45 protein-coding genes and 1 pseudogene are annotated in these 46978 nt (G+C 56.7%); 20 read left to right on the plus strand and 26 right to left on the minus strand.

Going from position 1 to position 46978, the window contains the following annotated elements:
- Positions 1-194 precede the first annotated feature (194 nt).
- Positions 195-653: an REP-associated tyrosine transposase gene (locus QN377_RS14440; protein ID WP_095019227.1), complete on the plus strand. Its 459-nt coding sequence runs from the start codon at positions 195-197 to the stop codon at positions 651-653.
- Between the two features lie 27 nt (positions 654-680).
- Here QN377_RS14440 and QN377_RS14445 read toward each other — a convergent pair whose 3' ends face one another.
- From QN377_RS14445 to QN377_RS14490, 10 genes are all read right to left on the minus strand, one after another.
- Positions 681-932 carry a hypothetical protein gene (locus QN377_RS14445; RefSeq protein WP_095001843.1) on the minus strand — a complete coding sequence of 84 codons (252 nt, stop codon included), beginning with the start codon at positions 930-932 and terminating at the stop codon, positions 681-683.
- An 84-nt stretch (positions 933-1016) separates the two neighbouring features.
- Positions 1017-2327: an MFS transporter gene (locus QN377_RS14450; protein ID WP_095019228.1), complete on the minus strand. Its 1311-nt coding sequence runs from the start codon at positions 2325-2327 to the stop codon at positions 1017-1019.
- Between the two features lie 36 nt (positions 2328-2363).
- Entirely contained in the window at positions 2364-2843 is a 480-nt protein-coding gene (locus QN377_RS14455) for a hypothetical protein (protein WP_323567637.1), read from the minus strand.
- A complete protein-coding gene (locus tag QN377_RS14460) occupies positions 2795-3589 on the minus strand; it encodes an MFS transporter (protein ID WP_322212538.1) in 795 nt (264 codons plus the stop codon). Before QN377_RS14460 ends, QN377_RS14455 begins: the two co-directional genes overlap by 49 nt.
- Before the next feature lie 148 nt (positions 3590-3737).
- Entirely contained in the window at positions 3738-4079 is a 342-nt protein-coding gene (locus QN377_RS14465) for an L-rhamnose mutarotase (protein WP_095019229.1), read from the minus strand.
- A complete protein-coding gene (locus QN377_RS14470; RefSeq protein ID WP_095001839.1) occupies positions 4076-4852 on the minus strand; it encodes an SDR family oxidoreductase in 777 nt (258 codons plus the stop codon). The genes QN377_RS14465 and QN377_RS14470 overlap by 4 nt, the downstream gene beginning before the upstream one ends.
- Entirely contained in the window at positions 4849-5694 is an 846-nt protein-coding gene (locus QN377_RS14475) for an amidohydrolase family protein (protein ID WP_095019230.1), read from the minus strand. Before QN377_RS14475 ends, QN377_RS14470 begins: the two co-directional genes overlap by 4 nt.
- A gap of 24 nt (positions 5695-5718) precedes the next feature.
- Positions 5719-6996 (minus strand): L-fuconate dehydratase, encoded by a 1278-nt coding sequence (locus tag QN377_RS14480; protein WP_095019231.1) that lies wholly within the window; start codon positions 6994-6996, stop codon positions 5719-5721.
- 14 nt (positions 6997-7010) lie between these two features.
- A complete protein-coding gene (locus tag QN377_RS14485; RefSeq protein WP_095019232.1) occupies positions 7011-7859 on the minus strand; it encodes a fumarylacetoacetate hydrolase family protein in 849 nt (282 codons plus the stop codon).
- A 153-nt stretch (positions 7860-8012) separates the two neighbouring features.
- Positions 8013-8753: an SDR family oxidoreductase gene (locus tag QN377_RS14490; protein ID WP_095019233.1), complete on the minus strand. Its 741-nt coding sequence runs from the start codon at positions 8751-8753 to the stop codon at positions 8013-8015.
- 238 nt (positions 8754-8991) lie between these two features.
- Here QN377_RS14490 and QN377_RS14495 point away from each other — a divergent pair, with 238 nt between their 5' ends.
- Positions 8992-9753 (plus strand): FadR/GntR family transcriptional regulator, encoded by a 762-nt coding sequence (locus QN377_RS14495; RefSeq protein WP_095001834.1) that lies wholly within the window; start codon positions 8992-8994, stop codon positions 9751-9753.
- Positions 9754-9873: 120 nt separating this feature from the next.
- The gene (locus QN377_RS14500; RefSeq protein ID WP_095019234.1) at positions 9874-11091 is read left to right on the plus strand and encodes an EAL domain-containing protein; all 1218 of its coding nucleotides are present in this window, start codon (positions 9874-9876) and stop codon (positions 11089-11091) included.
- Here the strand turns inward: QN377_RS14500 and QN377_RS14505 are convergent.
- On the minus strand, positions 11084-12382 hold the full coding sequence (locus QN377_RS14505) for a histidine-type phosphatase (RefSeq protein WP_095021370.1): 1299 nt from the start codon (positions 12380-12382) through the stop codon (positions 11084-11086). The genes QN377_RS14500 and QN377_RS14505 overlap by 8 nt on opposite strands.
- Positions 12383-12687: 305 nt before the next feature.
- Here QN377_RS14505 and QN377_RS14510 point away from each other — a divergent pair, with 305 nt between their 5' ends.
- Both QN377_RS14510 and QN377_RS14515 read left to right on the plus strand, forming a co-directional pair.
- A complete protein-coding gene (locus QN377_RS14510; RefSeq protein ID WP_176464311.1) occupies positions 12688-13929 on the plus strand; it encodes a glutamine synthetase family protein in 1242 nt (413 codons plus the stop codon).
- 65 nt (positions 13930-13994) lie between these two features.
- Entirely contained in the window at positions 13995-15308 is a 1314-nt protein-coding gene (locus QN377_RS14515; protein WP_095001830.1) for an MFS transporter, read from the plus strand.
- 100 nt (positions 15309-15408) lie between these two features.
- Here QN377_RS14515 and QN377_RS14520 read toward each other — a convergent pair whose 3' ends face one another.
- The 4 genes from QN377_RS14520 to flgA all read right to left on the minus strand — a co-directional run bounded on the left by QN377_RS14520 (position 15409) and on the right by flgA (position 18011).
- Positions 15409-16149 (minus strand): flagellar brake protein, encoded by a 741-nt coding sequence (locus QN377_RS14520; RefSeq protein ID WP_095001829.1) that lies wholly within the window; start codon positions 16147-16149, stop codon positions 15409-15411.
- Positions 16150-16245: 96 nt separating this feature from the next.
- On the minus strand, positions 16246-16713 hold the full coding sequence (locus tag QN377_RS14525; protein ID WP_095001828.1) for a flagella synthesis protein FlgN: 468 nt from the start codon (positions 16711-16713) through the stop codon (positions 16246-16248).
- Positions 16714-16762: 49 nt separating this feature from the next.
- Positions 16763-17089, minus strand: a complete 327-nt coding sequence (gene flgM / locus QN377_RS14530; RefSeq protein ID WP_095001827.1) for a flagellar biosynthesis anti-sigma factor FlgM — start codon at positions 17087-17089, stop codon at positions 16763-16765.
- Positions 17090-17240: 151 nt separating this feature from the next.
- Positions 17241-18011 carry a flagellar basal body P-ring formation chaperone FlgA gene (gene flgA, locus QN377_RS14535; protein WP_095001826.1) on the minus strand — a complete coding sequence of 257 codons (771 nt, stop codon included), beginning with the start codon at positions 18009-18011 and terminating at the stop codon, positions 17241-17243.
- A 76-nt stretch (positions 18012-18087) separates the two neighbouring features.
- Between flgA and QN377_RS14540 the strand changes: the two genes are divergently transcribed.
- The 6 genes from QN377_RS14540 to flgE all read left to right on the plus strand — a co-directional run bounded on the left by QN377_RS14540 (position 18088) and on the right by flgE (position 23205).
- The gene (locus tag QN377_RS14540; protein ID WP_322212544.1) at positions 18088-19020 is read left to right on the plus strand and encodes a chemotaxis protein CheV; all 933 of its coding nucleotides are present in this window, start codon (positions 18088-18090) and stop codon (positions 19018-19020) included.
- A gap of 45 nt (positions 19021-19065) precedes the next feature.
- Positions 19066-19893 (plus strand): protein-glutamate O-methyltransferase CheR, encoded by an 828-nt coding sequence (gene cheR / locus QN377_RS14545; protein WP_095001824.1) that lies wholly within the window; start codon positions 19066-19068, stop codon positions 19891-19893.
- A 355-nt stretch (positions 19894-20248) separates the two neighbouring features.
- Positions 20249-20656, plus strand: coding sequence for a flagellar basal body rod protein FlgB (gene flgB, locus QN377_RS14550; protein WP_016782175.1), 408 nt, complete (start codon positions 20249-20251; stop codon positions 20654-20656).
- A gap of 3 nt (positions 20657-20659) precedes the next feature.
- A complete protein-coding gene (gene flgC / locus QN377_RS14555) occupies positions 20660-21106 on the plus strand; it encodes a flagellar basal body rod protein FlgC (protein ID WP_095001823.1) in 447 nt (148 codons plus the stop codon).
- Between the two features lie 15 nt (positions 21107-21121).
- Entirely contained in the window at positions 21122-21847 is a 726-nt protein-coding gene (gene flgD / locus QN377_RS14560) for a flagellar hook assembly protein FlgD (RefSeq protein WP_095001822.1), read from the plus strand.
- Positions 21848-21876: 29 nt separating this feature from the next.
- The gene (gene flgE / locus QN377_RS14565; protein ID WP_095001821.1) at positions 21877-23205 is read left to right on the plus strand and encodes a flagellar hook protein FlgE; all 1329 of its coding nucleotides are present in this window, start codon (positions 21877-21879) and stop codon (positions 23203-23205) included.
- 154 nt (positions 23206-23359) lie between these two features.
- On the opposite strand, the gene codA is transcribed toward flgE, so the two are convergent.
- The 4 genes from codA to QN377_RS14585 form a co-directional block, all read right to left on the minus strand.
- Positions 23360-24595, minus strand: a complete 1236-nt coding sequence (codA, locus tag QN377_RS14570; protein ID WP_095019237.1) for a cytosine deaminase — start codon at positions 24593-24595, stop codon at positions 23360-23362.
- Positions 24592-25815, minus strand: coding sequence for a PucR family transcriptional regulator (locus tag QN377_RS14575; protein ID WP_095019238.1), 1224 nt, complete (start codon positions 25813-25815; stop codon positions 24592-24594). Before QN377_RS14575 ends, codA begins: the two co-directional genes overlap by 4 nt.
- On the minus strand, positions 25812-27077 hold the full coding sequence (codB, locus tag QN377_RS14580; RefSeq protein WP_130872060.1) for a cytosine permease: 1266 nt from the start codon (positions 27075-27077) through the stop codon (positions 25812-25814). The genes QN377_RS14575 and codB overlap by 4 nt, the downstream gene beginning before the upstream one ends.
- Positions 27078-27431: 354 nt before the next feature.
- Positions 27432-28661, minus strand: coding sequence for a hypothetical protein (locus QN377_RS14585; RefSeq protein ID WP_141232525.1), 1230 nt, complete (start codon positions 28659-28661; stop codon positions 27432-27434).
- A 477-nt stretch (positions 28662-29138) separates the two neighbouring features.
- On the opposite strand from QN377_RS14585, the gene QN377_RS14590 reads away from it, so the two are divergent.
- Positions 29139-30668: a hypothetical protein gene (locus QN377_RS14590; protein WP_095019242.1), complete on the plus strand. Its 1530-nt coding sequence runs from the start codon at positions 29139-29141 to the stop codon at positions 30666-30668.
- A 167-nt stretch (positions 30669-30835) separates the two neighbouring features.
- Here QN377_RS14590 and QN377_RS14595 read toward each other — a convergent pair whose 3' ends face one another.
- From QN377_RS14595 to QN377_RS14610, 4 genes and pseudogenes are all read right to left on the minus strand, one after another.
- Entirely contained in the window at positions 30836-32047 is a 1212-nt protein-coding gene (locus tag QN377_RS14595; protein WP_095019243.1) for an MFS transporter, read from the minus strand.
- Positions 32048-32068: 21 nt separating this feature from the next.
- On the minus strand, positions 32069-32863 hold the full coding sequence (locus QN377_RS14600; RefSeq protein ID WP_095019244.1) for a hypothetical protein: 795 nt from the start codon (positions 32861-32863) through the stop codon (positions 32069-32071).
- Between the two features lie 3 nt (positions 32864-32866).
- The gene (locus QN377_RS14605; protein WP_095019245.1) at positions 32867-33586 is read right to left on the minus strand and encodes a class I SAM-dependent methyltransferase; all 720 of its coding nucleotides are present in this window, start codon (positions 33584-33586) and stop codon (positions 32867-32869) included.
- A 20-nt stretch (positions 33587-33606) separates the two neighbouring features.
- A pseudogene (locus tag QN377_RS14610) lies at positions 33607-34227 on the minus strand (alpha/beta fold hydrolase); the annotation flags it as partial.
- Between the two features lie 346 nt (positions 34228-34573).
- Here QN377_RS14610 and QN377_RS14615 point away from each other — a divergent pair.
- Positions 34574-35296, plus strand: a complete 723-nt coding sequence (locus QN377_RS14615) for a polyphenol oxidase family protein (protein ID WP_095019247.1) — start codon at positions 34574-34576, stop codon at positions 35294-35296.
- Between the two features lie 72 nt (positions 35297-35368).
- On the opposite strand, the gene QN377_RS14620 is transcribed toward QN377_RS14615, so the two are convergent.
- The 3 genes from QN377_RS14620 to bglX form a co-directional block, all read right to left on the minus strand.
- Positions 35369-36073, minus strand: coding sequence for a LuxR C-terminal-related transcriptional regulator (locus tag QN377_RS14620; RefSeq protein ID WP_095019248.1), 705 nt, complete (start codon positions 36071-36073; stop codon positions 35369-35371).
- Positions 36074-36403: 330 nt separating this feature from the next.
- Positions 36404-39277, minus strand: coding sequence for a ribonucleoside-diphosphate reductase subunit alpha (locus QN377_RS14625; RefSeq protein WP_095001817.1), 2874 nt, complete (start codon positions 39275-39277; stop codon positions 36404-36406).
- A 693-nt stretch (positions 39278-39970) separates the two neighbouring features.
- Positions 39971-42262, minus strand: coding sequence for a beta-glucosidase BglX (gene bglX, locus QN377_RS14630; RefSeq protein WP_095019249.1), 2292 nt, complete (start codon positions 42260-42262; stop codon positions 39971-39973).
- A 243-nt stretch (positions 42263-42505) separates the two neighbouring features.
- On the opposite strand from bglX, the gene QN377_RS14635 reads away from it, so the two are divergent.
- From QN377_RS14635 to QN377_RS14665, 7 genes are all read left to right on the plus strand, one after another.
- Entirely contained in the window at positions 42506-43114 is a 609-nt protein-coding gene (locus QN377_RS14635; RefSeq protein ID WP_095019250.1) for a LemA family protein, read from the plus strand.
- 154 nt (positions 43115-43268) lie between these two features.
- Positions 43269-44009: a TPM domain-containing protein gene (locus QN377_RS14640; protein WP_095022961.1), complete on the plus strand. Its 741-nt coding sequence runs from the start codon at positions 43269-43271 to the stop codon at positions 44007-44009.
- A 26-nt stretch (positions 44010-44035) separates the two neighbouring features.
- Positions 44036-44650 (plus strand): TPM domain-containing protein, encoded by a 615-nt coding sequence (locus tag QN377_RS14645; protein WP_095001813.1) that lies wholly within the window; start codon positions 44036-44038, stop codon positions 44648-44650.
- Between the two features lie 256 nt (positions 44651-44906).
- The gene (locus tag QN377_RS14650) at positions 44907-45098 is read left to right on the plus strand and encodes a LuxR C-terminal-related transcriptional regulator (RefSeq protein WP_095001812.1); all 192 of its coding nucleotides are present in this window, start codon (positions 44907-44909) and stop codon (positions 45096-45098) included.
- 86 nt (positions 45099-45184) lie between these two features.
- Complete coding sequence (locus QN377_RS14655) at positions 45185-45736, plus strand: hypothetical protein (protein ID WP_095019252.1); 552 nt, start codon at positions 45185-45187, stop codon at positions 45734-45736.
- Positions 45717-46301, plus strand: coding sequence for a 2OG-Fe(II) oxygenase (locus QN377_RS14660; RefSeq protein WP_095019253.1), 585 nt, complete (start codon positions 45717-45719; stop codon positions 46299-46301). The genes QN377_RS14655 and QN377_RS14660 overlap by 20 nt, the downstream gene beginning before the upstream one ends.
- Before the next feature lie 3 nt (positions 46302-46304).
- The coding region (locus tag QN377_RS14665; protein ID WP_323567638.1) for a hypothetical protein at positions 46305-46978 on the plus strand (674 nt) is incomplete at its 3' end.

The following is a 46978-nucleotide window of genomic DNA, read 5'->3' on the forward strand; positions in this document are numbered from 1 at the left end:
GAGCGGGCTTGCTCGCGATGGCATCCCCGGGGTGCGCCAGCCAGACCGCGTTGTGTGCATCGCAGGCAATCCAGCTCTCACAGGTTTGCGGTGATCACAAAAAAGTCCCACGACATATCCCGTCAAACGATGCCCGTTGTGGCTGGCCCGCTACTGACTAGCCTTTGAAATTCATCAACTCATAGAGTCAGGCCATGCCTTCTTTTTCTGCCTCCCACCGCCTGCGCCGTGGTCGTTACAGCGAGCAAAATCGCATTTATCTTCTGACCGCCAATACGCTTGAACGCCAACCGATTTTCCTGAACTGGCGCGTAGGCCGACGGGTGGTCGAACAGTTCAAGCGGGCACAAGAGCAGGGGCTGGCCACTTCGCTGGCATGGGTGGTGATGCCGGATCACTTTCATTGGCTGATCAGCCTTGATAAAGGCTCGCTGGATGAGTTGATGTGTCGCACAAAATCGTTGAGCACCCGCGCAATCAACCAGTCCACTGGGCAAACAGGCCGCCGTTGGCAGCAGGGCTACCACGACCATGCCTTGCGGCGTGATGAAGATATCAAGCAGATGGCCCGTTATGTGATTGCCAACCCGCTGCGCGCCGGGCTGGTCCAGCGGGTGGGGGACTACCCCTTGTGGTACGCAATCTGGGTTTGATCCCACAGGGGGGATAGGTGTTTACCGTTACAACCACGACTCGGTAATGCGCCGGTCCAGTTCTTCCCAGTCAGCCATGCCCAGCACCCGGGTGGTGTTGAGGCCGCGCAGGTAGCCGCGCAGCTGTTGGGCACTGGCCTGGATGTCGGCAGTCGGAGTGTTTGCGCTGTGCAGCGTCTCTTCGTAGAGGCTCAGGTATTCGTTTACGCGGTCGCGGTACTCGGGCAGTACCGCTTCACGGATCAGGTCGAAGGTGCGCAGTTTTTGATTGGTATTCACGGGTCACCCTTTGTGAGTTTACGGGCTGTTGTTTGTTACCCAATGTAGCTCACATGTGACCCGTGTTAATACCCGCAGTGCCCCTCAGTGTGGTGTGGCTGCCGGGGCCGGGAGTTTGCCCGGATTGCCGCTCGCCCTCGCTGAGCGAATCAGCATCAATGCGCCCAGCAGCGCCGTGCCGGCCAGAAAGTACATGCCCGCGTGCGGGTTGTTGAAGTAGCCCTCGGCCCAGGTTTTGACCGTGGGTGCAAGAAAACCGCCCAAGTTGCCCAGGGCACCGATCACGGCAATCCCGCTGGCCGCCGCTGCACCACCCAGAAAGCGGGTAGGCAGTGTCCAGAACAACGGTTGCACGGTGATAAAACCGGCGGCAGCCACGCAGAACGCCATAATCACCAGCACTAGGTTGCCACTCAAGGTCGAGCCGATCATGCCCACTGCGGCCATTGCCAGCATCAATGCGGCATAGCGGGTTTGTTGGCCCTTGCGGTCAGCATGGCGTGTCACCAGGTACAGCATGCATACGGTGGCAATCCACGGAATGGAGGTCAGGGCGCCGACCTTAAGGCCAATGCCGGTACCCAGCAACTCGGCGATCCGCGTTGGCAGGTAGAACAGCACGCCATACACGCTGACCTGAATGGTGAAGTAGATCAGGGTGAAGTACAGCACCACCGGGTTGAACATTCCTGCACGCCACGACGACGGGCCTTTGTTGGCTTTTTGCAGTTGCTCTTTTTCCAGCTCGTGTTCGATCGCGGCCTTTTCTTCGGTGTTCAGCCACTTGGCATCCCGGGGTTTGTCGGTCAGGTAGAAGAACGCGAATACGCCGATGATCGAGGCCGCCAGGCCTTCGGTGACAAACATCCATTGCCAGCCGGTAAGGCCGAACTGCGCGCTTTCCAGCAACCAGCCCGATACCGGGCCGCCCACCATCAACGACACCGGCACGCCAAAATAGTAAATGCCATAGGCCGAGCCACGCTGGTTCTGCGGGAACCAGTAGGTCAGGTACAACACCACCCCCGGCGATAGCCCGGCTTCGGCTACGCCCAGCAGAAACCGCAGGATATAGAAGCTGGTTTCGTCGTGGGCAAACATCATCGCCGCTGAGACCAGGCCCCAGGTCACCATGATCCGGCTCAGCCAGATGCGTGCGCCGATCTTGTGCAGCATCAGGTTGCTCGGTACTTCGAACACGGCATAGCCGATAAAGAAAATCCCCGCACCCAGGGCAAATGCCGCGTTGCTCAGGCCGGTGTCCGCCTGCAGGGCGTGTTTGGCAAAGCCGATATTGGAACGATCGATGATCGCCATGGCGAACATCAGGGCGACAAAGGGCAGGATGCGCCAGCGGATCTTGCTCAGCGCCTGTTGCAGTGCGGGGTTGGTCATGGGGTGCTCCGTTATTGTTTTTGTGGAGTACAGCAATCAGATTTTTTTCAGGGCAGCACGGGCATAGGCAGCGACGATTACAAAACAGCCCATTGGCAACAGATAGGCCACGGCCGTGGAGGAGTGGTCGGCCACCAGACCCATCACATAGGGCAGCAGCGCGCCGCCAACTATGGCCATGATCATGAACGAGCTGCCGCGCTTGGTATGTGGGCCGAGGTTTTTCACGCCCATGGCAAACAGGGTGGGGAACATGATCGACATAAAGAAGAACGTCGCCACCAGCGCGACCACCGATACACCTTCAAACCCCAGCACCACCACCGCACACAGCGCCACGTTGATCAGCGCATAGATCAGCAGCAGGCGCTGGGCATTGACCCTGCCCATCAGCCAGGTGCTGAAAAAGCGTCCGAACATAAAGCTGAGCATGGCCACCGAAAGCAGATACGCGGCTTGCTGGCTGCTCATCTGCGCCCAGTGCTCGGTGACGTAGTTGATAAAAAACGCCCCCACGCCAACTTGTGCTCCCACATAAAAGAACTGGGTGATAACCCCCGTGACGAATTCGCGGTGTTGCCACAGGCTTTGTGGTCGTGCTGCGCAACTTGCACTTCCTGCTCGCGCAGGTCGGGCAGCGCAGTGCGGGCGATAAGGATGGCCACCAGCAACACCAGTGCGGCAATCACCAGATAGGTCATTTGCAGCGATTGTGTGGTGTCGGTGCTGTTGGCACCGCTGAAGAACAGTGCGCCGCCAATCAAGGGGCCGAAAAACTGCCCCAGGCCGTTGAACGACTGCGCCAGGTTCAGGCGGCGCTCGGCACCGGCGGGTTCACCCAGCACCGTGGCGTAGGGGTTGGCGGCGGTTTCCAGGCAGCCCAGGCCGCAGGCAATCACAAACAGCGCGAACAGGAAAAACTGAAAACTCTGCGCCGCAGCGGCGGGCATAAACAGCAGGGCGCCAGTGGCGTAGAGGCACAGGCCCAGCAGGATGCCGGCCTTGTAGCCGTACCTGTCCATCAGCAAACCGGCGGGCAGGGCTATCAGAAAATACGCGCCAAAGTAGGCGCTTTGCAGCAGGCCCGACTGCGCCTTGCTGACGTGCAGGGTTTCCTGGAAGTGCTTGTTGAGCACATCGAGCAAGCCATAGGACAGGCCCCAGAGAAAGAACAGGCAGGTGACCAGGATCAGTGCCCGGCGATAGGACGTGACCGCCCGGGTAAAGGACGGCGCTGCGACGTTCGGGTGCTTGAGTGACATGACGCATCTCCTTCTTATTGTTGTGAGTTCGGCGTTGTGGTTTGCGTGGATCTACACCCTGTGGGAGCGAGCCTGCTCGCGATGCAGGCGGCTCGGTTTGCCTGACCACCGCGGTGATGCCATCGCGAGCAGGCTCGCTCCCACAGGGTCAGGGAGAATCTTTCAGGCTGAAAATCTGTGCCATTGGCGCCCATTTTTCACCGGGCTTTGTCCAGGGAGTAGGCTGCTGAAAACGCCACATCAGCGCTTCCCATTCCTGCACCTTGGGGTCGCTGGCGCCAGCCCGGGCAAAGGCCTCGGCGCTAAACCCCGGGGCTGTGTCCATGACCATGAACAGCCGCGTGCCCAGGCGCCATATCTGCATGTCGAGCACGCCATGCCCGCGCAAATGGGCGCTGATCTGCGGCCAGATGTTCTGGTGCAAGCGCTCATACTCGGCAATCAGCGCCGGGTCGTCCTTAAGGTCCAGCGCCAGGCATTGGCGGTTCATGTCAGCGCCCGGTCCAGGTGGGTGTAGCCACCGTCCACCACCAGCCATTGCCCGGTGGTGTGGGAGGCGCGCGGGGAGAGCAAAAACAGCACGCTGTCGGCGATTTCTGCGGCCGTGGTCATGCGCCGGCCCAGGGGGATTTTTTCAACAATGCTCGCCAGCTTGGCTTGCGGGTCGGCGAAGGTGTCGATCCAGCGCTCGTACAAGGGGGTCATGACTTCGGCCGGGATCACCGCATTGACCCGGATCCCGTCAGCCAGCAATGAAGTGGCCCATTCGCGGGTCAACGACAGTTGCGCGCCCTTGGCGGCGGTGTAGCCGCTGGTCCCGCCTTGCCCGGTGAGGGCCGTCTTGGAGCTGATATTGACGATGGCACCGCGGCTGGCCTTGAGCGCATCGACGCACAGATGGGTCATGAGATAATAATGGATGAGGTTTTTTTCCAGTGACTCGACAAAGGCCGAGCGCCCGGCTTCAAGGCCAACGCCATCGTTGACCCCGGCGTTATTGACCAGCCCGTCAATGCGCCCGAAGCGTTGCAGCACGCTGGCGACTGCCGCGCGGCAGGCGTCTTCGTCGCGCAGTTCGACCTGCACAAACAGGCTCTGCGCCCCGCGCTGATCCAATTGCCGGGCCAGCTCATCGGACAGCGGGCTGTGGCCGAAAATCACCGGGATCGCACCTTCGTCAGCCAGCCCCAGGGTGATGGCTGCGCCGATCCCCGAGCCGCCGCCGGTCACGATAAACACCTTGTCTTGCAGATGCAGATTCATTGCGTCACTCCCTCTATGTTGTAGACGCGGCACGCCGTACCACCCCAGATGGCCGCGTGCTCTGACACGCTGGCGACCAGGGTGTGAGTGGCCTCGTAGTCGCTGGCCAACAGGCACACCGGCCAGTCGGAACCGAACATCAGGCGCTCGGGGCCAAACAGTTCCAGTGCCATGTGCAAATAGGGCGTCAGTTGTGCGCTGGACCAGTCCTGCCAATGGGCTTCGGTGATCAGCCCTGACAGCTTGCAGCTGACGTGGGGCAGGGCCGCCAACGGTGCCAGTTGGCTGGCCCAGGTTTTCAAGTCCCCGGCCTGGATATCGGGTTTGCCCAGGTGGTCGAGTACCAGATGGTGCTGGTCATGCTGCTGGCACAGTTCGGTAACCGTGCGCAGATCCCGGGCCTTGACCAGCACTTCGTAGACCAGTCCCTGGCGTTGCAAGGTATGCAAGCCACGGCTGAACCCCGGATTTTGGATAAACTGGGCGAGCGAGGGTTCGTCCTGCAACTGATGACGAAAGCCACGCAAAACCGGCGCTTGCGCCCAGCGTTCAAGCGATTGCTCAAGGTCGCGGGCACACAGGTCGACCCAGCCCACCACGGCGCGAATCCACGGGTAGCGCTGCGCCAGTTGCAACAGTTGATCGGTTTCACTGGCACAGGCTCGGGCCTGCACGGCGATGCAACCGTCGAATCCGCCAGCATCGAGCAAGGGCCGCAGATCATCGGGGGTAAAGTCCTGGCGCAAACCGCTCATGTCGCGACCTATCCACGGATAGGCCGCGGCGTCATAGCGCCAGAAGTGCTGGTGTGCATCCAGTCGTAGTGAGTGTGGGGACGACATTATTGTTGTACTCCGTCCGTTTGCTTAGCCCCGGTAGCGGTACTGCTCGCGGGAGGCGGCCTTCATCTGGATCGAGAAGCCCGGAGCCTGTGGTGGCATATAGGCCGCGTTGCGGATCACGCAGGGGTCTTCGAAGTGCTCGTGCAGATGGTCGACAAATTCCACCACCCGGCCTTCGTGAGTCCCGGCGATGCACAGGTAGTCGATCATCGACAGGTGCTGCACGTACTCGCACAGACCAACGCCGCCTGCGTGCGGACATACCGGCAGGTTGTACTTGGCGGCCATCAGCATCACGGCCAGCACTTCATTGACCCCGCCCAGGCGGCAGGCGTCGATCTGCACCACGTCAATGGCTTCACGCATGATCAGTTGCTTGAACACGATACGGTTCTGGCACATTTCGCCGGTCGCTACCTTGACCGGGCTGACACCCAGGCGGATTTTTCGATGACCTTCGACGTCGTCCGGGCTGGTTGGCTCTTCGATAAACCACGGGTTGGCGAATGACAGTTCGCGCACCCAGTCGATGGCCGCGTCCACTTCCCATACCTGATTGGCGTCGATCATCAGCTTGCGATCCGGGCCCAGTACTTCCCGGGCGATGCGCACGCGGCGGATATCGTCCTGCAGGTCGTGGCCGACTTTCAATTTGACGTGAGAGAAGCCCGCATCCACCGCTTCCTGACACAGTCTGCGCAGCTTGTCGTCGGCATAACCCAGCCAGCCGGCGGAGGTGGTGTAGCAGGGGTAGCCCTCAGCCTCGAGCAAGGCCAGTCGCTCGGCCTTGCCATTGGCGCGCTCGCGCAGCAGGGTCAGAGCTTCTGCCGGGGTGATGCAGTCGGTGATATAACGAAAGTCGATACAGCGCACCAGTTCTTCGGGGCTCATGTCTGCCACCAGACGCCACACCGGCTTGCCTTCGGCCTTGGCCCACAGGTCCCAGGCGGCGTTGACCACCGCACCGGTGGCCAGGTGGATGGCGCCCTTGTCCGGGCCGATCCAGCGCAACTGGCTGTCGCTGGTCACGTGGTGCCAGAAACGGCCCATGTCTTCGGCGATCCACTCCAGCTTCAAACCCACCAGCAGGCTGGCCAGGGCCTTGATCGAGGCACAGCAGATTTCGTTGCCGCGGCCGATGGTGAAGGTCAGGCCATGGCCTTCAAGGCCGGGGGTGTCGGTTTCGAGGATGACATAGGCCGCCGAGTAGTCAGGGTCCGGGTTCATCGCGTCAGAACCGTCGAGGGATTGCGAGGTGGGGAAGCGGATGTCTTCAACCCGTACGGCAGTAATTGTGGTCATGGTATGGCTCCCTGTCAGTCGGCGTTCACGGTGCGTTGCTGTTGTTCGCCCAGCCCGCTGATGCCCAGGCGCATGGTCTGGCCGGCACGCAGGTAGACAGGCTCGGGTTTGATACCCAGGCCGACGCCTGGCGGGGTGCCGGTGGAAATCACATCCCCCGGTTGCAGGCTCATGAACTGGCTGAGGTAGCTGATGATTTTCGGGATCTGGAAGATCATCGTGCGGGTGTTGCCGTTCTGGTAGCGGTGGCCATCCACTTCCAGCCACAGGTCGAGCTGGTGCGGATCGGCGATTTCGTCGCGGGTCACCAGCCACGGGCCCAGCGGGCCGAAAGTGTCGCAGCCTTTGCCTTTGTCCCAGGTACCGCCCAGCTCCAGCTGGAACTCGCGCTCGGAGATGTCGTTGATCACGCAGTAACCGGCCACGTGTTCCATGGCCTGGTTTTCGCTGATATAGCGACCGCCTTTACCGATCACCACACCCAGCTCGACTTCCCAGTCGGTTTTGCGCGAATTGCGCGGGATTTCGACGTTGTCGTTGGGGCCGACGATGGCGCTGGTCCATTTGCTGAACACCACCGGTTCGGCGGGGATTGCGGCACCGGTTTCGGCAGCATGGTCGGCGTAGTTCAGGCCGATGCAGATAAATTTTCCGACCTGGCCGACGCAGGCGCCGATACGGGGGGAGCCCTCAACCAGTGGCAGGGTGGACGGGTCGATATCTTGCAGGCGGGCAATGCTTTCGGGGCTCAGGGTCTGGCCTGCGATATCCGCGACCACTGCCGACAAATCGCGCAGTTGGCCGTCGTTGTCGAGCAGGGCGGGACGCTCCTGGCCTTTTTCACCGTAACGCAGCAGTTTCATAAACAATCCTTTTTGGGGGAGGGGCAGGGCCCAGTGGGAGCAGGCTTGTTGCGGGAGCGGGCTTGCTGGCGATGGCATCAGCGCGATTTGCCTGATACAGCGCAGCGATCCAATCGCGAGCAAGCCCGCTCCCACAAGGTCAAAAGCTTGCGGCTAGTTACTCCAGCCGCCATCAATGATTTGTGCCGTGCCGGTGGTAAAGCCGCTGGCACTTGAGCCCAGGTACAGCGCCAACTGGGCGATTTCCTCGGCGGTGCCAATGCGGCCCATGGGCTGGCGCGCGGCAAAGGCGGCATACACCTCGTCCACGCTGCGGCCTTCGCGCTCGGCCTGTTCGCGAATACGCTGGCGCAGGGAAGGGGAGTCGACGGTGCCGGGGCAGATGGCGTTGCAGCGGATGTTCTGGCTCACAAAGTCAGCCGCTACAGAACGGGTCAGGCCAATCACCGCGCCTTTGCTGGCGCAGTAGGCAAAACGGTTGGGCACGCCTTTGACGCTGGAGGCGACCGAGGCCATGTTGATGATCGAGCCGCCGCCGCTGCCCAGCATGCCCGGCAAAAAAGCGCGGATCATGCGGTACATGGCTGTCACGTTGAGGTCCAGGGCGAAGTTCCAGTCCTTCTCTTCGCATTCCAGGATAGTGCCGCTGTGCACCACGCCCGCGCAGTTGAACAGCACATCCAGTGGGCCCAGCTGTTTGGCCAGGCGCTCGATGGCAGCAGCATCGGTGACGTCCAGAACATGTTTGTGCGCGCCCTCAAGGGCGTCGAGGGCGCCGGCATTGATATCGGCGGCGAAGACTTCGGCACCGGCGGCGAGGTATGCCTGGACGGTGGCCTGGCCAATCCCCTGCGCAGCGGCAGTGATCAGCACACGTTTGCCGGAAAGATCCATGGGTGCTCCGTTACGATGTCATTGTTTTTATAGTTGGCCCAATGGTCAGGCCATTGGGGGCGTAGCAAATGGCAAAACGACACAAGTACAAGGATAAGGTTTGCTATGATCGCTTTACGATATCCATCCAATGGTCAGGCCATTGGGCCTTTTGTAGCATGCACCTCAAGCTTCAACAAGCGTCTTTTTCAGCTCCAAGTGCTTGTCGAATGCTGTCCAAACCAGAGCTTATTTCCTGATGCCATTTCAAGTTATTGATAACCAACGGCTTTATCGGCAAATCGCTGATCAGCTACGCGCCTTGATCGACAGCGGTGAATTTCCGCCGGGCAGCCGTTTGCCAGCCGAGCGTGAACTGGCCAAGTTGCTGGGTGTAAGTCGTGCCTCGGTACGTGAGGCGATGATTGCGCTTGAAGTGATAGGTCTGGTGGATGTACGCGTCGGTAACGGGGTACTGGTCTGTGAGCCGCCGGTGCAGGCGGTGTCAGATGAACCGGTTATGGCCCAGGCTACGCGCAACCAGTGGAAAGAACTGGACCCCGAGCTGAACCTTGAAATCGACTTCAATGCCGAAATTCCACCGTTCGCGCTGTTGCAGGCCCGTCGCCTGATTGAGCCCGAAGCGGCGGCGCTGGCGGCGATCAATGCCAGTGACGAGGAGTTGGCGGGCATCCGCGAAGCTTTTGAACGCAACGTTCAGGACAACCGCGAAGGGTCCCACACCCACCCCGGCGATCGTCTGTTCCATATCCGCATTGCCCAGGCCTCGGACAACCCGGCCTATGCCCTGATGATCCAGCATCTATTGGGCCATCGTTACGGCAGCATGTTCCAGCGCCTGCAAAACCACTACACCCCACAGGATATGACCCATCGCTCGGAAGATGAGCACCGCCGTATCCTGCTGGCGCTCGAGCAGCACGATGCGCCCGCCGCACGGCAGGCAATGGCCGAACACCTGGATGAAGTGATCCGTATATTCAGTCGCAGCGCGCGCTGACATTCAATCGCCAGTCGGGAGGGTTGGCATTAGTCCTACATTTATTGGGACTTTTCCTAGGTAAAAATCTTTCAGCATTCGAGATAATTAACCTACACCGTTTCTCGATGGTTCATCTTAATGCCTGGAAATCCCCTGCGTGTCCTGATCCTGGAAGATGACAGTTTCCAGCGTGCTGTTGCGGTAAGCATGTTTCGCTCCCTGGGTTGCCATGACGTGTTTGAGGCCAGTGACGGCAGCCAGGCGTTGACGGTTCTTCAGCAAGTGGGGCCGGTGGATATCGCCGTGTGCGATTTGCAGATGGATGGCATGGACGGCCTGGCGTTTTTGCGTCGCGTGGGCAGGACGGGGCAAGTCCGGTCGATTATTGTCAGCAGTGCGCTGTCGGCCGATTTGCGTTGTGCTGCGCATCAGCTCATTGCCCTGTTGGGGCTCGAGTTGCTTGGCGATGCCGGCAAACCGTTGTATGCCGCTGTGCTGCAACCTCTGTTACTCAAGTATCAAAGCACTATCTGCACGCTCGAACCTGTACCGGGCAGCACGCTGTCACTGGCTTGCGAGGACGAAGTACGTCAGGCTCTGGCCCTGCAGCAATTGCAGGCCTGGTATCAACCCAAGTTCAATCTGCAAACCGGCGATGTGACCGGTGTCGAAGTGCTTTGCCGTTGGCTGCACCCCGATAAGGGCGTGCTACCGCCGGCGGTATTTATCCCGGTGCTGGAGCGCTGCGGCTTGATGGACGAGTTGCTGTTTGCCCAACTCGATCAGGCGTTGAGCCTGCAAGAGCAAGCACGGACACGGGGTTATCCCTTGAACATGGCGTTCAACCTGCAAGCGTCGCAACTGGCTAACAGTCAGCTGACTTATACCCTCAAGGGGGTTCTGACCCGTCATGTCACGCCGGGCTCCAGGTTGACCTTCGAATTGACTGAAACCGGTTTGCTGCAAGCTCCGGTCGCCAGCCTGGAGAATCTGGTGCGCCTGCGCATGATGGGCTGCCGGTTATCAATTGACGATTTTGGTGCCGGTTTTTCGTCATTGCAGCGGCTGTGCCAGTTGCCATTCAACGAAATCAAGCTGGACGGTGAATTTGTGGGCAACCTGGAGCATGAACCGCGTTGCGCCGCCGTGATCGCCAGCACCCTGGCCCTGGGTAAAGCCTTGGGTATGTCGGTGGTTATTGAAGGGATTGAAACCGAGGCACAGTCCCAGCGTTTGCTGGCCATGGGCTGTGTTGAAGGGCAGGGTTACTGGTTTGCGCGGCCCATGAGCGGGCAGGACTTGCTGTGCTGGTTGCAGCAACGTGAAGCAAGCCCTGCCTTAACCACCGCTAGTTGAAGGTATAGGGCGTCAGCGCGGTGGGGTCGATGTTCTGCTCGACTTTGACCATCGCATCCTTGAGCGGGCAGAGCAGGCCTGCGCTGGTTTTGCGGCAGTCCCCGGCGCTTTGGAAATCGCTCCTGAGGGGTTTTTGCGTGGCGGTCAGTTGGGTCAGGTTACGAATCTGGTCCATTGACTGGGCCTCAAAGGCGATGCGCAAAAAGTACTCGCCGGTTTTGACTTCCTTGTAACGTTCGAACTGCAACGTACCCACGGGCGGGATGTTGTTGGCGATGTAATCTCCCTGCTTCCAGCCGAAGCCGAGCATGGTGCGCAGGTAAGAGATATTGGTGTCGTGAGCCACCAGCAGCATCAGCGGTACATCGGGCGGGCTATCCGGCGCGTCTTTCTGCTCCAGCGGGGTGCCCTGCTTGAGTTCCAGGGCAATCTGGTTCATCAGCTCGGAAGCGCCGCGGCTGGCGATATAGGGGATGTCGTTGAGGTAGTCGTACTTGGCCTTGGTCAGCACCATCAGGCTGGATACCTCGGCGGCGGTGCGGCCGTTGCCGAAGGCGACCTTGTCCAGTGGCAGGCCCTGGCTATATTCCAGACGGAACACTTCGCCCATATTGGCACCTGCGCTCAGGCCCTTGATCGCGAAACGGCCCTTGGCGTTTTGTTCCAGTGTCCAGTCCTGTTTGCCATACGGGCAATCGGTGGCAGGCAGGCAGACGACCTCCCTGAGTTTTTCTTCAAAGGGTTTGTAGCGTGCCTGTGCGGCTTCGACGCTGCCGCCCAGAGCCTTGAGAATTTCGGCTTTGGCCTTGGCCGGATCGAGCGCGGCAAAGGGCATTTCATTGGCCTGGAACAGGGCATCCTGCTTGCCGTGGACATAGCCCGGTTGCAGGCCGCAGCCGGGGAACATGCCATCGAGCAAGGCCTGGGCCGTGGCCTTGGTGCGTTGCAGGGGGCTGGCGTGTACCAGCAACTGGCTGGCATCCGGGCAGCCCCGGGGGATCAGCCCGGCGTCGCGCAGCACTTCACCACGGTAGCGGCCCATTTCCACCGCGCCGGTATAGCCGTGGCCGGTCAGGTTACCGAAGGGCACCAGCCAGGTTGGCCATTTGCGCTGGGTGACCGAGGTCAGCAGTTTTTCATTGGATTCGGTAGGCGGGCGCACTCCGTGGCGGCTGACCTGCACGACTTTATCCAGCACATAGCCATCGCTGCTGGGTATCTGGGCCAAGGCTGCGGGGCTGAACAGGCTGGCCAGCAACAGGCCGGTATAAAGCGGGGGCAGCGTCTTCATCGATCTTCCTTTGGGTCTTCCTGACACAGTGGGCGAAGAGTCTAGTCGGCAAATAAGACAAATGCCGAGCTCCGTAGCGGCTGCCGAAGGAAGGATCACTGTTTTCGCGAGATTTGTGCGGTGCTCGCTTGAAATTCCGAACAGGCAGTGCGTATTTTGTAGCCATTGCCCTGCGCGGCCTGCTTAACAACAAGGATAGTGGCATGAATAGCGATGGCCAGGGTTTGCTCGCACAGCGATTGGCGGGTATTGATGAGATTGAATGCGTCACCCCCGACCTCAATGGCGTGCCCCGTGGCAAGGTGATGACTGCTGCGGGGTTTATAGAAGGGCGGCGCTTGCAGATGGCCCGTGGCGTGCTGCTGCAATGCATCATGGGTGGCTACCCGGAGTCACGCTTTTATGGCGGCGAGGACGGTGATCTTGCCTTGGTGCCAGACCTCACCCAGCTTCATCGCCTGCCCTGGAGCCAGCCAACCCGTGCCCTGGCCATTTGCGATGCCGATGAGCTCAGCGGTGAAAGCTCGCGTCTGTCGACCCGTGGCCAGTTGAAAGCGGTGATCGCCCGCTACGCGGCGCGGGGACTGGCGCCGGTGGTAGCGACCGAGCTGGAGTTCTTTGTGTTTGCGCACAACCCCGATCCGGCCCAGCCGTTCCGCCCGCCCGTGGGCCTGGACGGGCGCCGTGAAGACGGATTTTCGGCGTTCAGCATCAGCTCCAACAACGGCTTGCGGCCTTTTTTCAATGAGGTGTACCTGTGCATGGCGTCACTGGGCTTGCCCCGTGACACCTTTATGCACGAGATGGGCGTCAGCCAGTTCGAGATCAACCTGCTGCACGGTGATCCGATGCTGCTGGCCGACCAGACTTTTCTGTTCAAGCACCTGCTCAAGGAAGTTGCCCTCAAGCATGGCCTTAACGTGGTGTGCATGGCCAAGCCGCTGGCGCACACGGCCGGCAGTTCGATGCATATTCACCAGAGCGTGGTCGAGGCGGCCAGCGGGCGAAACGTGTTCAGCGACGAAGCGGGGCAGCCGACAGCCACCTTCCGCCATTTTATCGGCGGGCAGCAGGCGGGCATGGCGGACTTTACCGCGTTGTTTGCGCCGAACGTAAATTCCTATCAGCGCTTGTTCCACCCCTATGCGTCGCCGAACAACGCGTGCTGGTCCCATGACAACCGGAGTGCGGGTTTACGCATTCCGGCCAGCTCACCTGCGGCGCGGCGGGTTGAAAACCGTTTGCCGGGGGCGGACGCCAACCCGTACCTGGCAATTGCCGCCAGCCTCGCGGCAGGGTTATATGGCATCGAGCGTGGGCTTGAACCGAGTGCTGCGATCCAGGGTGAGTTCCAGGTGCCCGAGGCGCTTACATTGCCCTGCACCTTGCACGCGGCACTGGCACGCCTTGCCCGTAGTGAAATGGCGATTGAACTGTTCGGCACTGAGTTCATCGAAGGTTACGTTGCGTCCAAGACGCTGGAACTGACCAGCTTCCATGACGAAATCACGCCCTGGGAACGTCGCGTTCTTGCGTCTCAGGCTTGACCGTTTAAATCTGTGGCGCCGGGCTTGTTCCCGGTGGCAGACACAAGGAGCCGTAGGGAAAGCCAATGCACCAGATCTGGAAGTCCTTTAGAGCGTTGTATTTTGCCTCGCTGATGATGTTGATCGGTTCCGGCCTGTTGAGTACTTATCTGGCGCTGCGCCTGGCAGCGGACAATGTCGACGGCCTGTGGATCGGCGCGCTGATGGCGGCCAACTATTTTGGCCTGGTGCTGGGTGGCAAGATCGGCCACCGGCTGATTGCCAGGGTCGGGCATATTCGTGCCTACGCCACGTGCGCCGGTATTGTCGGTGCGGCGGTGCTGTGCCACGGGCTGACGGACTGGCTGCCGATCTGGCTGTTGCTGCGGGTGATTGTCGGTCTGGGCATGATGTGCCAGTACATGGTCATCGAAAGCTGGCTTAACGAGCAGGCCGAGGCCAGGCAGCGCGGCGTGGTGTTCAGCCTCTACATGATCGCCTCCTATTTGGGCCTGGTGCTTGGGCAATTGATCCTGGCGGTTCACCCGCAGCTCGGTCTCGAGTTGTTGATGGTGGTGGCCTTGTGTTTTGCCTTGTGCCTGGTGCCTGTGGCCATGACCCGGCGTATTCACCCGGCGCCTTTGCACCCGGCGCCGATGGACCCGAAATTTTTTATCAAGCGTGTGCCGCAGTCGTTGATTGCGGTGATGGGCGCGGGTTTGCTGGTGGGCTCGTTTTACGGTCTGGCACCGCTCTACGCATCGCAGCAAGGGCTGTCTACCGAACTGGTCGGCTTGTATATGGGTAGCTGCATTTTTGCCGGCTTGCTGGTGCAGTGGCCGTTGGGCTGGTTGTCCGACCGTTATGACCGGCCGTTGCTGATCCGTATCTTCGCCGGCTTGCTGGCGGTGGCTGCGTTGCCATTGGCGATCTTGCCGGCGGTGCCCATGCAGGTACTGTTTATTGCCGGTTGCCTGGCGGCTTTGCTGCAATTTTGCATCTATCCGCTGGCCGTGGCCTTTGCCAACGACCATATCGAGCCGGAGCGTCGTGTGTCGCTGACGGCCATGCTGCTGGTGACTTATGGCGTGGGCGCAAGCGTGGGGCCGTTGGTGGCGGGGGTGCTGATGAAACTGTTTGGCAGCCAGATGCTCTATGGGTTTTTCAGCGTGGCAGGGTTGATCCTGGTATGGCGGATTCGCCCGAATGCGGTGACCAACCTGCACCAGGTCGATGATGCGCCGCTGCATCACGTGGCCATGCCCGACAGCATGTCCAGCTCGCCGCTGGTGGCTGCGCTTGATCCGCGGGTGGATGAGCAGGTGGTGCAGGAACAGATGGTGCAGGAGCCGGTGGTGGAGGAGCAGGAGCCAGAACCGGAACCAGAGTCCAAGACATAGGCAATACCCCTGTGGGAGCGGGCTTGCTCGCGATGGCTTCAGCGCGGTTTTTCAGCCAGACCGCGCCCTGTGCATCGCAGGCAAGCCAGCGACCACTGTTTCAATAATCATCGTCTTTATCAAACTGGCGCGCCTCGCGCTGCAGTTGATAGACAAACCGCTCGACCTGGCGCTGTACCGCGCCGCTGATGTTGTGAAAGCGCATCCCGGCAAAGGTGATGTTCAGCCGCTCTTCAAAATGCAGGTAGCGCAACTCCACCGGTGTCGACATCAGGCCAAACGGCAGGTCGGCGCTGAAGCGCTCATACACCTGGCCCAGTTGCATGCCCTGGCTGATATCCCCCTCAAAACGCAATTTGCAGCCGGTTGCCGAAACGTCCAGCAACTTGCCCTTGATCGGCGCCTTGAGCTTGTCACCCGCCACTTGCACATTGACCAGATTGGCCAGCCGCAGGGCCGCACGGAATGCATTGCGGCGCTGGTGGTACACCACTTCGTGGGGCATCGCGCCGCGATAACAGCGGTGCTCATGACGGTCATCAATGGTCAGCGCCGTGGTGCACTCCCAGGCGATACGCACGCCATCATGGAAGCCCTCAACCTTGAACGGCACCCCCGCTTCAAGAAAACGCTCACCGTCACGGGGGATCATTTCGTCCAGGGCCATGGTGTTGCTCTCGCGATTAACATCCACCACATAGCTCTGGAAGCGCTGGGTGCGGTCCTGGAAAGTAATGATCAGCGGGTCATGGCTCTCTTGCAGCATCCGCAAGTTGGAGGCAATTTCCAACGGCGTGGTAAGCACCTTTGGCGGTTGCGGAGCATCTTGGGCGTCGAACACGTTTGATCAATCTCCAGACAAAATACAGCGACACGCAAAAGATGGGCATTCTGCCATCATGTTGTGTGTCTCGCTACATGCGGTGGTTGCGCGGGCTCAAGCCTGGCTGTAGGCGCGGTGCTTGTTGAGCATCGAGGTGGTGCCGCGTGCGTCATACAGAGACGGGGCTTCGCCGCCATGGAGGATGCGCAACTGGTTGGCGGTGATCGCCTGCTGGGTCTGGATCGACTGACCATTGAGCAGGTTGGCGGCCTGGCATTTCGCTAGCAGCTGGTTCAGTGCATCGCTCTGGGCGAGCAGTTGTGTTCCCACGCTGGAATGGCTGGCCAGGCTTTCGAGGCCGCTGCGGTTGGTGGCCAGGCCAAGGCTGGCGAGAATTTCGCTGCGTCTGCGGCCATGTTGCTCAAGCAAAATGATCAGCGACTGTTTGCGCGCCAGAATGTTTTCCAGCACCTGCATGTCGCGGCCTTTGAGGGCGATGGATTCGTCCTGTAACAGGCCGAGCAATTGCTCGGCAGGAGCGAGGTCATCGTTGATCAGTTGCAGTAAATTTTCGTCGTGCATGGCGGGCTCTGGGAGTTAAGCGTCCAAAAGCGCGGCACTGGCCGTTGGCCTAGCGCTGGGCTTCCATGTCAAGCAGTTTGCTGGCGATCCGGTCGCTGTCGACTTTGTAGCTGCCGTCCGCGATGGCTTGTTTAAGCTCTGCCACCCGATTTTTGTCGACTACAGGTTGGTCACGCAACGAGTCGCTGATCTTCTGCAACTGTTGAGCCTCTTGGCTGAGGTGAACAGATTCCCCGCTTGGGGCGCTGACGCCGTTTTGCTCAGGGTTTATTGCCGGGGCCGCTTGCGTGGCGCTGCCGGTTTCCTGGCTGGCGTTACTGCGTGTACTGCCGGTCAGGGGCGGGGCGCTGTTGAGACGACTGAAGTCGATGACCATAACGTTAAACCTCGGGGTATTTGGACGCTTGCCATGTTTTCGGCCATACCCGGAAAAACTTTAGGCTCGATTAATCATGGCTTCACACAGAGCTGTACTGATCTGCGTCAAATGACAGTGTAGGAAAGTCGCGAGACTGATGCCAACTTTCCTATAATGCCACTTCTACTTGCCCGGGTGCTGTCACCCTGGCGCGGATAACACGCTTGGAGTTCAGGTTTTTTACCCGTATTTGCTCGCTAAGGCCACCGTCTGACAGGGCTTCGCCGGGCATCTTGACACTTAATGTGCCGCTGCGCGCGCTGATCACCACATGATCGCCCTTGCGCACGGCTGCGGCCTGCTCCAGGTGGGTGAGGGTCAGCACCTGGTCGGTGACCATGGGCCTGAGCAATTTTTGCCCCACGGCCAGCTCGGTGGCGGTCAGGTAGCCCTGGCTGATCAGGCTGACATCGCGCTCGCGCAGGGTCACGTCGGGGTAGTCGATAACCATGCCGCGCTTGAGCGGGTGATTGACGGTGACTACGTCGCGGAACAGTTTGACCTGGGCCGGCACAAAGATGGTCCACGGCGACAGCCCTTCGCAGCGTACGCGCACGATCACCCGGCCCATGGGTTGCGCCGGGCTTTCGAGGGAAGCTGTCAAATCCTTGTCGCACTGGGCCAGGCGCAGGCGCGGGTCAAGATTGTTGACCTGGATCTGATATCGACCCTCGGTCTGGCTGGTGGCCAGGTAGTCTTCAACCGTGAATTCAAGAAAGCCCTGGGTCACGCCGATAAGCTGTTCAGGCGATGTAAACGCGTCAGCCCTGCTATAAGTGCTGAGTGCAAGCAAGGTGCCCGCCGCCAGCGCGCTCAGACCACAGCGGCGCAGACTCGGCAGGAAAGGTCGGTGGCAGGATTTTGTCGTTTTTGCGTTCATGACCGATAAAAAGCAAGCCCCGTGCCGTTTTCGGAATATGCGGGTTGAAACTTGAAGTTTTTAAGAGGAGCTGAGTATGGCCGGAGTGATGGATGCGGTTAACCAGCGCACTCAACTGGTGGGGCAAAACCGCCTGGAGCTGTTGCTGTTTCGCCTGGATGGGCCACAGCTTTACGGGATCAATGTGTTCAAGGTCCGCGAGGTGCTGCAATGCCCCAAGCTGACCCTGATCCCCAAGTCCCACCCCGTGGTATGCGGTGTGGCGAGCATTCGCGGCGCGACCATACCGATTCTCGACCTGGCGATGGCCTCCGGCGCGGGAGCCTTGAAGGATCAAAGTAACCCGTTTGTGATCATCACCGAGTACAACACCAAGACCCAGGGCTTTCTGGTACGTTCAGTGGAGCGTATCGTCAATATGAACTGGGAAGACATTCATCCGCCGCCCAAGGGCACCGGTCACGACCATTACCTGACGGCCGTGACCCGTATGGACGAGCAACTGGTCGAAATCATCGACGTGGAAAAGGTGCTGGCAGAAGTCTCGCCATCGTCTGAAACCATCAGCCAGGGCGTGGTGGATGTTGAAACCCAAAGCAAGGCGCTGTCATTGCGGGTGCTGACCGTTGACGATTCGTCGGTGGCGCGCAAGCAGGTTGCCCGTTGCCTGCAATCGGTGGGTGTTGAAGTGGTGTCGTTGAACGACGGGCGCCAGGCGCTCGACTACCTGCGCAAGCTGGTGGACGAGGGCAAGAACCCGTCTGAAGAGTTTCTGATGATGATCTCGGATATCGAGATGCCGGAAATGGACGGCTACACCCTGACAGCTGAAATCCGCAACGACCCGCGGATGCAAAACTTGCACATCATTCTGCATACTTCGTTGTCCGGGGTATTCAATCAGGCGATGGTCAAAAAAGTCGGTGCCGATGACTTTTTGGCCAAGTTCCGCCCTGATGACCTGGCAACCCGGGTAGTTGACCGGATCAAAGCAGCAGACCACAGCTAGGGGCGCAGCCCTTGGCGGTCAAAACGATTTAAGAGGCAGGATCATTTGTCGACGGCTAATTTGGATTTTGAACAGTTCCGGGTATTCCTGGAAAAAGCCTGTGGCATTTTGCTGGGTGAGAACAAGCAGTACCTCGTCTCCAGCCGCCTCAACAAATTGATGGAGCAGCAGGGCATCAAGTCGTTGGGCGAGCTGATTCAACGCATCCAGGCTCAGCCGCGCAGCGGGTTGCGCGAGCAGGTGGTCGATGCCATGACCACCAACGAAACCCTGTGGTTTCGCGATACCTATCCCTTTGAAGTGCTGAAAAACAAGGTGTTGCCGGAGCAAATCAAGGCCAGCCCCGGCCAGCGCCTGCGTATCTGGTCGGCGGCCTGCTCTTCGGGGCAGGAGCCGTTCTCGCTGTCGATGGCGATTGACGAATTCGAGCGCAGCAACCTTGGGCAGCTCAAAGCCGGCGTGCAGATTTTTGCCACCGATCTGTCAGCGCAGATGCTCAACACCTGCCGCACCGGCGAATACGACAACCTGGCCATTGGCCGGGGCCTGTCACCGGAGCGCCTGCAACGTTATTTCGATCCCAAGGGACCGGGGCGTTGGGTGATCAAGGCGCCGATCAAAAACCGCGTGGAGTTTCGCCCGTTCAACCTGCTGGACAGCTACGCCAGCTTCGGCAAGTTCGACATCGTGTTTTGCCGCAACGTGCTGATCTACTTCTCGGCCGAAGTGAAAAAAGACATCCTGCTGCGCATTCACAGCACTTTGAAGCCGGGCGGTTATTTGTTCCTGGGCGCTTCTGAAGCGCTCAACGGGTTGCCGGACCATTACCAGATGGTGCAATGCAGCCCGGGGATCATTTACCAGGCCAAATAGGCTGGGATAACCCCGTAGCAGCTGCCGAAGGAACCAGGCTGCGTTCGGCTGCGAAGCAGTCGCAAAATCAGGGGCTGCGGTGTAACAGTCAAACCCGGCTACCAGGGTTTTTACGACGACTTCGTCGCCGAACGCAGCCTGGTTCCTTCGGCAACTGCTACGACGAATCCAAAGCAAAGCGGCAGAAAACCGGCAGTCAGCGGTCAAGCATTGCCGCTTTTTTGCCATTGCCATCTCCCGCCTCCCGGCAAACCCTTGTGTTACGGGGCTGTAAAAACTGGCACGGGGTTTGCTCTATCCCTGTCATGTAAAACCTGAACCACACTCTCAGGTCAGCCCACAAAGGTTTTTCGAGATGAGCATCAGCTTCGATAAAGCGCTTGGTATCCATGAACAGGCCCTGGGCTTTCGTGCCCAGCGCGCTGAAGTACTGGCCAACAACATCGCCAACGCCGATACCCCGAACTACAAGGCTCGGGATCTGGATTTCGCCTCTGTGCTCGCCGCCCAGAACGACAAAAACCAGAACGGCACATTTGCGTTGAACAAGACCAACACCCGCCATATCGAAGCCCAGGGCCTGAGCAGCGGCGACGAGTCGCTGCTGTACCGCACGCCGATGCAGCCGTCGATCGATCAGAACACCGTGGACGCTCAGCTTGAGCAGTCGAACTATGCAGAGAATGCGGTCAACTTCCAGGCCAGCTTCACCCTGCTCAACAGCAAATTCAAAGGGCTGATGTCGGCCCTGCGCGGGGAGTGATCCATGTCTCTATCCAGTGTCTTCAATATTGCCGGTAGCGGCATGAGCGCCCAGACCACGCGCCTGAACACCGTGGCCAGCAACATCGCCAACGCCGATACGGTGTCGTCGAGCATCGACCAGACCTACCGCGCCCGCCACCCGGTGTTTGCCACTATGTTTCAAGGTGCGCAAGGCAGCAGCAGCGGCGACTCGCTGTTCCAGAACCAGGACGCCGCCGGCCAGGGCGTGCAGGTGTTGGGTGTGGTTGAAGACCAGAGCGAGTTGCAGGCCCGCTACGAGCCCAACCATCCTTCTGCCGACGCCAAGGGCTATGTGTATTACCCCAACGTCAATGTGGTTGAAGAAATGGCCGACATGATTTCCGCCAGTCGTTCGTTCCAGACCAACGCCGAGCTGATGAATACCGCCAAAACCATGATGCAGAAGGTCCTGACCCTCGGTCAGTGATAAGGGGCGACGCAAATGAGTGTGACCGATTCCACCAGCGGCTTGACCCTTAACCAGGTACTCGCCAACTCCGCCCAGGCCAAGACCACTGACACCAGCCTGGCGGCGGCCTCCAAGGCGGTATCCGGCAACACGGCGCTGGGCAAGGATGCGTTCCTGCAACTGCTGGTTACCCAGCTGAAAAACCAGAACCCGCTGGACCCGCAGGACAACACGGCGTTCGTTGCGCAACTGGCGCAGTTCAGCAGCCTGGAAGGCATCACCACGCTCAACGATACGGTCAATTCGATCTCCGGCAACTTCCAGTCTTCGCAGGCGTTGCAGGCCTCGTCGCTGGTGGGGCGTTCGGTGATCGTGCAGACCGGCGAAGCCTATGTGGATCCGGCCAGCGACAAGCCTTTCAACGGCACCGTGGTGGTCAAGGATGCTGACTCCAAACCCGTTATCACCATCACCAATGCCGACGGTGAGGTGGTTCGCACCATCGACATGGGCACCCAGAAAGCCGGCAACGCGGAGTTCACCTGGGATGGCAAGGACGACGAGGGTGTGCTGCTGGAAAAGGGCTCCTACACCTTCACCGCATCCAGCAAAACCGACGCCGGTACCACGGCGCTCACCACCTATCTGCCCGCCACGGTCAACAGCGTGACCCTGAGCAAGACCGGCGGTGAAATCATGCTCAACCTCGCAGGCCTGGGCAGCATTGGCATGTCCAAAGTCCAGACCATTGGCTTGTAAGCCGACTCATACGCCTCAAGGAGAGAAACATGTCATTCAATATCGGCCTTAGCGGCCTCTATGCGGCGAACAAGCAGCTGGACGTGACCGGCAACAACATCGCCAACTCTGCGACCACCGGCTTCAAGGCCTCGCGTGCGGAATTCGCCGATATCTACTCGGCCAGCAAGCTGGGTACCGGCAGCAAGACCATCGGCAGTGGCGTGAACCTGGCAGCGGTCTCGCAAAATTTTGGTCAAGGTGCGGTTAACAACACCGGCAACCTGCTGGATATGGGCATCCAGGGCAGCGGCTTTTTCGTGCTCAGTGACAACGGCTCCCTGAGCTATACCCGCGCCGGTACGTTCAAGGCCGACAAAGACGGCTTTGTCACCAGCTCTGATGGCACTGCGCGCTTGCAGGGCTATGGCGTGGATGCCAATGGCAATATCGTTAATGGCGTATTGACCGACCTGCGCATCGATACTTCCAACCTGGCGCCCAAGGCGACGGGCTCGGTGGACTCGACGATCAACCTCAATTCCAACGCTGCGGTGATTGATCAGACCGCCAACCCGTTCGACCCGAGCAAAGCCGAATCCTATACGAAAAGCTTCAGTACTACGGTCTACGATACCCAGGGCAATCCACACCCGATGGACCAGTACATGGTCAAGACCGGTGCCAATACCTGGAAGGCCTACACCCTGATTGACGGTCGCAACCCCGATGGCAGCGCAGTGAGCGGAGACGGCGCAAAGGCGCCGGTGGCTTCGATCATGCAATTCGACTCAGCCGGCGGGCTGACCAGTGTGACGACGCCCAACCCGGTGGCCGGCGAACCCGATATCGTCAGCAACACCCTGACCGTCAGCACCTGGATGCCGGGCGCCATGGTCAATGGCAAGTGGGCGTCCAACGGCGCGGCAGCCAAGGACACCGGGATTGCCATCGACATGGCCAAAACCACTCAGTACAACACCGACACCTCGCGCAACCCGCCGACCCAGGATGGCTACGCTACCGGCCAGATCAACAACCTGACCATCGACGGTTCGGGTGTGATGTTCGCCAACTTCAGCAACAACCAGAGCCGTGCCATTGGCCAGATTTCCCTGGCCAGCTTTACCAATGAGCAGGGTCTGCAACCAGTGGGCGGCACGGCCTGGAAAGAGACCTACGCCTCGGGCGTGGCGGGTTACGACGCACCGAAGGTCGGCAGCCTGGGCGCCATCCAGTCCAACTCGCTGGAAGACTCCAACGTTAACCTGACCAGTGAGCTGGTGGACCTGATCAAGGCCCAGAGCAACTACCAGGCCAACGCCAAAACCATCTCGACCCAAAGCACCATCATGCAGACCATCATTCAGATGACGTGATAGCTCTGCGATCATGATCCTGCGGGCATCGGGTGCGTGAGCAATATATAACCTGCGGGAGCTGGTTTGCCTGCGATGCAGACGCTGCGGCATGTCAGGCAAACCGGGCATGCCATCGCGAGCAAGCCCGCTCCCACCATGTTCGTCGCGGGTCTCAGCTGAACTCCACCTGCTCCGGTACCCGCGTCATCAGCACCTTGCCAGCGCGGATCGATACCCGCGCCTTGGCCTGGCGGCGCACCGCTTCGTAATCACTGTCGGCATCCAGCACCACCAGGTTCGCCGGGCGGCCCACTGCGATACCGTATCCCTCACCCAGATTCAGCGTCCGTGCACTGTTGTCGGTGACCAGGTCCAGGCTGCGCGCCAGGTCTTCAAAACCCATCATGTGGCAGATATGCAGCCCGGCATCCAGCACCCGCAAAATATTGCCATTACCCAGCGGATACCATGGGTCCTTGATCGAGTCCTGACCAAAGCACACGTTCATGCCGGCACGGTCGATTTCGGCCACCCGGGTCACGCCACGGCGTTTCGGGAAGGTATCAAAACGACCCTGCAAATGGATGCTTTCGGTCGGGCACGAGACAAAGTTGATCTTTGATGCCTTGAGCAAGCGGAACAGTTTGGAGCAGTAGGCATTGTCATACGAACCCATCGCTGTGGTGTGACTGGCGGTCACCCGGCTGCCCATGCCGCGTACCCGGGCCTCTTCGGCCAGCACTTCAAGAAAGCGCGAGTGGGGGTCGTCGGTTTCGTCGCAATGCACGTCCACCAGGCACCCCGTGCGCTCGGCCAGATCCATCAGGAACTTGATCGAACTGACTCCCTGCTCGCGGGTGTTTTCAAAGTGCGGGATGCCACCCACCACATCGGCGCCCAGCTCCACGGCCAGGGTCATCAGCTCACGGCCACCGGCATAGGACTCGATGCCTTCCTGGGGGAATGCCACGATTTGCAGGTCGATCAGGTGGCGGGTTTCATCGCGCACTTCAATCATCGCCCGCAAGGCAGCTAGGGTTGGATCGGTGACGTCGACATGGGTGCGCACATGCTGGATGCCGTGTTCGGCCAGCATGCGGACAGTGGCGTGGGCACGCTGCTTGGTGTCTTCATGGGTGATGGTTTCCTTGCGCTGCGCCCAGCGTTCGATGCCTTCGAACAGGGTGCCGCTGAGGTTCCACTCGGGCTGGCCGGCGGTCAGGGCCGCGTCCAGATGGATATGCGGTTCTACAAAAGGCGCAATCAGCAACTGACCGCGGGCGTCGATATCGCCGGCTTGCGCCGGCACGCTGCCTGCCTGCAGGGTGATGGCACTGATCAGCGCACCTTCACAGGTGACCGTGTGCAGACCCGAGGTTTTACGCAGTGTGGCATTGATGATCTTCATGGTCGTTCCTGTCGTTGAGCTTCGGACATGCGCCACACCAGCAGGGCCACCGAAGCATTCATTCTGAATAGGGGGTCATCGATCGACTGGGCGCTGTTTTGCTCGATGCGTTGCATGCGTTGATTGATGGTATTTCGATGGATGCTCAGGCGTTGCGCGGCCTTGAGTGCGTTACCGTTCTCCTGGAGCAGGGCATCCAGGGTATCGATCAAGGTATGGGGTTGCTTGCGGTTGGGTTCGATCAGCGGCCCCAGGGTTTGCTGTACGAAAGCCTCGATCACCGAGCGTTCGCCCACGGCCTGCAGCAGACGCAACACGCCCAGTTCGCTGAAATCGCAGAAGCCGGTGGCCGGGCGCAGGTTTTCTGCAACATCCAGCGCCTGGCGTGCCTCGTTGAGGGCCCGGTGATAATGGGCGCAATCCTCGACCTTGCCTGCCAGCCCCATAAACAGCGCCAGATTACCGATGATGGCCTGCAAGTCTCGATACAGGCTCGCCAGTTCTGTGCGCAGGTTGTTGTCTTCAGCGAGCAACAGGATGAACAGATCACCCTGCACGATCACCGGCAACGCGCGGGGCAGGGCACGGCTCCACACGTCGAGGTGATCCTGTACGGTCTGGCGGGTGTGTTGCAACAGGCGTTCTGCCTCCTCGGGTGCGTGACTGGCAAACAGTACACTGACTGCTGACAAGCGTAGCGCAACCAGGCGGCACGGTTGGTCCAGCGCCAGCTGCAAGTGCGTTGCGCGCTGGCGGAGGGTGGCCAGGCTGGGGTAATCGCCACTGAGCAGTTGCGCCAGAATGTCGTGGCGCGAGCGTTTGGTCTGGGCCATTTGTACCAGTGCAGTACCAATCAAATGGGTGACGATGACCATTCTCAGCAAGTACGGTTGCTCGATCAGGGGCACGCCGCGGGCTTCGGCCAGTGCAATCACCGATGGGGGAATGCTGTGGATGAAGGTCTCGCCGGTCAGGATCACCAGTCCGGCAATCGCACAGTCACTGCCTTCGTCGATCAGGCGCAGCAAGTTGGCCTCGTCACGGGGGTGGTTGATCCCGGTGACAAACACCAGCTCACCGCCCATGACCCAGCCGGCGATGCCTTCGTTCTCGGCCACATAGGACCAGCGCACGCTGCGCTGGCGGTTGCGTGCGCCGGCCCGCAGGGTCATCTCTTCGAGGCCGGGCAGGGCCAGGATCTCTTCAACGGTCAGGCTCAAAGGGGCTCCTGGACGGTGGGCAGCACCGCCGGTTGACGGCTGAGTTTCAGCAGCACGATATAGACGATGGCCGATGCGCCAATGCCTACCAGAGGCGCAATCCATGGCGACAAATAGGCCAGCAAGGCGCCCACGGCATAGGCGGTCAGCCCTGCCAGGTTGTAGCGAGGTAACTGGACGCTGGCCAGGGCCGGGTATTTGCCGCGATGGCGAAACCAGAAGTCGGCCATGATCACGCCGCCAATGGGCGGGATGACCGAACCCAGCAGCACCAGAAACGGAATCAGCATTTCATACATGCCGCCCATCGCCAGCAGCACGCCCACGGCGGCGGCGAGCAGGGTCATGGTGCGCCGGCGTTCGCTGCGCACCAGATGGCAGGTGGCAGCGGCCACGTTGTAGATGGTCGGGCCCTGGATCGTCCACAGGTTCAGGCACAGCATGACTACGGCGGCAAACGACAGGCCTTGCAGCATCATCACTTCGACGATGTCGGCCTGTTGATAAACCATGGCGCACCAGGCGCCGGCCACGATCATCAGGCCATTGCCCAGCAGAAAGCTGACCACGCTGGCGGTCACGGCGATGCGTCCGCTGCGCGACAGCCGCGTCCAGTTGGTGGCCTGGGTGGCACCGCTGGCGAAGGTGCCAAAGACCATGGTAATGGCTGCCGAGACGGTCATGGTCTGCTGCGGGATCACCGCTGCCAGCCCGGAAAACCCGCCGACATGCTGCGTGGCGATATACATGGAGACGATCAGCAGGACAAACATCAGCGGCACCGAAACCCGCGACAGCACATCCAGGCCTTTGTAGCCGATGATCGCCGTGATGCTGAAGCCCATGCCGAAAAACACCATCAAGGGCAGGGTGAAGCCTTCGGCCAGGCCGAGCATCTTCACCAGCACGATGGCCACGGTTGCCGTGCCCCAGGCGTACCAGCCGAGTTCGGCAAAACCGAGCAGGAAGTCCGAGAGGCGGCTACCGGCCTCACCAAAGCACAAGCGTCCCATCAGCACCGTGTTCAGGCCGCTGCGCGAAGCGATCAGGGCCAGGGCGGCAGCATACAGCGCCAGCAGGGTATTGCCGATGGCCGCAATCCACAGCATATCGACAAAGTTGAAGGCCATGCCCAGCTTGCCACCGGCGAACATGGTGCCGGTAAAGAAGGTAAAGCTGAACAGCACCATCGAAATCGACAACAGCCCCTTGCGGGCTGAACGCGGGGCTTCGCTCAAAGGAAAATCGCCGGGTGAACTCATGGTCTATTTCTCCGCCTCGAATGGGTGCGCCGATATCGGTAGCACACAGGAGCCAGAGCAATAAGCGGGCCTGTTTTGTCAGGGCGGGTAAACCGGAGAAAAGCGGGCACACGGCATATGGGCGGGTGTGCAGAGTGCCTATTGGCGAGCGAATATCAGGCTGAAGAATGTGCAGAGTGATTCATTTTGTGGCGCGGGCGCACTGTTTCGGGGTGATGGTTACACGTTCTGTGGGAGCGGGCTTGCTCGCGACGGGATCGCTGCGGTGTAACAGGACAATCGCGGGCAAGCCCGCTCCCACAGTGCCCAACAGTTAGAACGCAATGCTATCGCTGCGGATCCGCGAATCGAGGTTTATTGCCCCTGTCTTTCAGCCATGGCCTGGGCGAAAGCGCCGGGCTCCAGTACCAGGGAAAGGCGCTGGTCCATCAGGTCCGTCTGGTTACCTTCGATCAGGGTGTTAAGTACACGTTGATTGATCTGTGAAAGTTGGCTATCGAGAAATTTCGCCGTGTCGGCCGAGAACTCCCGGTGCTCGATGCCATTGATTTTTTCCATGTTGTAAATGGCCAGGGCCGGCAGCAACGATGTTTCTACATAGTTGTACTCGTGGGTATCCCTCAGGTGCCGGGTTTCGTCGGGGGTTAACGGCTGGTTGTTCTGTTGCCTGGCGTTGAGGAACGTACTCAGGTTGTCCTGCAAGTCCAGCACCTGAAGTTGCGCGATGCGCAGGTCAATGGACGCCTTGAAGGCCTCGACACTTTCAAAGTGCAGTGAAGGCAAGCTGGTGAACGCTTCTTTGTAATAAGCAATGGACGTATCTGTCGTCGGCACGCCCGTGTGGGCCAGGGTCAATGTAGTCCCCATATAGGCAGGGGCTGTATCAACACTGTGCGGCAGGGCAATCGGGAAATGATTGATGTCACCCTTGGCATAAATTTCATTTTTGAAGGGAACCATCACGGCTTCGTTTACAAGCGTTGCCCCCCTGGCGCCCTGGGTTGTTTGCGCACTCGATGCGCCAAGCACGTATTTGTTGAATTTGTCTTTGGGGTCATGGGGCTGCGAGACACTGCGTTCTTCGTAATTGACGTTGTTGTAACCACCAGTAAGCACATTGCTGGCCAGCGTCCAGCGATGACGGTGGGGGATGTCTTCGCCTCCAAGCCCTGTGCCGCGCACACTGTAATTGTGGAGTCTTAAATTCCAGTTTCTGCCTGTCTCCTTGTCCCCGGACATCAAATAAATCTTGTCGAAAAGTTGAGTCCGAGCAGAGTCTTTTTTGCTCTCCTGCAGTGCGCTTTCATCCTCTTTCAAGTGTCGCAGTATGCCAATCAAATCTTTTTTGGTAATGAAGTCGATATCACCGGTTACTCCGGCCTTGCCGGCAAATCCCATTTCCTTACCTTGATCGAATGACAGATAGCGCCGGGATATTTCCTGGTGGACACGATCGTATATTTCTTTGGGTGTACAGCAAGGTGGGGCGGCGGGAATGGCGCCGGCGCTGATGTGTGAAGTCCCCCGGGCAACGCTGTCCGTGGGGGTAAACCTGAAGGGGGAAATCGAGCTGAGATCTTTCATGTGTTTTCGTTCGTTCGATCGAATGGTGGTCATCCTTCGTGGGAAACAACATGTGAACGGTCAAGCAACACACTCCGGGAGCAGGGAGGGTATCGGCGACCGTGCAGTCCATTACATGTCTCGCAGTCTGTGGCCCGGGCTGCAGGGCGGGTTCCACAACGTGCAAGCGAACTGTTACCGGGGGTTAACAGGTACAAAGATCGCAAGTGTTATTGATAAGGCATCATGTCTTTATTGCCGTGAAAGTGTTTATTGGATGTGAGTATGTATTCGGTTCAGTACGCTAATAATTAAGAGGGCTGTTCGTCTTTCCTTGTTATTTTCTTACACTTTGATATTTGTTTTGTTTTTAGTTCAAGGGCAAAGTTTGCGGCCCAATGGCCTGTTGCGTCGCCAGGTTTGCTACTGGTTTGCGAGCCTGTGCGTGCCTTCTCCATGCCCCATCTATCCAAGTGCACTATTAATGAGGTGAGCATCATGTTTATTTCCAGGTCAGGTACATCGCTCGATGCGGTATATGGCATCGACAGTCAAGGTAAGCCAGATGCCGTTGCTCAAAGCAGTCCCCATGGTGTTGCTCTGACGGATGTACAAAGACAGATGATCACCAACAGCAAGTTTTTTGAAGCGGGCGCCAGCATGGCCTTGTTGAACCAGCCAGGCAGGATAGGTGAAGTGTTCGACCAGCACGCCGCACAACTGGCAACGGTGTTGCGTCAGGGGTTGAGCGAGCAAAGCGTGGCGGGTGGGCTTGCCGTCCATTACAAGGGACGGGAGCAGCCGTTGCGCGATGTTCTGCAGGCCACCATCGAGCCTTTGGCAGCACAGTCCGACCAGATTGGTCGGCAGATGAAACCCGGGCAGGCGCTGCAACCGTGGTTGATCAACACGCTGCAGACTCCTCTGGCCGGATGTACAGAAGGGTTCGACAAGCAAAACCATGTTGACCTGCTGACTAAAATCCGTGCGTCGAGCGCTTTTGGCAGCACGATGTGCCAGTTGATGGCCCCCGTAGAAGACGAGAGTCAACCCGGGCTCTATGCGCAGCACAAACAAGCCAATACCGCGGCTTGCGTGGCCTTGCTGCGTGAGGCTGGTCTTGATGCGCAGGCAGATCAGTTCGCTGATCGTTTCAAGGAGTTTTCAAGCAAGACGCGTACGCCGGCCTTTGACAATCCGCTCAGTCGTGCCCGCAGTGAACGGATGCCTATGGTGGAAGTCGGCGGGGAGTTGCGGCCGGTGAAGGGAGTTTATGAAGATGCGGCCAAGCTCAAGATGGGGTTTGGGCTGGTGGTACAGAACACGGTCGACCCGCACAGCACTGAGCAGGCCGCCTTGCGCAAAGCGCTGGGTGATCGCAATCAGAATCTCAATGCAATTCCCCGTCAAGGTGCGCCGATTGCAGACCTGACCCGGCCTTTCACCATGTCAGAGGCTGAAATGGAGAACGTGCCGCCAGCCTATTCCCAGCAAGGCCTGACCGGCATGCTGGAGCATTTTTCAATGCTGCATGGCGTGGGTATCAATCGCTGGCAGCCCTTTGGCACATTCGCAATGGAGTCCAACCTCAAGGGTCTGCCATCTGCGGGGGCGCAATCCGGCAGTACCTGTGACGTGCTGCTGGCGCTCAACACGTTGAACCCGGATAGAATCTATGGCAATGAACACATGGTGCTGGCGGCCGGGCTGGGTATTGCCGCCTTCATGAACTTTGGCGGCTACCATACCTTTGCCGAAACATTCCCGATTGCAGAGGCCGTTGCGGCTAATCGCCCCTATGTCCCCACCAACCTGGCGGCTACCAATCAGATGGACTTGTATCAACGCATCGAGACAGCAGCGCAAACGGCCAGCCCGCAAGGTGCAAAACAGCTTGGGCAATTCCGTCGCAGTCATGCTCAAGTGCTTGAGGGGTTACGTCACAATCAGCCGGATGGGCAGCAAGCCTTGGGTGCTGGCGTTGATTTCTACGCCACTGCGCAGCAGATAGCCGATTGGCGCAAATGACCGCGTAACTCCCCACCCCTCCAAAAAACAAAACCCCCGTCAAACCCACCTGTTGCCAGGGTTTAACGGGGGTTTTGGGTCAGGCGGTTTGACCCGCCTGCCAGCTCAGCTTATTGGCAAGCTTCGCAATCCGGCGCGTGCTTTTGGACTCATATGTGGTATCCGGTTTATAGAGAGTCTTTAATTTTTTTGCTAGCACCGATAATTAATAGAACAGTCGTCACTGCAATAGCTTGGTATTCGAACATGTTTCGTAGCTCTTCATGTGAAGTGAACTGTGTACTTAATATGAAAATAAGTACGCCGAAACATCCGGTTAAAGTGTTTAAGGTTGCGTAGGCTCTCCCGTGTAGTGTCGGATCAGTAATTCTTTGTGCATGGCTGAGACTTACAATGGATGTTTGGCATCCCAGGCCAATTCCAATATATGAAAAAAAGGCCAGAAGGAAAGCTTCAGATTGAGCGAAGATGAATAGTGATAACGCTAGGGTGGTCAGGCCCAATAGGGTGATTTTCAAAGTGCCGAGTCGTTGGGTGAGTTTTACTATAATCAGTCCGCCAATGATTGCTCCAATAGAATAGGCGGCGTCAATCTGTCCATATGCATTTGCATTCAGATTGAGAGGTCCTTTTACGAAGGGGGCAAGTAATGCATTTGACATATATAGTATGTTTGTGTTTAGCAGTATCAGCAGATAGTATCCGATGAGGCGGGGTTGCTGGGTGATATATTGAAAGCCTTCAAGTATGGATCTCAGGTGAGCGACCAAATGGTTTAGCGTGCTTATCTTGGTGATCGCACTCGCACACGGCGAGTGAAGCGCCTTTGCCATATAAGCAATGCAGCAGCTGGATGCCCAGAAAATAGTACTGGCGATAGCGATAGTAAAGGTCGGCCCAAGAGTTACGAATAACATGCCGGAGCCTGTTGCTCCAATTATGACACCTGCCTGCCCACTGGTAACAGAAAGTGCATTGAGTTTGAAGTTTTTTTCATGAGTTGCGAACGTTGCCAAAATGACACGCCAAGACAATAGTTGTATTTCTGCGCAAATGGACATTAAGAAGCTGACGGAGTAAGCGAATGCAGGGGATGCTCGATCCATGACAAATAACGATGCATATACCAGTAGTGTCAGGCAGCGCGTGCATTCAGAATATAGCACAAGCTTTATAGCTGGATATTTGTCAGCCATACTTCCGATTATCATTGAAAGAAATAGGCTGGGCAGTGTTGCAATCAACAAGCTTATTGCCGCACTTGTGGCGTACCCTGTTAAGTCAATCACAATCCAAGTATTTATAAAAAAAAATATACCGGTTCCAGCCCTCGAGAAAAATATAACAGTGGCATATGCGGGGACTGATATTTGACTCATTACTCCGTGCGCCTTTAATCGTCAGGCGCTATGCGCCTGAGTAATGTAACGGAAGCCTGTCTCGTGTACGTCAATATCCAGCGTTATTGGATGGAATGTATTCAGATAATCGGATGACTCAAATAAGTGATTCGGTTGGTGAGGGCGCTCCATCAAAAAGCTCAGTTCGTTCATGTCAGATGACCATTGAGCGCCGTTAAAAAACTCGAACCCTTCAAAGTGTGCTTTATACAAGAATTTTTTCCCGTAACATGTGCCCATGTAAAGGTAGTTGCAGTCACGGTTGTGAAAGTAATTAATTATTGCGGTCAGCATGAACGTGCCTAGCGATTTTTTTGGTTCGGTAATGTCATAGAAGGCAAAGTTATAGTGTGCTATTTTAGGAGCTGTGTTAATTGTTACTAGGCCGACAGTTTTCTCTTTCCTGGTGAAGTGCATGATGTGCGTCGCATTTTCCGGATTGATGATTCGGTTAAGTCGCTGTTCATTAATCACTCCTTCCCCAAATCGCTGTTCCGCACACTGTAGGCATAATTCACGGATGCTCTTGTCGATAACGAAATCGCTGATATTAATAAGCGTCATTTCTATATCTTGACAGGCTTTGAGCGTTCGTCGAGCTCTATAGGTAAGTTCAAATCTTTTCAGGGTAATTCTTGTGCTTCGGGTTAAATAGAATCTCGGTTTGCGTGAAGGTAAAAAGCCGCGGCCATAGAGTTCAACGATTTCTTCCTGTGATTCAGGTATGGCCCAAACAGCGTAAGGAAATGTATAGTTTTTGTAGTCAGGGTTTGACTCCGAAAATATAATTCTCATAAGTTATTTCACGCCTGTTAGGATCATTCTTTCGCTGTCAACGCTAAAAGGTTGTCCCTTATTATTATAGCCCTCTATATTTTTAAATCCTGCGTGTAGCATCCACTCCTTGATTTCTGTGAATGTCAATAGTCGGATATTGTAAGGTGTTTCACTCAGTTCTCCATCTTTAATAAATTGGCGTCTAACATGAAGTATTCCTTGAGCAGGGTTGTAGTCGAAGTGGTCGATCATAAAGTTCCCTTCTCTTTCTAGAACACTTGAGGTGGGAAGGTATTTAAGGCAGCGATCACGATTAATATGATCAATCAAAAAACGGCCTCCTTTCTTCAATGAATCGTAAATTTTGCTTAATTGCAATTTGCAAATTTCGTCATTAGAGTATCCAAAAGATGTGTACCAACTAAGCGCACAGTCGAATTTTTCCCTCCAGAGCGTGTCAAGGAAGTTTTTGTTTTTGTAGCAAATATCAAGGTTGCTTTTACGAGCGTTAAGGATAGCCAAGTCAAGTGCGTTCTGGCTCCAGTCAATGCCCGTTACACGATAGCCCCTGTGAGCAAGCTCATTGGAAATTCGACCATGGCCGCAGCCGATATCCAGTACGTGGTCACCTTTTTCAAGGCTGCAAAGATGTTCAATAAGAGTGCATTCTTTCTTCGTCCTCTCATGGGTAAGATAATTTTCTGAAAAATAAATATAAAGATAATCAAACGTATTTTTCATTATGAATTCCAGTCAACGTCTTATGTAATCCATCTTAAAATGCTGTTCAAAGCCAGATGTTTACTGTGTGGGTATTCACTGAAGTGTGTTTCTAGATCGTGGCCAGCTTGACGAATACAATGGTGCTCAGCAGCGAGGCAATTTTGTGCGTATTCAATCAGTTTGCAAGGGATTTCAGCGGGAATGATCATGTCTTTTTCTGCAGAAATAATAAGCAGTTTCCCCTTGAAGTGTTGGATGATGGAAAAGCATTTGCTGTGTTCCCAACTTCGGTATTGGCGTATGCAGGATGAAAATGAGGGGCCAAATTTTAAGGTTTCAGCCTTTTCTGAATAAATCGCGGGTATCGCCAGCCCTAGGCGAGCAACCGAGATCTGTGAAGCTATATGGAGTGCATTATGCGCCCCCATGCTGAAGCCCATTATATTAAGACCTTCCTGTAGGTCGAGTTTGTGGATCACAGCTAATGCTTGCTCGGTTCTTCTTTCCAAGCTGGAATGTTGCAAGTTTCCGCCGGTGTGCCCATGCCCAAGAAAATCAAATGCAATCGTTTCGACGCTATGAGAGTTTAAGTATGTTTGAAGACTGTAAAAACCTTTGCAGCTGGATGTGCCAGCACCGTGCATAAGCAAGACTGTTCTCTTAGGGGAGTTGCAGTGCCAGCATTATCCTCGTAAGTGTGCCGTTCCGCAGCGCACCATAAAGTCTTCGATTAGCCGTTTCATATCCTATCCTAATCATCGTCGAGTATTGGCCCGATAGAGATTTGTAGGGGCGATATTTGTTTTTATAGACGTTGGCTGATAGATTTACATCTACAAGATTTGGTAGTTGTGAGTGGCACGGGTTGTGCTTGAGGTTGAAATCTCAACTAAATCAAATTGTTAACTTTGCTTTGTCTAGGTAGCTAGCCATGCACCTACTATTGAATACATAGACCCTGTGTTGCCATAAAGGTGCGTGCTATTACTTTTAAGTGAGGTTCAAATGTCTTTTTTTGCTAATAATTTGAATGCTCTACCCGGGCTGGAACACGCATTCGGCTCGGCCAGCAATTTCCATAAACCCACAAACTTATTTTGTTGTGCTCAGAAGCATGGTGCAAACGTCATTCAAGTGGGCGATGCAGATGAGTCTGGTGCCATCGCTGGGGACGCGATTTTCACACGTACAACCCGTCCCATAGGAATCGTGACAGCAGACTGTCTACCTATTCTTGTAGGTTCAAAAAAAGATAAGTTCGTTGCTGCCATTCATGGCGGCTGGCAAGGATTAGCGGCAGGTATAATCGAAAATTCCTTTCTTGCGTTCATACGAGAAAATATCTCGTTAGAACATTTGCAAGTTGCAATAGGTCCTGCCATACATTCATGTTGCTATGAGGTTGGAAAGGAGCTTGTTGATACAATTGAACAGGCGCATGGACATCTTTGGCGGGGGCGCCAGGCGCCATGGTCTAGAGTTCGTACAGAATCAGAGTTTGGCGTTACTCTCCGTCGTGCACCTGTCAGTCATAACGAAGCGTGGGTTGATCTCACTCTTTATGGCCTTTATTTGCTAGAGGATTTGGGGGTGGGCCGTATGCAAGTTGAGGTGGCGGGGATATGCACTTATTGTAGTGGGGATGAATGGGGTAGTTACAGGAGGCGAAAGCATCAAAGTGAGTCGAAGGCTTTTCAGTACTCATGGATACGCCTGCGAGAATGCTGAAGTCAATAGAGGGTCCAAATATTGTAGTTGCTTTGCCTTGTGGGCGTATTCCAATTGGCATTATTTAATATGTTATATATAGTCTTTGATAATTGCATAGGCAATGGCTTGTGCTCTATTGGTAGTGCCTATTTTATTTTGTATTGTTTTGTAGTGAAAGTTTATGGCGTCTTGCGAGAGCCCAAGTATTATTGCGATTTCTTCAGACGTTTTCCCGTCTGCGCCCCAACGTAAAATCTCTTTCTCTCGTGTCGACAGTGTTACAGCCAAAGAAGTAGGGCTATTTATTTTACTCATCCAGTTATGAATTTCCGCTGTCATTTGTTCTATCACAAAGTGCAGTATTTTCATCTCTCTATGTTCGATTTTTTGATGGGCTCGTGCCAGTAGTAAGTGCTCGAACACGCCATCCTGCTTTGGTATTGATTGCGTTATGTAATAAATATTGTCATCCAAGTTGAATAAGGGGGCAGTGTTGTGTGCCTCGAGATGACTTAATGTGTCTAAGTGTTCTGTACAAATTCTAAAGAAACCTGATGTGATGTTTGCACGCTTTGTGCTAAGTAGCGGGTCTGGATTGAATGGGTAATTTCCATAGGTGTGGTTTTTTGGATTTGTAAAAGGTGTTGGGTATTGAATGCGGAAGGAAAAGTGTTCGAAGTTAACTTGTTTTGTTGTGCTGATGCAGGCAGTCCATAAATCATCGAGCGTTTTGCACGCAGAAAAGGTTTTGCTCAGGTAGCTTGTTAGTGACTTGAGTTGCACTTTATTGTTCATGGCGATCCCCTTAGCGCTTTAACTATTTCGCGATAAGGTGAGTATTTGCCATCTGCTTTGAGGAGTTAATAGGTGTTTTCCCACGAGGTCTATCAACGTTCTGCTTGTTGCGAAGGATAAATCCTACAAATTACTTGTCTGGTTCAACACAAAGGCTTCGGAATAAAATTTATTTATGAATCTGCTTGTTTTCACATGCTGAATGACTGGTAAGGCACAGCCGGGTTGGTTCGCTCCCCCCAAAAAACAAAAAACCCCGCCAAACCCAACTGTTGCCAGGGTTTAACGGGGGTTTTGGGTCAGACGGTTTGGCCCGCCTGCCAGCTCAGCTTATTGGCAAGCTTCGCAATCCGGCTCGTCAATGGCGCAAGCCTTTGGCACCGGTGCCGGGCCGGCTGGGGCCGCGGCAACGTCTTCACTGTTTTTGCCGCTCGATACTGCGTTGAGCTTGCCGGTGTTGACGGTGGACTTCTCGGTGCTGGTCGCAGCCAGGGCACGGAGGTAGTAGGTGGTTTTCAGACCACGGTACCAGGCCATGCGGTAGGTCACGTCCAGCTTCTTGCCCGAAGCGCCAGCGATGTACAGGTTCAGCGACTGCGCCTGGTCGATCCACTTCTGACGACGGCTGGCGGCGTCAACAATCCACTTGGTGTCCACTTCGAACGCAGTGGCATACAGCTCTTTGAGCTCTTGCGGGATGCGTTCGATCTGCTGCACGGAACCGTCGTAGTACTTCAGGTCGTTGATCATGACCGAGTCCCACAGATCGCGGGCCTTGAGATCGCGAACCAGGTACGGGTTGATCACGGTGAATTCGCCCGACAGGTTCGATTTCACATACAGGTTCTGGTAGGTCGGTTCGATCGACTGCGATACGCCGGTGATGTTGGCGATGGTGGCGGTCGGTGCGATGGCCATGATGTTGGAGTTGCGAATGCCTTTTTGTACACGGGCGCGAACCGGTGCCCAGTCCAGGGATTCGTTCAGGTCAACGTCAATGTACTTCTGGCCGCGCTGCTCGATCAGAATCTGTTGCGAATCCAGCGGCAGGATGCCTTTGGACCACAGCGAACCCTGGAATGTCTCGTAAGCGCCACGCTCGTCAGCCAGGTCGCAGGACGCCTGGATCGCGTAGTAGCTGACCGCTTCCATCGACTTGTCGGCAAATTCCACGGCTGCTTGCGAAGCGTAAGGAATGTGCTGCAGGTACAGGGCGTCCTGGAAGCCCATGATCCCCAGACCAACCGGACGGTGCTTGAAGTTCGAGTTGCGCGCTTGCGGTACCGAGTAGTAGTTGATGTCGATCACGTTATCGAGCATGCGAACGGCGACGTCGATGGTGCGCTTGAGCTTGTCGGTGTCCAGCTTGCCGTTGACGATGTGGTTCGGCAGGTTGATCGAGCCCAGGTTGCAAACCGCGATTTCGTCCTTGTTGGTGTTCAAGGTGATTTCGGTGCACAGGTTCGAGCTGTGAACCACGCCCACGTGCTGCTGCGGGCTGCGCAGGTTGCACGGGTCTTTGAAGGTCAGCCAAGGGTGGCCGGTTTCAAACAGCATGGACAGCATTTTGCGCCACAGGTCTTTGGCCTGGATGGTCTTGAACAGCTTGATCTTGCCCGGGTACTGGGACAGTGCTTCGTAGTACTCGTAGCGTTCTTCGAAGGCCTTGCCGGTCAGGTCGTGCAGGTCCGGTACTTCGGACGGCGAGAACAGGGTCCACGGGCCGTCATCGAAGACGCGCTTCATGAACAGGTCAGGGATCCAGTTGGCGGTGTTCATGTCGTGGGTACGACGACGGTCATCACCGGTGTTCTTGCGCAGCTCGATGAACTCTTCGATGTCCATGTGCCAGGTTTCCAGGTAGGCACATACAGCGCCTTTGCGCTTGCCACCCTGGTTAACGGCTACGGCGGTGTCGTTCACCACTTTCAGGAACGGTACAACGCCCTGGGATTTGCCGTTGGTGCCCTTGATCCACGAACCCAATGCACGTACCGGAGTCCAGTCGTTGCCCAGGCCACCGGCGAATTTCGACAACATGGCGTTGTCGTGGATCGCGTGGTAGATGCCCGACAGGTCGTCCGGCACGGTAGTCAGGTAGCAGCTGGACAGCTGCGGACGCTGGGTACCGGCGTTGAACAGGGTCGGTGTCGAGGCCATGTAGTCGAAAGACGACAACAGGTTGTAGAACTCGATGGCACGGTCTTCTTTCTGCTTCTCTTCGATCGCCAGGCCCATGGCCACGCGCATGAAGAAGATCTGCGGCAGTTCGAAACGCACGCCATCGTGGTGGATGAAGTAACGGTCGTACAGGGTTTGCAGGCCCAGGTAGGTGAACTGCTGATCGCGCTCGTGGTTGATCGCCTTGCCCAGTTTTTCCAGGTCGAAGGTGGCCAGCACCGGGTTCAGCAGGTCGAACTCGATACCCTTGGCGATGTAGGCAGGCAGGGCCTTGGCGTACAGGTCAGCCATCTCGTGGTGGGTGGCGCTGTCAGCTACTTTCAGGAAGCTCAGGCCTTCGGCACGCAGGGTGTCCATCAGCAGGCGCGCGGTCACGAACGAGTAGTTCGGCTCACGCTCTACCAGGGTGCGGGCGGTCATCACCAGGGCGGTGTTGACGTCGCTCAGCGCTACGCCGTCGTAGAGGTTTTTCAGGGTTTCGCGCTGGATCAGCTCGCCGTCCACTTCTTCCAGACCTTCGCAGGCCTCGGAAACGATGGTGTTCAGGCGACCCATGTCCAGAGGGGCGAAGGTGCCGTCGGCACGGGTGATGCGGATCGACGGGTGAGCCTGCACGGCGTCTTCGGCCGGTGCGCGGTTGGCGCGTTCCTTGGAGCGTGCGTCACGGTAGATCACATAGTCGCGGGCCACTTTTTGCTCGCCGGCGCGCATCAGGGCCAGTTCTACCTGGTCCTGGATTTCTTCGATGTGGATGGTGCCACCCGATGGCATGCGACGCTTGAAAGTTGCGGTGACCTGTTCGGTCAGGCGCGCAACGGTGTCGTGAATGCGCGACGAAGCGGCAGCATTGCCGCCTTCAACTGCGAGAAACGCCTTGGTGATGGCAACGGTGATCTTGTCATCGGTGTAAGGAACCACAGCCCCGTTACGTTTGATCACGCGCAGCTGGCCTGGCGCGGTCGCAGACAGATCCAGATTTGAATCGGTACCCTGCGAGTTCTCGCGAGTTGTATCGGTTTGCATGGGGGTGTCTCCACATTCTCTATGTTTGTTTGGGCGCCTTTTGGGTGCCCACCGTTCCGTCCTGAAGCACTACAACCGGTAATGAACCGGGCATAACAACTTCGGGACGTACAGAAGGGGGGTTAAGCCGCTTCCGTGCCGAAGTCTTGATTCACGCAGACCGCGTGAAACCGTATTCCTGTTGGATGACAGTATTTTTACTGCAACACCCGGGCCGCTTTCCGACCTTTGGGCTGGAAAACGGTTGCCATCCGCATAAGCGGTTTGGACTTTGAAAGCTGCGTTTGGTTTAACCCGACAGGCGCGAGAAAAGGGCTTGAAATTCTCGTCTGAGTTGTGTTGGGTTTTTGGCCTAAAACCCTACATATGGGGTTTTTTGGCGAAGCTGATACAAGATATGCGTTTTATAGGGGTTGTGCAACGTACTGCCTGTGGATAACCCTGTGTGTAAATTGTGTGTGAAAGCTTGGAGATCCACGTAGGCCGCACTGCACCGGCATTTAGCCGTTTGTCACCGGATTTAGCCGGGACAAATCCTGTGTGCCGGATTTTGAGGGCGCGAACCCTACCACAAAAAACAGCGCTGTCCGAACGCATTTTCAGGCGGGTGCAAAGATAGGAAAGGTCAAGCACGGATTGTTGCGGGGAAGGGCCGGGAAGGCGGCGTGGAGCCTTCCCGGCAATTACGCGAAATTACTGCAACTGGAAGCTGTTTTGCTGGACGTTTTGCGAGTCCAGGCCAATTTGTACGTTGAATTCGCCAGGTTCGGCGACATGCTGTAACTGCGCGTTGTAGAACTTCAGGTCGTTCTCGCTGAGGGTGAACTGCACGACTTTCTGCTCGCCGGGGTTGAGCATGACCTTCTCGAAGTTCTTCAGCTCTTTAACCGCTCGGCTCATGGACGCAGTAACGTCCTGGATATACAACTGAACCACCGTTTCGCCAGCACGCTTGCCGGTGTTTGTTACGGTGACGCTGGCCGTCAGGGTTGCGCCCGGCTTCAGGGTTTTGGCCGACAGGCGGACATCTGAAAGGCTGAAGTCGGTGTAGCTCAAACCATAGCCAAACGGGTACAGCGGGCTGTTGCCCTCATCAAAGTACTGCGAGGTGTAGTTGCCCGGTTTGCCCGGCGTGAAGGGACGGCCAATGCTCAGATGGCTGTAGTAGGTCGGGATCTGGCCAACGGAGCGTGGGAAAGTGATCGGCAACTTGCCGGAGGGGTTGTAGTCGCCAAATAGCACGTCGGCAATGGCGTTGCCGCCTTCAGTGCCGCTGAACCAGGTTTCCAGCACGGCATCGGCCTGCTGCTGTTGCACATCGATCGACAACGGGCGGCCGTTCATCAATACCAGCACCAACGGCTTGCCGGTGGCTTTGAGGGCCGTAATCAGGGCGCGCTGGCTGGCAGGAATGTCCAGATTGGTGCGGCTCGACGACTCGTGGGACATGCCCCGCGACTCACCTACCACAGCAACCACCACGTCGGCCTGCTGCGCAGCCTTGACGGCTTCGTCGATCATGACCTGCGCCGGGCGCGGGTCGTTGACCACTTCGGGTGCATCAAAGTTGAGGAAGTTGAGGTAGTCGACGACGCTTTGATCGTCCGTGATATTGGCACCACGGGCGTAGATCAGGTTGTCCTGTTGGGCGATGGCATTGCGCATGCCGTCAAATACGGTCACCGATTGCGCAGGCTGACCGGCTGCGGCCCAGCTGCCCATAATATCGATCGGGGCTTTGGCCAGCGGGCCAACCAGGGCAATGCGCGCCTGCTTTTTCAGGGGCAGGGTATCGTTCTGGTTTTTCAGCAATACCAGGCTCTTGCGTGCCACTTCACGGGCTTCGGCACGATGCAGGCGGCTGTCGGCCTTGGTGTCGGCCGGGTCATCTTCGGCCTTGCCGATACGCAGGTACGGGTCGGCAAACAGGCCCATGTCGTACTTGGCCCCCAGCACCTCGCGTACGGCATTGTCCAGATCGCTTTGCGGCACTTCACCAGACTTGAGCAAGCCCGGCAGCTCTTCACCGTAGGCCTTGTCGTTCATGCTCATGTCGATACCGGCCTTGATCGCCAGCTTGGCGGCCTCGCGGCTGTCCTTGGCCACGCCGTGTTTGATCAGCTCGTTAATCGCGCCGTGGTCGCTGACCGCCACGCCTTTGAAGCCCCAGTCCTTGCGCAGCAAATCCTGCATCAGCCACATGTTTGAAGTGGCTGGCACGCCATTGATCGAGTTAAGGGCCACCATCACGCTGCCCGCACCTGCCTCAATGGCGGCGTGGTAAGGCGGCAGATAGTCCTGAAACATGCGTGTCGGGCTCATGTCCACAGTGTTGTAGTCCCGGCCGCCTTCTACCGCGCCATACAGGGCAAAGTGCTTGACGCTGGCCATGATGTTGCCGGGCAGGGCCGGGGATGCGCCCTGATAGGCCTGCACCATCACCTTGGCGATACGCGAGACCAGGTAGGTGTCTTCGCCAAAGCCCTCGGAGGTACGGCCCCAGCGCGGGTCACGGGCGATGTCGACCATCGGCGCGAAGGTCAGGTCGATACTGTCGGCGCTGGCTTCCCTGGCGGCGATGCGGCCGCTCAGGCCGATGGCGTCCATGTCCCAGCTGGAGGCCAGGGCCAGGCTGATCGGGAAAATCGTTCGGTGGCCGTGGATCACGTCGTACGCGAAAAACATCGGAATCTGCAGGCGACTGCGCATGGCGGCGTCTTGCATCGGGCGGTTTTCGTCGCGGCTGATGGAGTTGAACGTACCGCCGATGCGGCCCGCAGCAATTTCCTTGCGGATCATCTCGCGGGGCATTTCCGGGCCGATACTGATGAGGCGCAGTTGGCCGATCTTTTCATCGACGCTCATCTTTTTCAGCAGCTCAGCGACGAACACGTCTTTGGGGGGGAGCGGGGCGGCCGGGGTTTGAGCCCAGGCGGTGTGACTGGCCAGGCTGATGACGATGCCCAGCAAACACATATTTCTCATTGGATTCTTCTGCGCAGCCGCTCACTTGAAGCGAGGGAGACCCACGCTCGTGCAGCGATATTGTTCTGGGGAGGTATCAGGAGTACTCGAATCAAAGATTTGACCTACCTTTAGAACGGAGTATTCCTGCATGGCAGGCAGTCTTTTAGCTGATTCGCCGCGAGCAATCCAGTATTGCCGGGAGTTATTAGGCGTGGTGTGTGGTCAATAAACCCAATGTTGTTATTTCGGAGCGTTGCAAGCATGGGCATACAAAGTTTTAAAGCAGTGGGCTGGAAAGCCCTCGCCCTTCTGGCCTTGAGCAGTCTGCTGGCGGGGTGCGGGATCAACACCATTCCCACCCTCGACGAGCAGGTCAAGGCGGCCTGGTCCCAGGTGCAGAACCAGTATCAGCGTCGTTCTGACTTGATCCCCAATCTGGTCGAAACGGTCAAGGGTGCAGCCAAGCAGGAGCAGGCCACCCTGACCGCGGTGATTGAAGCGCGGGCCAAGGCCACCTCGATCCAGGTTGATGCCAGCACGCTGAACAACCCGGAAAAACTCAAGCAGTTCCAGGACGCGCAGAACCAGCTGACCGGAGCTTTGAGCCGGTTGATGGTGGTGTCCGAGCGCTACCCTGACCTTAAATCCAACCAGAACTTTCTGGCGTTGCAATCACAGCTAGAAGGTACGGAAAACCGCATCAGCGTGGCGCGGCGCGACTTTATCCTCGCGGTTGAACGCTACAACACCGAGATCCGCACCTTCCCGGGGCGTTTGTGGCATGCGGTGATGTACAGCGACCTGCCGGTGCGCTCCACATTCGAAGCCACCACCCCGGACGCCGACAAAGCGCCGGAAGTGAAGTTTTAACGGCCTTATACCGTTCCCCCCCCCTGTGGGAGCGAGCTTGTTGTGGGAGCGGGCTTGCTCGCGATGGAATCAACGCGATTTGCCTGACAGACCGCGCCGCATGTATCGCGAGCAAGCCCGCTCCCACAATGGATAACAAACGTTCGAGGTAGCGATGCGCGTATCAAGACTGGGGTTGGGCCTGTTGCTGTGGCTATTTATAGCCACGGCCCAGGCGCTGACCTTTCCCGCGCTCAGCGGGCGGGTAGTGGACGAGGGGCAAATGCTCACGCCCGCCACCCGCGAGCAATTGACGCAAAGCCTGCAGGCTCACGAAAAGGCCACCGGCGAGCAAGTGGTGGTGGTCACCGTGCCTGACCTGCAGGGCATGCCCATCGAAGACTACGGCTACCAACTGGGCCGTGCCTGGGGTATCGGGCAAAAGGACAAAAATAACGGCGCCTTGCTGATCGTGGCCCGCGACGACCGCAAGTTGCGCATCGAGGTCGGCTATGGCCTTGAGGATCGCCTCACCGATGCCCAGGCCTCGGTGATTATCAACCAGATCATCACCCCGGCCTTTAAAACCGGGGACTACAACCAAGGTATCAGCGACGGTGTGGGTGCCATCCTGCAAGTATTGGGCGGCACGCCCCTGGCCGAACCGGCCTACGCCAGCAGCCAGGGTGACGGCAGCGACTTTATGGCCGAGCACCCCGGGGGGGTGATGCTGCTATTTATCCTGTTTGTACTGGTGGTTGCCGCCTGTCAGTTCTATGGCATCTGCAATTCGGGTGGCAGTGGCGGTTCGCGCTCCGGTGGTTTTGGCGGTGGCGGGTTCGGCGGAGGCGGTGGTGGCGGTTTTCGCGGCGGTGGTGGCAGCTTCGGCGGCGGCGGAGCCTCTGGTGGCTGGTAATTCACTTTTTAACGAGTACGAGACTTATGGCTTTATTAACCCCCGAGCAACAACGGCAGGTCGAAGACGCGGTTACCCGTGCCGAACAGCACACCGACGCCGAAATCGTCACCGTGCTGGCTCCCCGTGCCGACGACTACAGCTACATCCCCTTGCTATGGGCCAGCCTGATTGCCTTGGTGCTGCCCGCCGTGGTGCACTTCTTGAACAGCGGCCTGGCGACTTACACTCTGCTGATGCTGCAATGGGCCAGCTTTGTCTTTCTTAGCCTGATCTTTCGCATCCCGGCCATTACCACGCGCCTGATTCCGCCCCGTGTGAGGCATTGGCGTGCGAGTAACCTGGCCCGGCGCCAGTTTCTCGAACAAAAACTGCACCACACTGCTGGGCGCACGGGTGTACTGATTTTTGTCAGTGAAGCTGAACGTTATGTCGAAATACTGGTGGATGAAGGGATATCCCGCCATCTGGACGACAGTGACTGGGGCACTATCGTCAGCGATTTCGTACGCCGCGTGGCGTTGGGGCATACGGCAGAAGGTTTTATCACTTGCATCGATGCCTGCGCTGAAGTGCTCGCACAGCACATACCCAAAACCCAAGCGCGCAACCAACTGCCGAATCGGTTGGTGATGTTGTAATCATTTTCTTAGTGGCTTTGATATTTCCGACACTTTGATGAGAAGTGTCGGGCTTTTGTAAAGTTATCTTTATGGTTTTATTCTTGTCTGTCCGTAAGTAAGTTCTTGCTGGGTCGTGATATAAATTTCTTCTGATTATAATTTTCATTGTTGTGAAAAACTGTGTTGTCATTTTTTTGAATGATGGCTAGGTTGTGTTTGAGCGTTTTTGTTGGGTGCTTTTCCGTGAGAAATTAAATGGTTTGGGAGAAAAGGGTTGAAGCTTACGCACAGGGAGAAAGAAGTGCTTGATTTGCTTTTGCAGGGGCGCACGAACAAGAAGATAGCGCAACAGTTGCGTATAAGTGGTTTTACGGTACGGGATCATGTGTCTTCATTGCTGCGCAAGTACAGTGTCGGAAGTCGTATGGAGTTAGTAGTGGAGATTGGCCGTATGGGTGAAGGTTAATATGGGCTTGCGGGCCCCCTACATCGGTAGGGTTGCTATGTCAGGTGTTGAAGTTTATTTTTAGATCAAGTGCGCAAGAGGTGAGGATGAAAAAGCTGTCTTTATATATACCGCTTGATTATGTGGCGACCCGTGTGGATTTGGTTGTGATGGCGTTGAGTTGCCTGTTTATGCTGGGGCTTGGTGTGATGATGTGGGATGCGAGGGTGGAAGTGCCGCCGGAACCGAAAAAGTTGGTGCTGCGCAGCGCATATGTTACCCATCCTTTGGATCGGTCGAAGTCGTCAGCTTTTTTGTATTTTACTGTGGGGCAAGATGAAGGGGGTTATAAGTACAGGGTTGAGTTCTCCAGTGAGGATGCAAGGTTGTTGGATGTTCAGAAGCATAAAAAGTTGTGGGTGGCTGTAGATGCTAGTGGTGAGAGTGAATTTGTATGGGCTGTGTATGATGATGAACTTCGATTGATGGTGAGTCGTAAGCAGATTGAGTGGTGGGTGCGATATAACAATGGTGGCAATTACCTTGCGATTGTGTTGTCGTGCCTGGCTTTAAGTTATTGCGGTTTTTTCATGTTCAGGTGTGGTATTTGGAATCGGTATTATTGCAGGAGTATGGTTGATGGCAATAGGGGAGGTTGAGGGAGGTATTTATGTAGTTGATGATTTCTTGACTGAAGCTGAAGAGAAGGCGATCGCTATTCAGCTTAAGGGTGAAGTGTGGCGCTATAACTGGCCAAGCTATGAAAATTCGTCCTCTGTGAGGCCCTGCTGGCACGTGTTTATTGCAGGTAAGGGTCGCCCGCTAGTTCAGTCAAGCCTTGAGGAGTTGAGGGGGAATAAGCCTTGGAGTTTTTTAACCCATGTGTGGGAGCGATTTCTGGCATTGCATGATTTTAAAATTACTTTGTTAGGCGTTTATGCGAACGGACAGACGTTTGGTCAAGATACGATCATTCATCGAGACAATAAAGTACATCCCGGATTAACGATTGTTGTATTTTGTAATGAGCACTGGCCGACCTCTTGGGGTGGTGAACTGGTTTTTTACAATGACACTAAAGAGCATATTATCAAGGCGGTATTGCCGAAACCAAGGCGTATGGTGGTGTTCGACGGGCGAATCCCCCATGCCGCACGATCACCTTCAAATACATGTGATCAAGTCAGGATGACCCTGGCATTTAAAACAATAATTGAGGAATAGCTGATGGCAGGTAAAATTGAAATAATAATAGGTGTTATTGATGATGGTGTTATCGTGGGCTCGGGAGCGGTTGCCGTATCAGATCAGCTTGTAACCAATAATGAGGGGGCAGCACTACTGACTCAGTCAGCCCAGACAGGTGCGGTTGTGGCGAGTGTTACTTCGGTGACTAAACTGGCGGGCCCCTACGTGCCAATAATTAGTCTGCCAGGGAATATTATCGCGGGAACTATTACATTCCTGAAGGTGGGGATGGATGTGAAGGCTGGGCGTGAAGTTAAAAAGGGTGAGCTGTATAGTCTACTGGGTAATGGAGTTGGGGTTGTTGGAACATTTGTTGTTTTGTCCGGTGCGGGGGCTTTTTTTGTTGGGTCTTTAGCTGTAGCTGCTATTGCGACAGGTTTGTTGTCAATTTACCACTCAGATATTTTCGGGAATGTGATGGCTGCTGCTGACGATTTCTTTAGAAATAATAGAGGTGATAGTTATCTTGATTATATGTGCGCGCCAGATATGCGCATCGTAGATCGGAACACGCTAAGAACGGCTTATGCCAATAAGATTTTTTCTTGTAATTGGGTGGCGACGACGGGTGAGTTGTTGCCTTCTTCGGTGGTTGTGAGCAATGAAAGTAATAGTGTCGTGATAGGAGGAGGAGAAATCTCTTATACACATCT

The organism is Pseudomonas sp. CCC4.1 (assembly GCF_035019225.1).
Classification (GTDB): Bacteria; Pseudomonadota; Gammaproteobacteria; order Pseudomonadales; family Pseudomonadaceae; genus Aquipseudomonas; species Aquipseudomonas bubulae.

What these genes read in the sequence shown, in the direction of transcription:
- flgB (WP_016782175.1), top strand. Translation starts at nt 20,249, where the DNA reads ATGAGCATCAGCTTCGATAAAGCGCTTGGTATCCATGAACAGGCCCTG.
- flgA (WP_095001826.1), bottom strand. Translation starts at nt 18,011, where the DNA reads ATGAACGCAAAAACGACAAAATCCTGCCACCGACCTTTCCTGCCGAGT.
- QN377_RS14585 (WP_141232525.1), bottom strand. Translation starts at nt 28,661, where the DNA reads ATGAAAGATCTCAGCTCGATTTCCCCCTTCAGGTTTACCCCCACGGAC.
- QN377_RS14490 (WP_095019233.1), bottom strand. Translation starts at nt 8,753, where the DNA reads ATGGATCTTTCCGGCAAACGTGTGCTGATCACTGCCGCTGCGCAGGGG.
- codB (WP_130872060.1), bottom strand. Translation starts at nt 27,077, where the DNA reads ATGAGTTCACCCGGCGATTTTCCTTTGAGCGAAGCCCCGCGTTCAGCC.
- QN377_RS14640 (WP_095022961.1), top strand. Translation starts at nt 43,269, where the DNA reads ATGCGCGTATCAAGACTGGGGTTGGGCCTGTTGCTGTGGCTATTTATA.
- QN377_RS14460 (WP_322212538.1), bottom strand. Translation starts at nt 3,589, where the DNA reads ATGTCACTCAAGCACCCGAACGTCGCAGCGCCGTCCTTTACCCGGGCG.
- QN377_RS14450 (WP_095019228.1), bottom strand. Translation starts at nt 2,327, where the DNA reads ATGACCAACCCCGCACTGCAACAGGCGCTGAGCAAGATCCGCTGGCGC.
- QN377_RS14510 (WP_176464311.1), top strand. Translation starts at nt 12,688, where the DNA reads ATGACTGCTGCGGGGTTTATAGAAGGGCGGCGCTTGCAGATGGCCCGT.
- bglX (WP_095019249.1), bottom strand. Translation starts at nt 42,262, where the DNA reads ATGAGAAATATGTGTTTGCTGGGCATCGTCATCAGCCTGGCCAGTCAC.
- QN377_RS14625 (WP_095001817.1), bottom strand. Translation starts at nt 39,277, where the DNA reads ATGCAAACCGATACAACTCGCGAGAACTCGCAGGGTACCGATTCAAAT.
- QN377_RS14620 (WP_095019248.1), bottom strand. Translation starts at nt 36,073, where the DNA reads ATGAACAATAAAGTGCAACTCAAGTCACTAACAAGCTACCTGAGCAAA.
- QN377_RS14600 (WP_095019244.1), bottom strand. Translation starts at nt 32,863, where the DNA reads ATGAGAATTATATTTTCGGAGTCAAACCCTGACTACAAAAACTATACA.
- QN377_RS14515 (WP_095001830.1), top strand. Translation starts at nt 13,995, where the DNA reads ATGCACCAGATCTGGAAGTCCTTTAGAGCGTTGTATTTTGCCTCGCTG.
- QN377_RS14465 (WP_095019229.1), bottom strand. Translation starts at nt 4,079, where the DNA reads ATGAACCGCCAATGCCTGGCGCTGGACCTTAAGGACGACCCGGCGCTG.
- QN377_RS14475 (WP_095019230.1), bottom strand. Translation starts at nt 5,694, where the DNA reads ATGTCGTCCCCACACTCACTACGACTGGATGCACACCAGCACTTCTGG.
- QN377_RS14485 (WP_095019232.1), bottom strand. Translation starts at nt 7,859, where the DNA reads ATGAAACTGCTGCGTTACGGTGAAAAAGGCCAGGAGCGTCCCGCCCTG.
- flgM (WP_095001827.1), bottom strand. Translation starts at nt 17,089, where the DNA reads ATGGTCATCGACTTCAGTCGTCTCAACAGCGCCCCGCCCCTGACCGGC.
- QN377_RS14635 (WP_095019250.1), top strand. Translation starts at nt 42,506, where the DNA reads ATGGGCATACAAAGTTTTAAAGCAGTGGGCTGGAAAGCCCTCGCCCTT.
- codA (WP_095019237.1), bottom strand. Translation starts at nt 24,595, where the DNA reads ATGAAGATCATCAATGCCACACTGCGTAAAACCTCGGGTCTGCACACG.
- QN377_RS14605 (WP_095019245.1), bottom strand. Translation starts at nt 33,586, where the DNA reads ATGAAAAATACGTTTGATTATCTTTATATTTATTTTTCAGAAAATTAT.
- QN377_RS14590 (WP_095019242.1), top strand. Translation starts at nt 29,139, where the DNA reads ATGTTTATTTCCAGGTCAGGTACATCGCTCGATGCGGTATATGGCATC.
- QN377_RS14660 (WP_095019253.1), top strand. Translation starts at nt 45,717, where the DNA reads ATGGCAATAGGGGAGGTTGAGGGAGGTATTTATGTAGTTGATGATTTC.
- QN377_RS14645 (WP_095001813.1), top strand. Translation starts at nt 44,036, where the DNA reads ATGGCTTTATTAACCCCCGAGCAACAACGGCAGGTCGAAGACGCGGTT.
- QN377_RS14595 (WP_095019243.1), bottom strand. Translation starts at nt 32,047, where the DNA reads ATGAGTCAAATATCAGTCCCCGCATATGCCACTGTTATATTTTTCTCG.
- QN377_RS14480 (WP_095019231.1), bottom strand. Translation starts at nt 6,996, where the DNA reads ATGACCACAATTACTGCCGTACGGGTTGAAGACATCCGCTTCCCCACC.
- flgC (WP_095001823.1), top strand. Translation starts at nt 20,660, where the DNA reads ATGTCTCTATCCAGTGTCTTCAATATTGCCGGTAGCGGCATGAGCGCC.
- QN377_RS14470 (WP_095001839.1), bottom strand. Translation starts at nt 4,852, where the DNA reads ATGAATCTGCATCTGCAAGACAAGGTGTTTATCGTGACCGGCGGCGGC.
- QN377_RS14495 (WP_095001834.1), top strand. Translation starts at nt 8,992, where the DNA reads ATGCCATTTCAAGTTATTGATAACCAACGGCTTTATCGGCAAATCGCT.
- QN377_RS14615 (WP_095019247.1), top strand. Translation starts at nt 34,574, where the DNA reads ATGTCTTTTTTTGCTAATAATTTGAATGCTCTACCCGGGCTGGAACAC.
- QN377_RS14655 (WP_095019252.1), top strand. Translation starts at nt 45,185, where the DNA reads ATGAAAAAGCTGTCTTTATATATACCGCTTGATTATGTGGCGACCCGT.
- QN377_RS14440 (WP_095019227.1), top strand. Translation starts at nt 195, where the DNA reads ATGCCTTCTTTTTCTGCCTCCCACCGCCTGCGCCGTGGTCGTTACAGC.
- QN377_RS14505 (WP_095021370.1), bottom strand. Translation starts at nt 12,382, where the DNA reads ATGAAGACGCTGCCCCCGCTTTATACCGGCCTGTTGCTGGCCAGCCTG.
- flgD (WP_095001822.1), top strand. Translation starts at nt 21,122, where the DNA reads ATGAGTGTGACCGATTCCACCAGCGGCTTGACCCTTAACCAGGTACTC.
- QN377_RS14500 (WP_095019234.1), top strand. Translation starts at nt 9,874, where the DNA reads ATGCCTGGAAATCCCCTGCGTGTCCTGATCCTGGAAGATGACAGTTTC.
- QN377_RS14540 (WP_322212544.1), top strand. Translation starts at nt 18,088, where the DNA reads ATGGCCGGAGTGATGGATGCGGTTAACCAGCGCACTCAACTGGTGGGG.
- QN377_RS14525 (WP_095001828.1), bottom strand. Translation starts at nt 16,713, where the DNA reads ATGCACGACGAAAATTTACTGCAACTGATCAACGATGACCTCGCTCCT.
- flgE (WP_095001821.1), top strand. Translation starts at nt 21,877, where the DNA reads ATGTCATTCAATATCGGCCTTAGCGGCCTCTATGCGGCGAACAAGCAG.